General features: G+C 64.9%; 50 protein-coding genes, 1 other RNA gene, 1 pseudogene and 2 riboswitches (1 of these 54 only partly in view). Of the genes and pseudogenes, 34 read left to right on the top strand and 18 right to left on the bottom strand.

The features are described 5' to 3' along the window. From ccmE to ASD86_RS20490, 6 genes are all read right to left on the bottom strand, one after another. Window positions 1–20, bottom strand: partial view of a cytochrome c maturation protein CcmE gene (gene ccmE / locus ASD86_RS20515; RefSeq protein WP_046656477.1) — the 5' end (the start) only. It extends 448 nt beyond the left edge of the window; only the first 20 of its 468 coding nucleotides appear in the window; its start codon is at window positions 18–20; its stop codon lies beyond the left edge, outside the window. Then, the gene (gene ccmD, locus ASD86_RS20510) at window positions 17–181 is read right to left on the bottom strand and encodes a heme exporter protein CcmD (RefSeq protein WP_056115014.1); all 165 of its coding nucleotides are present in this window, start codon (window positions 179–181) and stop codon (window positions 17–19) included. The genes ccmE and ccmD overlap by 4 nt, the downstream gene beginning before the upstream one ends. Next, window positions 181–945, bottom strand: a complete 765-nt coding sequence (ccmC, locus tag ASD86_RS20505; RefSeq protein ID WP_056115012.1) for a heme ABC transporter permease CcmC — start codon at window positions 943–945, stop codon at window positions 181–183. Before ccmC ends, ccmD begins: the two co-directional genes overlap by 1 nt. A 153-nt stretch (window positions 946–1,098) precedes the next feature. Beyond that, complete coding sequence (gene ccmB, locus ASD86_RS20500; protein ID WP_056115009.1) at window positions 1,099–1,815, bottom strand: heme exporter protein CcmB; 717 nt, start codon at window positions 1,813–1,815, stop codon at window positions 1,099–1,101. Continuing rightward, complete coding sequence (ccmA, locus tag ASD86_RS20495) at window positions 1,812–2,471, bottom strand: heme ABC exporter ATP-binding protein CcmA (RefSeq protein ID WP_056115006.1); 660 nt, start codon at window positions 2,469–2,471, stop codon at window positions 1,812–1,814. Before ccmA ends, ccmB begins: the two co-directional genes overlap by 4 nt. A gap of 121 nt (window positions 2,472–2,592) precedes the next feature. Next, window positions 2,593–3,066 (bottom strand): DUF3293 domain-containing protein, encoded by a 474-nt coding sequence (locus ASD86_RS20490; protein ID WP_056115002.1) that lies wholly within the window; start codon window positions 3,064–3,066, stop codon window positions 2,593–2,595. A 204-nt stretch (window positions 3,067–3,270) separates the two neighbouring features. On the opposite strand from ASD86_RS20490, the gene ASD86_RS20485 reads away from it, so the two are divergent. From ASD86_RS20485 to ASD86_RS26155, 17 genes and pseudogenes are all read left to right on the top strand, one after another. After that, window positions 3,271–4,419 (top strand): pyridoxal phosphate-dependent aminotransferase, encoded by a 1,149-nt coding sequence (locus ASD86_RS20485; RefSeq protein WP_056114999.1) that lies wholly within the window; start codon window positions 3,271–3,273, stop codon window positions 4,417–4,419. A gap of 414 nt (window positions 4,420–4,833) precedes the next feature. Then, window positions 4,834–5,196, top strand: a pseudogene (locus ASD86_RS20480) (hypothetical protein); the annotation flags it as partial. A gap of 281 nt (window positions 5,197–5,477) precedes the next feature. After that, a complete protein-coding gene (locus ASD86_RS20475; RefSeq protein ID WP_056114998.1) occupies window positions 5,478–6,539 on the top strand; it encodes a type IV secretion system protein in 1,062 nt (353 codons plus the stop codon). Continuing rightward, window positions 6,536–7,303, top strand: coding sequence for a TrbG/VirB9 family P-type conjugative transfer protein (locus tag ASD86_RS20470; RefSeq protein ID WP_056114994.1), 768 nt, complete (start codon window positions 6,536–6,538; stop codon window positions 7,301–7,303). Before ASD86_RS20475 ends, ASD86_RS20470 begins: the two co-directional genes overlap by 4 nt. After that, window positions 7,300–8,538, top strand: a complete 1,239-nt coding sequence (locus tag ASD86_RS20465; protein WP_056114990.1) for a TrbI/VirB10 family protein — start codon at window positions 7,300–7,302, stop codon at window positions 8,536–8,538. Before ASD86_RS20470 ends, ASD86_RS20465 begins: the two co-directional genes overlap by 4 nt. Before the next feature lie 27 nt (window positions 8,539–8,565). After that, window positions 8,566–9,603: a P-type DNA transfer ATPase VirB11 gene (gene virB11, locus ASD86_RS20460; protein ID WP_036103029.1), complete on the top strand. Its 1,038-nt coding sequence runs from the start codon at window positions 8,566–8,568 to the stop codon at window positions 9,601–9,603. Window positions 9,604–9,781: 178 nt separating this feature from the next. Then, window positions 9,782–10,654, top strand: a complete 873-nt coding sequence (locus ASD86_RS20455) for a lytic transglycosylase domain-containing protein (protein ID WP_200957283.1) — start codon at window positions 9,782–9,784, stop codon at window positions 10,652–10,654. A gap of 285 nt (window positions 10,655–10,939) precedes the next feature. Beyond that, a complete protein-coding gene (locus tag ASD86_RS20450; protein ID WP_056114985.1) occupies window positions 10,940–11,326 on the top strand; it encodes a TrbC/VirB2 family protein in 387 nt (128 codons plus the stop codon). Further along, window positions 11,319–11,630, top strand: coding sequence for a VirB3 family type IV secretion system protein (locus ASD86_RS20445; protein ID WP_056114982.1), 312 nt, complete (start codon window positions 11,319–11,321; stop codon window positions 11,628–11,630). Before ASD86_RS20450 ends, ASD86_RS20445 begins: the two co-directional genes overlap by 8 nt. 153 nt (window positions 11,631–11,783) lie before the next feature. Next, the gene (locus ASD86_RS20440) at window positions 11,784–14,243 is read left to right on the top strand and encodes a VirB4 family type IV secretion/conjugal transfer ATPase (RefSeq protein ID WP_056114979.1); all 2,460 of its coding nucleotides are present in this window, start codon (window positions 11,784–11,786) and stop codon (window positions 14,241–14,243) included. A gap of 296 nt (window positions 14,244–14,539) precedes the next feature. Continuing rightward, window positions 14,540–15,310, top strand: a complete 771-nt coding sequence (locus tag ASD86_RS20435) for a hypothetical protein (RefSeq protein ID WP_056114976.1) — start codon at window positions 14,540–14,542, stop codon at window positions 15,308–15,310. 112 nt (window positions 15,311–15,422) lie between these two features. Next, window positions 15,423–16,169 carry a hypothetical protein gene (locus ASD86_RS20430; RefSeq protein WP_157476926.1) on the top strand — a complete coding sequence of 249 codons (747 nt, stop codon included), beginning with the start codon at window positions 15,423–15,425 and terminating at the stop codon, window positions 16,167–16,169. A 110-nt stretch (window positions 16,170–16,279) separates the two neighbouring features. Next, window positions 16,280–17,515, top strand: coding sequence for a type IV secretion system protein (locus ASD86_RS20425; protein ID WP_082578552.1), 1,236 nt, complete (start codon window positions 16,280–16,282; stop codon window positions 17,513–17,515). A gap of 24 nt (window positions 17,516–17,539) precedes the next feature. Continuing rightward, complete coding sequence (locus ASD86_RS20420; RefSeq protein ID WP_082578551.1) at window positions 17,540–18,046, top strand: DUF4189 domain-containing protein; 507 nt, start codon at window positions 17,540–17,542, stop codon at window positions 18,044–18,046. Between the two features lie 196 nt (window positions 18,047–18,242). Beyond that, window positions 18,243–18,746, top strand: a complete 504-nt coding sequence (locus tag ASD86_RS26170; RefSeq protein WP_082578550.1) for a DUF4189 domain-containing protein — start codon at window positions 18,243–18,245, stop codon at window positions 18,744–18,746. Window positions 18,747–18,953: 207 nt separating this feature from the next. Next, window positions 18,954–19,466 carry a DUF4189 domain-containing protein gene (locus tag ASD86_RS26165; protein ID WP_082578549.1) on the top strand — a complete coding sequence of 171 codons (513 nt, stop codon included), beginning with the start codon at window positions 18,954–18,956 and terminating at the stop codon, window positions 19,464–19,466. Window positions 19,467–19,996: 530 nt separating this feature from the next. Then, window positions 19,997–20,503 (top strand): DUF4189 domain-containing protein, encoded by a 507-nt coding sequence (locus ASD86_RS26155; RefSeq protein ID WP_082578547.1) that lies wholly within the window; start codon window positions 19,997–19,999, stop codon window positions 20,501–20,503. Between the two features lie 129 nt (window positions 20,504–20,632). Here ASD86_RS26155 and ASD86_RS20410 read toward each other — a convergent pair whose 3' ends face one another. Genes ASD86_RS20410 through lexA form a run of 4 tightly spaced genes read right to left on the bottom strand, consistent with a single transcriptional unit; the run spans window position 20,633 to window position 26,729 of the window. Beyond that, window positions 20,633–23,773, bottom strand: coding sequence for an error-prone DNA polymerase (locus ASD86_RS20410; RefSeq protein ID WP_056114959.1), 3,141 nt, complete (start codon window positions 23,771–23,773; stop codon window positions 20,633–20,635). Further along, complete coding sequence (locus tag ASD86_RS20405; protein WP_056114956.1) at window positions 23,770–25,218, bottom strand: DNA polymerase Y family protein; 1,449 nt, start codon at window positions 25,216–25,218, stop codon at window positions 23,770–23,772. Before ASD86_RS20405 ends, ASD86_RS20410 begins: the two co-directional genes overlap by 4 nt. A gap of 10 nt (window positions 25,219–25,228) precedes the next feature. Next, on the bottom strand, window positions 25,229–26,101 hold the full coding sequence (gene imuA, locus ASD86_RS20400) for a translesion DNA synthesis-associated protein ImuA (RefSeq protein WP_157476924.1): 873 nt from the start codon (window positions 26,099–26,101) through the stop codon (window positions 25,229–25,231). A gap of 4 nt (window positions 26,102–26,105) precedes the next feature. Next, entirely contained in the window at window positions 26,106–26,729 is a 624-nt protein-coding gene (gene lexA / locus ASD86_RS20395) for a transcriptional repressor LexA (RefSeq protein WP_056114955.1), read from the bottom strand. A 343-nt stretch (window positions 26,730–27,072) separates the two neighbouring features. Between lexA and ASD86_RS20390 the strand changes: the two genes are divergently transcribed. From ASD86_RS20390 to ASD86_RS20375, 4 genes are all read left to right on the top strand, one after another. Continuing rightward, the gene (locus ASD86_RS20390) at window positions 27,073–27,744 is read left to right on the top strand and encodes a GbsR/MarR family transcriptional regulator (protein WP_082578546.1); all 672 of its coding nucleotides are present in this window, start codon (window positions 27,073–27,075) and stop codon (window positions 27,742–27,744) included. Window positions 27,745–27,809: 65 nt separating this feature from the next. After that, window positions 27,810–28,256: a DUF393 domain-containing protein gene (locus tag ASD86_RS20385; protein WP_056114952.1), complete on the top strand. Its 447-nt coding sequence runs from the start codon at window positions 27,810–27,812 to the stop codon at window positions 28,254–28,256. A gap of 12 nt (window positions 28,257–28,268) precedes the next feature. Beyond that, a complete protein-coding gene (locus ASD86_RS20380; protein ID WP_056114949.1) occupies window positions 28,269–29,774 on the top strand; it encodes a TIGR01777 family oxidoreductase in 1,506 nt (501 codons plus the stop codon). Between the two features lie 79 nt (window positions 29,775–29,853). Next, window positions 29,854–30,465 (top strand): DUF4166 domain-containing protein, encoded by a 612-nt coding sequence (locus ASD86_RS20375; protein WP_162253713.1) that lies wholly within the window; start codon window positions 29,854–29,856, stop codon window positions 30,463–30,465. A gap of 655 nt (window positions 30,466–31,120) precedes the next feature. Here ASD86_RS20375 and ASD86_RS20370 read toward each other — a convergent pair. Both ASD86_RS20370 and ASD86_RS20365 read right to left on the bottom strand, forming a co-directional pair. After that, window positions 31,121–31,597, bottom strand: coding sequence for an RES family NAD+ phosphorylase (locus tag ASD86_RS20370; protein ID WP_056114942.1), 477 nt, complete (start codon window positions 31,595–31,597; stop codon window positions 31,121–31,123). Between the two features lie 34 nt (window positions 31,598–31,631). Next, window positions 31,632–32,267 carry an antitoxin Xre/MbcA/ParS toxin-binding domain-containing protein gene (locus tag ASD86_RS20365; protein ID WP_056114939.1) on the bottom strand — a complete coding sequence of 212 codons (636 nt, stop codon included), beginning with the start codon at window positions 32,265–32,267 and terminating at the stop codon, window positions 31,632–31,634. 233 nt (window positions 32,268–32,500) lie between these two features. On the opposite strand from ASD86_RS20365, the gene ASD86_RS20360 reads away from it, so the two are divergent. The 8 genes from ASD86_RS20360 to ASD86_RS20325 all read left to right on the top strand — a co-directional run bounded on the left by ASD86_RS20360 (window position 32,501) and on the right by ASD86_RS20325 (window position 41,588). Further along, window positions 32,501–32,965 (top strand): hypothetical protein, encoded by a 465-nt coding sequence (locus tag ASD86_RS20360; protein ID WP_157476922.1) that lies wholly within the window; start codon window positions 32,501–32,503, stop codon window positions 32,963–32,965. Between the two features lie 688 nt (window positions 32,966–33,653). Beyond that, the gene (locus ASD86_RS20355) at window positions 33,654–34,679 is read left to right on the top strand and encodes a hypothetical protein (RefSeq protein WP_056114934.1); all 1,026 of its coding nucleotides are present in this window, start codon (window positions 33,654–33,656) and stop codon (window positions 34,677–34,679) included. A gap of 317 nt (window positions 34,680–34,996) precedes the next feature. Beyond that, a riboswitch (cobalamin riboswitch) is annotated at window positions 34,997–35,217 on the top strand. Window positions 35,218–35,365: 148 nt separating this feature from the next. Then, window positions 35,366–36,880: a CoA-acylating methylmalonate-semialdehyde dehydrogenase gene (locus ASD86_RS20350; RefSeq protein WP_056115232.1), complete on the top strand. Its 1,515-nt coding sequence runs from the start codon at window positions 35,366–35,368 to the stop codon at window positions 36,878–36,880. Between the two features lie 11 nt (window positions 36,881–36,891). After that, the gene (locus ASD86_RS20345; RefSeq protein WP_157476946.1) at window positions 36,892–38,070 is read left to right on the top strand and encodes an acyl-CoA dehydrogenase family protein; all 1,179 of its coding nucleotides are present in this window, start codon (window positions 36,892–36,894) and stop codon (window positions 38,068–38,070) included. Further along, window positions 38,067–38,861: an enoyl-CoA hydratase gene (locus ASD86_RS20340; RefSeq protein WP_056114928.1), complete on the top strand. Its 795-nt coding sequence runs from the start codon at window positions 38,067–38,069 to the stop codon at window positions 38,859–38,861. The genes ASD86_RS20345 and ASD86_RS20340 overlap by 4 nt, the downstream gene beginning before the upstream one ends. Further along, window positions 38,858–40,033 carry an enoyl-CoA hydratase/isomerase family protein gene (locus ASD86_RS20335; protein WP_056114924.1) on the top strand — a complete coding sequence of 392 codons (1,176 nt, stop codon included), beginning with the start codon at window positions 38,858–38,860 and terminating at the stop codon, window positions 40,031–40,033. Before ASD86_RS20340 ends, ASD86_RS20335 begins: the two co-directional genes overlap by 4 nt. Beyond that, window positions 40,030–40,920: a 3-hydroxyisobutyrate dehydrogenase gene (gene mmsB, locus ASD86_RS20330; RefSeq protein ID WP_056114922.1), complete on the top strand. Its 891-nt coding sequence runs from the start codon at window positions 40,030–40,032 to the stop codon at window positions 40,918–40,920. Before ASD86_RS20335 ends, mmsB begins: the two co-directional genes overlap by 4 nt. Next, the gene (locus ASD86_RS20325; protein ID WP_056114919.1) at window positions 40,917–41,588 is read left to right on the top strand and encodes an epoxyqueuosine reductase QueH; all 672 of its coding nucleotides are present in this window, start codon (window positions 40,917–40,919) and stop codon (window positions 41,586–41,588) included. Before mmsB ends, ASD86_RS20325 begins: the two co-directional genes overlap by 4 nt. Window positions 41,589–41,601: 13 nt before the next feature. Here ASD86_RS20325 and ASD86_RS20320 read toward each other — a convergent pair whose 3' ends face one another. The 3 genes from ASD86_RS20320 to ASD86_RS20310 all read right to left on the bottom strand — a co-directional run bounded on the left by ASD86_RS20320 (window position 41,602) and on the right by ASD86_RS20310 (window position 48,239). Then, a complete protein-coding gene (locus ASD86_RS20320) occupies window positions 41,602–42,852 on the bottom strand; it encodes a cytochrome c peroxidase (RefSeq protein ID WP_056114914.1) in 1,251 nt (416 codons plus the stop codon). A 31-nt stretch (window positions 42,853–42,883) separates the two neighbouring features. Next, window positions 42,884–45,415 (bottom strand): TonB-dependent receptor, encoded by a 2,532-nt coding sequence (locus ASD86_RS20315; RefSeq protein ID WP_056114911.1) that lies wholly within the window; start codon window positions 45,413–45,415, stop codon window positions 42,884–42,886. 352 nt (window positions 45,416–45,767) lie between these two features. Further along, window positions 45,768–48,239, bottom strand: a complete 2,472-nt coding sequence (locus tag ASD86_RS20310) for a hypothetical protein (RefSeq protein WP_056114908.1) — start codon at window positions 48,237–48,239, stop codon at window positions 45,768–45,770. Between the two features lie 42 nt (window positions 48,240–48,281). After that, window positions 48,282–48,365, bottom strand: a riboswitch (cyclic di-GMP riboswitch). A 341-nt stretch (window positions 48,366–48,706) separates the two neighbouring features. On the opposite strand from ASD86_RS20310, the gene ASD86_RS20305 reads away from it, so the two are divergent. Continuing rightward, window positions 48,707–50,071 (top strand): S8 family peptidase, encoded by a 1,365-nt coding sequence (locus ASD86_RS20305; RefSeq protein WP_056114906.1) that lies wholly within the window; start codon window positions 48,707–48,709, stop codon window positions 50,069–50,071. 41 nt (window positions 50,072–50,112) lie between these two features. After that, complete coding sequence (locus ASD86_RS20300; protein ID WP_056114899.1) at window positions 50,113–51,213, top strand: M35 family metallo-endopeptidase; 1,101 nt, start codon at window positions 50,113–50,115, stop codon at window positions 51,211–51,213. A 338-nt stretch (window positions 51,214–51,551) separates the two neighbouring features. Here the strand turns inward: ASD86_RS20300 and ASD86_RS20295 are convergent, their stop codons facing one another. From ASD86_RS20295 to ASD86_RS20290, 3 genes are all read right to left on the bottom strand, one after another. Further along, window positions 51,552–51,953, bottom strand: a complete 402-nt coding sequence (locus tag ASD86_RS20295) for a hypothetical protein (RefSeq protein WP_157476920.1) — start codon at window positions 51,951–51,953, stop codon at window positions 51,552–51,554. Between the two features lie 195 nt (window positions 51,954–52,148). Next, window positions 52,149–52,502: a transfer-messenger RNA gene (ssrA, locus tag ASD86_RS26150) on the bottom strand. Between the two features lie 243 nt (window positions 52,503–52,745). Then, window positions 52,746–53,117, bottom strand: a complete 372-nt coding sequence (locus ASD86_RS20290; protein ID WP_031373591.1) for a helix-turn-helix domain-containing protein — start codon at window positions 53,115–53,117, stop codon at window positions 52,746–52,748. Between the two features lie 187 nt (window positions 53,118–53,304). On the opposite strand from ASD86_RS20290, the gene ASD86_RS20285 reads away from it, so the two are divergent. The 3 genes from ASD86_RS20285 (at window position 53,305) to ASD86_RS20275 (ending at window position 56,388) form a co-directional block, all read left to right on the top strand. Continuing rightward, entirely contained in the window at window positions 53,305–53,718 is a 414-nt protein-coding gene (locus tag ASD86_RS20285; RefSeq protein WP_162253712.1) for a hypothetical protein, read from the top strand. Continuing rightward, a complete protein-coding gene (locus ASD86_RS20280) occupies window positions 53,718–54,095 on the top strand; it encodes a hypothetical protein (protein ID WP_056114891.1) in 378 nt (125 codons plus the stop codon). Before ASD86_RS20285 ends, ASD86_RS20280 begins: the two co-directional genes overlap by 1 nt. Before the next feature lie 61 nt (window positions 54,096–54,156). Beyond that, window positions 54,157–56,388 (top strand): CHASE domain-containing protein, encoded by a 2,232-nt coding sequence (locus ASD86_RS20275; RefSeq protein WP_056114888.1) that lies wholly within the window; start codon window positions 54,157–54,159, stop codon window positions 56,386–56,388. Window positions 56,389–56,919 lie beyond the last annotated feature (531 nt).

Below are 56,919 nucleotides of genomic sequence, written 5' to 3'. Positions count from 1 at the left end.
CGGCGACGGGTGGGATTCATCGGCTCAACTCACTGGGGGTGCTGCGTGCCGCGTCGCGCGCCGCGCGCTTGCGCGCCTGGCGCAGTTCGCGACGGACCTGCCACTGGCTGGCGAAGAAATCCCAGCCCAGCACGATGAAGAACACTGCGTAGGCAGCGATGAGGTAATTGCGGTATTCCATCAGCGGAGCTCCTGAGGATTCGCCACGCCGGCCAGTTGTGCGACCCAGGCCTTGCCCTGTTCGCGGCGCAGGTTGTCGGCGCGCGCGCGCACCAGCAGCGCGCCGATAAACCACAGCTTGGTGCCGACGATCATCCAGATCAGCGGCGCCATCATGCTGGGGTCCATGCTCGACTTGCCGAACAGGCTGATGGTCTGACCCTGGTGCAGCGAGTTCCACCACACCACCGAATAGCGGATCACCGGCAGCAGGGCGACGCCGACGATCGCCAGCAGGCCGGCCGCGCGCGCGGCGGCGCGACGGTCGTCGATCGCCTGGTACAGGCCGATCACGCCCAGGTACAAAAACAGCAGGATCAGCTCGGTGGTCAGGCGCGGGTCCCAGTCCCACCAGGTGCCCCACATCGGCTTGCCCCAGATCGAACCGGTGGCCAGGGTGATCACGGTGAAACCGGCGCCGATCGGCGCGCAGGCCATGGCCAGGATTTCGCACAGCTTGATCCGCCAGATCAGCGCGATCGCGGCATAGAACGCCATCAGCCCGAACACGGCCAGGCTCATCCACGCGCTGGGCACATGGACGTACAGAATGCGGAAGCTGTCCTTCTGCTGGTAATCGGCCGGCACCTGGAACAACGCGCCGTACAGACCCCACGCCATCACCAGCAGGCCGAGACCATACGCCCACGGCGCCCAACGCGCGGCGAAGCGGTCGAAGGTAGGCGGCGAGCCGAGTTGGTGGAACCAGCGGACGAGTGGATTCATTCAGTGGTTCGTTCGAAGGTCTCGAGGTCTGGGTCGCCGGGCGGCCTGGACGGTTGAGCGCGACAGCCGGGCTGTCGCGCACGGGTTCGGTCTGCTACTGGGTCCTGCTTACGCGTCCTGCCTGGTGCTTCGCAACGCGAGCCGCCGGCGCCGTCAGCTCAGCGCGATGCGGATCGCGGCGGCGGCGGCCAGCGGTGCCAGCAGCAGCGCCACCACCAGCCCGGCGGCCAGCAACAGCAACGCGCCTACCGGGTCCAGTCCCTGGGCCGAGCGGGCCACGCTGCCCGCGCCGAAGACCAGCACCGGAACGTATAACGGCAGTGCCAGCAGGGCCACAAGGATACCAGAGCGCCGCATCCCGACCGTCAGCGCGGCGACCACCGCGCCGAGCAGACTCAGCAAAGGCGTGCCCAGCGCGAGCGAGGCCAGCAGCACCGGCAATTGCTCGCGCGGCAGGTACAGCAGTTCGGCCAGGAACGGGGTGGCGATCAGCAAGGGCAGGGAGGTGGTGGCCCAATGGGTGAAGGTGCGCACCGCGACCAGCCAGCCCAGCGGCACCGGCGCCAGCATCCATTGCTCCAGCGAGCCGTCCTCGGCGTCGCCGCGGAACAAGGTGTCGAGCGCGAGCAGCCCGGCCAGCAGCGACGCCAGCCACAGCACCGCGGCGGCGACCTTCGACAGCGCCTGCTTCTCGCCGCCGAGGGCGAGCGCGAACAGCACCACCACCAGCAGGGCGAACAGCGCCGGTTGCAGCGCATCGCCACGGCGGCGCCACAGCAGGCGCAGATCGCGCGCGAGCAAGGCGCGCGCCGAACCGATCAAACCGGGCGTCGCCGCGCCGGCGCCGGGATTGCGTTGCCGTACGCTCATGCGCTGGCCTCCATGGCCGCGCGTCGCAGCACCAGCATGCGCGTGCGCACCGGCGGCGCGGCGTAGGCGCCGTGGGTGGTCACCAACGCGGCGCCGCCCTCGCGCAGATGCGCCTGGACCATGCGGTTGACCAGTTCGATGCCTTCCAGGTCGAGGTTCGCGTACGGCTCATCGAGCAACCACAGCGGCGCCGGCGACATCCACAACCGCGCCAGCGACAGCCGCTTCTTCTGTCCGGCCGACAACTGTCGCGCCAGCGCGTCGTCGTAACCGCCCAGGCCGACGATGGCCAGCGCGTTCTCGGGCAACTGGCTGCGGCGACGTCCCTGCAGGCCGCACAGGAAATTCAGATTCTCCAGCGCGCTCAAGTCGGCCTTCAGGCCCGGCAGGTGGCCGAGGTAGGCGATCGCGCGCGCCCGGCGCGAGGCGTCCGACGGTTGCCCGTCGATGTCGATCCGGCCGTCGTCGGCGCGCAGCAGGCCGGCCAGCACGCGCAACAAGGTGGTCTTGCCGGCGCCGTTGTCGCCCTGCACGAGCAAGGCTTCGCCGGCGTCGACGGCGAAGTCGAGCGGTCCGAACACGGGTTCGTCGTTGCGCGCGAAGCGCAGGCCGCGGGCTTCGAGCAGGGGCGGAGCGGTACGTTCTAGTGGAGTCATCGGTCGCAAGCGGGCGGCGGGTCGGGCCGCGAAGCGGGCAGTCTATGCGACTGCGCGGCTCGCTCCTCACTCTTGCTGCTGATTGTCTGTTCGCCGGCCGGCTTGGTCAGGCACGATCCGGTCAGGCACCGACCCAGTCGGTGTGCGCGGCCGGCCCGGCATGGCGCGGACGATCGATCAGCATGCGCAGCCGCACCGGTTCGCCGCGTCGCCAGGCCAGCACGCCGGCCTGGCCGAACTCGCGCGCGAGCGCGTTGGCCGCGGCATCGTCGAGACCGGCCAGCAACCAGCCCGGTTCGCGCCACTGTCCAGCGACGTCCTCGGCCCAGGCGGCATGGCGTTGCACGCCGACCGCGTCCAGCCGCGCGACCAGGCGTTCGTCGGCGGCACGGTTGGCGCTGTCGGAGTGCGGCTCGGACGCGGGGTTCCACGCGGTCATGAACACGTAGCCGGCGGCGGGCCAGTACGCTTCCAGGTCGGCTGCCGGCCGGCCCACGCGCAAGGGCAGGGCATCGCCATCCAGCGCGACCGCGTAGTCGGCGGCGGCGTAGGCGATCGCCAGTTCGGCGGCGTCGAGCACCTGCAGTTCGCGCATGCGCGCAGTGTCGCGGCGCCACGCGGGCAGTGCAAATCCTGCCGACGGGCGGGCGCGCCGCCGATCGCATGCGCTGTCTTGCCACCGTCATATAGACATATATAGATATGCCGCCGCGTCATTGCCGCCGACCGCAACGGTCTAACGACCTGCAACACGGATTTCGTACACTTCCCGGTCCGATCGCGATCACGTGCCCGACCCATGACCCTGACCACCAAGCTGCCGAAAGTCGGCACCACCATCTTCACCGTGATGTCGCAGCTCGCCGCCGAACACCAGGCGGTCAACCTCGGTCAGGGCTTTCCGGATTTCGACGTGCCCGTGCGCCTGATCGATGCGCTGGGCCGGGCCATGCGCGAAGGCAAGAATCAGTACGCGCCGATGACCGGCATCCCGGCGCTGCGTCAGGCCATCGCCGCCAAGACCGAGCGTTGCTACGGCTACCGGCCCGACGCCGATGCCGAGGTCACCGTGGTCTCCGGCGCCAGCGAGGCGATCTTCGACGCGGTCCAGGCGGTGGTGCGTCCGGGCGAGGAAGTGATCGTGCTCGACCCGTGCTACGACAGCTACGAGCCGGCGATCGACCTGGCCGGCGGCCGCGCGGTGCATGTGCCGCTGGACCCGCGGACCTTCGCCGTCGATTGGGATCGGGTGCGCGCGGCGGTCACGCCGAACACCCGCCTGCTGATGATCAACTCGCCGCACAACCCGTCCGGCGCGATGTTCGACGCCGACGACATCGCCCGCCTGGGCGAACTGCTCGCCGACACCGGCATCTGGTTGTTGTCGGACGAAGTCTACGAACACATCGTGTTCGACGGCCGCCGCCACGAATCGGTGCTGCGCTATCCGCACCTGCGCGAGCGTGCCTTCGTGGTGTCGAGCTTCGGCAAGACCTACCACTGCACCGGCTGGAAAATTGGTTACTGCATCGCACCGCCGGCCTTGTCGGCCGAACTGCGCAAAGTCCATCAGTACAATAGCTTTTGCAGTTTCGCCCCGGCTCAATGGGCGTTCGCCGAGATGATCGAGGCCGAACCGGAGCATTACGAGGGGCTGGGGGCCTTCTACGAGGCCAAGCGCGATCGCTTCCGTGATCAATTATTGACCACCGCGCTCAAGCCGCTGCCGGTGCCGGGCGGCTATTTCCAACTGATCGATTACTCAGGCGTCAGCGATCTCGACGATGCCGCGTTCTGTCGTTGGCTCACAGTAGACAAGGGCGTCGCCGCGATCCCGCTGTCGCCGTTCTACGAGTCGCCGCCGGCCGGACAACGTCTGGCGCGACTGTGTTTCGCGAAGAACGAAGCGACCTTGGACGCGGCGATCGAGCGTTTGTTACGGCTGTAACCCGCAACTCGATTTTGCACTTTTTTTGCACAACTACTTGCCGAATGCTTTGACTTCGGTCTAATCTTCGTCTACGAGTGTCGTCAGACGCTCGTTCGACGGTATAACCGTGGCTGTAGGGGGAGTTCATGGACAGAACGATCAGCGCGTGCCGCATTTCCGGCATGGCAAGAAAGTCGCGACCCGGCGCTAAAAGGGATGACGTGTTGCGCGTCTCTTTTGCAAAGGTGTCCGACGTCTCATTTCGACCGATATCTTTCCGGTCACCTCATTTCAAACAATGACCGCGACGAGGTCCGTCGCAGCGTGCTGGCCGGGCCAGTCGCAGCCGACGACCGCTTCGGGTCCTATCGTGCGTCAGTACATTACTTAGCCGGGGAACGCGTGAGACAACTAACTGCAACCAGCCCTCGTTTGTGGATCGCGATCCTGCTGGCCGTTGCGCTGGCCGGGTGCGCCACAAGGCCCGCGCCGGATTTCGGCGGCCGCTGGAAGCCGGTCAACCGGTATTCCGAAGCGCCCAACGAAATTCCGCTTCATCAGTCCTACGTCTTCTATCCCTCGCCGATGGACGGCACCTTGAAGGCGATGCTGACGCGCTGGACCCAGGATTCGAACATGAAGCTGGATTACCAGCACTATTCGGATTTCACCCTGCATCAGGCGGTGTCGCAGATCCACACCACCAGCCTGCCGGACGCGATTTCGCAGCTCAATTCGGCCTATGCCGGACACGGCGTGGTGATCGCGCGCGAAGGCGAGCAGATCGTGGTGCGCTCGGCCGTTTCGGCGGCGCCGGCGGCCGGCAACGATACGCCCGCGGTCGACGCCGCATCCAAGTCCGCGCATGCGCCCAAGAGCGAGCCGTCGCAGCCGCATTCGCCGTCCGCCAACGCCGCCGATCCGGCCGCGCTGCCGGCCGCGACCCTGGCGCAAGCCTCCGGTCCGTCGCGTTGATCCTCGAACGGCGCAAGCCGGCCCGCACAGGCGACGAGTCCCGGCATGCGCAGGCATGCCGCGTCGCCGGCAACGATTCCATCGTTATGGATGCAGCATAGATGTTCGGAAAAAAGCCCGTAACTCCGGCGGTCGAGAACGCCGTCTCCAAGGCGGTGAACTACGAGGTCACCGTCGCCGACATCGCCAGGCGCAGCGAGAAGCGCGCGTGGCTCGTCGCATTCGGCTCGTTGATCATGTCGCTGATCCTGGCCGGCGGTTATTTCTACTTCCTGCCGCTCAAGGAGAAGGTGCCGTACCTGGTCATGGCCGACGCTTACACCGGTACCGCGACGGTCGCGCGCCTGCGCGACGACTTCGCCAATCCCAGCGTCACCACCAGCGAGGCGCTCAACAAGAGCAACATCTCGCACTTCATCATGGCGCGTGAGTCCTACGACTACTCGCAGATCGGTGAGCGCGACTGGGCTACGGTGTTCGCGATGGGCAGCCCGCAGGTCGCCACCGCCTATCAGCAGTTGTTCGGCTCGACCAATCTGGCCAATCCGATCACCGTTTACGGCAAGACCAAGACTCTGCGAGTCAAGCTGTTGAGCATCCAGCTCGCGGCCGATGCGATGGATACCGGTCCCGGTCCGAAGGTGGCGACGGTGCGCTTCCAGCGCAGCCTGTACAACAAGGAAAGCGGCGACAACACGCCGCTGGACAGCAAGATCGCCACGATCGAGTTCACCTACAAGTCGAACCTGAAGATGGACGAGATCAATCGCGTCCTCAATCCGCTCGGCTTCCAGGTCACCGGCTATCGCGTCGACAACGACTACGCCGCCGCGCCGGCCTTGCCGCCCAACGCGATGCCCACGCAGACGCCCGCCGCGGCCTATCCGCAGCAGCCCGGCGCGGTCTCGCCCGACGCCGCCAATCCGGCCGCTTACCCGCCGGGTACCGCGCCGCCGCCGGCCGCCTATCCGCCTGGCACGGTTCCGCCTGGCACGGCGCCTCCGGCAGGCACCGCGCCTCCGGCAGGCGCGCCCGCGGCGTATCCGCCGGGCACCGCGCCGCCGCAGGCCGCGCCGCTTCCCACCAACCCCGCCCAGCAGCCGCAACAGCCGGCTGCGGCACCTGCACCGACTGGCAATGCGAATGGAGTCAGCAACCGATGAACTGCCTGCGTAAACATCGCCTGGCCGCCCTGTTGTTCCTGGCGGTTTCCGGCCTCGCACTACCTGCCTCGGCCCAGGTGATCCAAGAGTACGAATACGAAGCCAACCGCATCTATCCGGTGCGCACGGGCCTCGGCATCACCACTCAGATCGAACTGAGCCCGAGCGAGAACATCCTCGACTACAGCACCGGTTTCAGCTCCGGCTGGGACATGAGCCGTCGCGACAACGTCTTCTACATCAAGCCGAAGAACGTCGACGTCGACACCAACATGATGATCCGCACGACCACCCACTCCTACATCCTGGAGTTGAAGGTCGTGGCGACCGACTGGCGCGTGCTCGAGCAGGCCAAGCAGGCCGGCGTGCAGTACAAGATCAAGTTCGTGTATCCCAACGGCACCGAGTTCTCCGGCGCGAAGGAAACCAAGGCCGAACCGGTTCCCGAGTTGAACACCACCCTCGACAAGGGCCGCGTCTACAACTTCGATTACCAGTTCTCGAGCCGCAAGAAGCAGTCGTGGCTGGTGCCGACCAACGTCTACGACGACGGTCAGTTCACCTACATCAAGATCAACGGCGTGAAGGATCTGCCGACCGGCAACTTTCCGGCCGTGTTCGGCCGCGAACGTGAAGGCAGCGAAGACTTCGTGGTCAACACCACGGTGGAAGGCAACACGCTCGTGGTTCATGGCACCTATCCCTACTTGATCATCCGTCACGGCAACAACGTCGTCGGTCTGCGCAGGAAGAAGCAGAAATGAGCCAGAACCTACCTCCCAATCAGCCGGGTAACCCGGAAGAGTCCGGCGGCACTCCGGAAAACAACAGCAGCTACGGCTACGCCGGCGCGAATCCTTATTACGGCCAGCAGGCCACCGGCCCGGCGCCGGACCTGGATGCCAACGCGCCCACGCTGAAGTCCTCCGACGTGCAGCGTCTCAATCGCAAGGCGTTGCTGTTCCTCGGCGGCATCGTGCTGCTGTTGATCGTGGCCGCGCTGTGGATGTTCAACGCGGCGACGTCCGGCGAAGACAAGAAGCCGAAGGTCGAAGAGGAAGTGGTCAATATTCCCGACCTGCCCAAGACCGTGGCCGATCCGCCGCCGTTGCCGGTCGATCCGCTGGCCGGCATGCCGCCGTTGCCAGTGGTCGATCAGGCCCCGCCGCCGATGCCGATGCCGCCGCCGGAGCAGATGGAGCCGGTCAAGCGCGGTCCGAGCCTGCTCGAACGCCGCATCTCGGGCGAGGGCGGTGGTGGCGAAGGCGGTGGCGGTAGTGGTGGTGGCAGCCTGCCGCCCGGCGTGATGTCGCCCGAAGCCTATGCCCAGGCCATGATGGCCGCCAACGGCCAGGGCCCGGCGCGTCCGCAGGAGGATAAGGAAAAGGCCACCAGCGCGCAGCCGATCTACAACCCCGACACCTTGCTGGTGCGCGGCACCTACATCCGTTGCGTCATGGAAACCCGCATCGTCACCGACCTGCCGGGCTTCACCTCGTGCGTGGTCACCGAACCGACCTATTCGATCAACGGTCGCCGTCTGCTGCTGCCGAAGGGTTCGAAGGTCTCGGGTCGCTATCAGAGCGACAACATCAACGGCCCGCGCGTGTCGGTGATCTGGGATCGCATCACCACGCCGAACGGCATCGACGTCAACATGGCCAGCCCGGGTATCGACAACCTCGGCGGCGCCGGTCATCCGGGCGACTACAACGCGCACTGGGGCAGCCGCATCGCCTCGGCGCTGCTGATCAGCCTGATCAGTGACGCGTTCAAGTACGCCGCGGCCAAGAACGGTCCGGAGACGAGCACGGTGACCAACAGCGGCAACCTGGTGCAGACCCCGTACGAGAGCAACACCGCCGAGGCGATGGAGCGTTTGGCCAACCAGGCGTTGGACAAGAGCATCAACCGTCCGCCGACCGTGACCATCAACCAGGGCACCGTCGTGAACATCTATGTCGCCAAGGATGTCGACTTCTCGTCGGTCCTCAGGTGATGTCGATTGCAGCAGCGGTAGCTTGAGATGGACGCCGATAATTCACCGATCGCGCAAGTTTCCAACGCCTTCCTGGAGTACCAGTACCAGGTGTTGGGCATCCTGGAGTACATGAGCTCTCCGGATGTCACGGAAATCTGCATCAACCGGCCGGGCGAGCTCTATCTGGAGACTCGCTCCGGCTGGAACCGCCTGGAAGTGCCGAGCCTGACCTTCGAGCGGGCCCGGCAGTTCTGTACCGCGGTCGTCAACGAGAGCAACACCGGGCAGCGCATCACCGATGCCGACCCGGTGGTCTCCCTGACCTTTCCGACCGGACAGCGCGCGCAGTTCGTGATTCCGCCTGCCTGCGATCCGGGCAAGGTCTCGATCACGATCCGGTTGCCGTCCAAGCACAGCAAGACCTTGCAGCAGTACCAGGAAGATGGGTTCTTCAACGAGATCCTGGAGCAGACCCACGTCCTGAGCGAACACGACCGCGAGCTGCTGGAGCTGCGCGCGCAGCGCAATTACGCCGAGTTCTTCAAGAAGGCGGTGCAGTACAAGAAGAACGTGGTCGTGTCCGGCGCCACCGGCAGCGGCAAGACCACCTTCATGAAGTCGCTGGTGAACCACATTCCGGAAGAAGAGCGGCTGGTGACGATCGAGGACGCGCGCGAGTTGTTCATCACGCAGCCCAATGTCGTGCACTTGCTCTATTCGAAAGGTGGACAAAGTACCAGCAACATCACGGCCAAGAGCTGCATGGAAGCCTGTCTTCGCATGAAGCCCGACCGGATCATCCTGGCCGAGTTGCGCGGCGACGAATCGTTCTACTTCATTCGTAACTGCGCCTCGGGCCATCCAGGATCGATCACCAGTTGCCACGCCGGCAGTACCGCGCAGACGTGGGATCAGTTGGCGTTGATGGTGAAGGCATCGAACGAGGGGTCGGGGCTGGAGTTCGGGGTGATCAAGCGCTTGTTGATGATGACCATCGATATCTTGGTGCACATCAAGGCGCATGCGGGCAGGCGCTACATCACCGGCATCGACTTCAATCCTGAGCGGTCACACAGTGAATGAGTTCAGGTGCCCAAAACGCTGCGAACTGTGACGTAAGTGTGCATACTCATTGACATTGCTTGCTGCTAGATGAATCATTGCTGCGTCGATCCAACTGTTTGCAACCCCATCTTTCTGCGGATGTTCACAGGGATCGGCGCAACGGTTGGCACGGGGGGATCACGGAATGTTGCCCGGAATAGAGTTGATGAACTGCCCGGGCTTGGCAGTTCCAAATGAAGTCATGCACCACGTCGTGCGCGTGGAGTCCTCGTTCAATCCGTTTGCGATTGGCGTCGTGGGCGGTCGCCTGGTGCGCCAGCCGCAAAATCTCGCCGAAGCCGTCTCGACCGTGCGCATGCTTGAGCGCCGCGGTTACAACTTTTCTCTGGGCGTCGCTCAGGTCAATCGTTACAACCTCGGCAAGTACGGCCTGGACAGTTACGAAAAGGCATTCGAAGTCTGCCCAAATCTTCAGGCAGGCTCAAAAATTCTGGCCGAATGTTATGGCCGCTCCAGCGGGGATTGGGGTAAATCCTTCAGCTGTTACTACTCTGGGAACTTCGTCACGGGTTTCCGGCATGGATATGTGCAAAAGATTTATGCGTCGATCAACAGGGGAGCGACGCCATATTCCGATGCTCAGGCCATCGCGGTAATCGGCAAGTCATCTCGCAAGGATACAAAGGCGCCTTCGGCGCTGGCGTCGGTCAACCCGGCCAATCCGGTCGCTCCGGCCACCTATGCGCCGGGCCGGCAGTCGGGTCCGCAGCGCCTGGCGTCGGTCAGCGCCTCCCAGCCGATGGCCGCGGCGATGCCTCAGATGACGTTACCCGCTGCAACGATGCCCGTGGCCCAGCCGCTCGCGGCCGCGCCGATGATGCCCGCCGCAATGCCGGCAGGCGTCGCGGCCATGGGCGGCGCGGGGATGGCGTCTCAGGCTCAGAGCTCGCAGCCGGTTAGAGTCATGCCGATGAATGCTTCGGCAGCGCTCCCGCAGCAGCCCGCGCCCGTCGCTCCGGCGGCGGCCGTGGCAGCGCAGGGGCCGGGCGATCAGGCCTTCGTTTTCTGAGCGCCGATCCGCCGATGCGTGTTGCTCGACCCGACTTTGCTCGAATTTGATCCGACCTTGATCCACCTGGTTTTGATTTGCCCAATTTGCTTCAACTGATTTTGCCGTACCCGATTTGATCGGCCTTGTTTGATCAATTGGTTTCTTGATCCGCTTGTTTCGATCAATACGCTCTTGATTCACCCGCTTTCGATCGACCAGTTTCCCCTCCACCGACGAACCATCCGAAACACACCGCAGCACCTCGACCATTTTGTCCACTAGCGAATAGAAAGGACCTCTTCAATGAACAACAATATCCAGATCAAGAACTTCCTCTCGGCCTTCGCAATGGCGGCTCTGTTCGTCGGCGCGCTGGCGGCGCCGGAAATGGCCTTCGCCCAGGGCACCGTCACGGGCGCCAAGACCACCGTGAAGGGCTTCTTCGACAACCTCAACAGCCTGCTCAACATCGCCTCGATCGCGATCGTGACCATCGCGGTGATCTTCGCCGGCTACCAGATCGCGTTCGCGCACAAGCGCATCTCCGACGTCATGCCGGTCCTGCTCGGCGGCTTCCTGATCGGCGCCGCCGCTCAGCTGGCCAAGATGGTCATCCCGGCCGACATCGGCGCCGGCGGCGGTGGCGGCATGGCGGTCCTGGTGAGCACCTTCCAGAACCTGTATGCATAAGAATGCGATGTTCCGCGGCTGCACACGGCCTCCCATGTTCCTGGGAGTGCCGTACGTGCCCTTCACGTTCGCGGCCGGGGCATGTCTGCTTTCGACGTTCTACTTCAATATGTGGTTCATCCTGACGCTGCCGGTAGTGATTTTCGTCATGCGTCAGATGACACGGCGCGACGAGATGATCTTCCGTCTGCTGGGGCTGCGCATGCAGTTCCGGGTGCGGATGAGGAACATCGTTCACCACGGCACCATGTGGGTGTTCTCGCCGAACCACTATCGCAATCCAAGCGACAAGAAGTCTCGATGATGTACGCAGGCGCCATCGCGGTGTACCGCATGGCGCCTGCGGTTCTTGGCCGTCCGCGGCGCCCCTGACCGGGCGTTGTCGGATGCTTGATCGCGTCGCGGGCCCCAGGCCCGGCGACGTCCTTCCAAAACCACGGGATACGCAGTACCCATCATGCTCACACCCGATACTCCGATCAGCGAATTCATCCCGCTGTCCACGCATGTCTCCCCCACCGTGATCAAGACCACGGGCGGCGATTACATGATGGTCTGGCACCTGGGCGGTCTGCCTTTCGTCGGTCGTGAAGAGTGGGAATTGGAGCATCGCCACAACACCTTCAATCGGATGCTGCAGACCCTGCGCGCGCCCGATTTCACCAACGTCGCGTTCTGGGTCCACGACGTGCGCCGCCGGCGCCGGATCCGCACCGACAGCAAGTTCAACGAGCGATTCAACCAGGACCTGTCGGACGGCTATTTCGCCGCGCTGTCCTCGCAGAAGCTCATGCAGAACGAGCTGTACCTGACGATGATGTACCGCCCGATCGTGTCGGGTAAGCGTTTCTCCGAGAAGTCCGCCGATATCCCGCGCCTGCAGGAAGAGCAGGACCAGTGCGTGGCCAAGATCCTCGAGCTGGCCGGCAACGTCGAAGCCGTGCTCAAGGACTACGCGCCGTACCGCCTGGGCATGTACGAAGCCAAGAACGGCATCGTCTTCTCCGAGGCGCTGGAATTCTTCGGTTACCTGCTCAACCGCATCGACGAGCCGGTGCCGGTGCTCAGCGCGCCGGTCTACAACTACCTGCCGGTCAGCCGGCTGATGTTCGCCGCCAAGAGCGGCGACTTCGTGGTCAATACGCCGACCAACGCCAATCATTTCGGCGCCATCCTCAATATCAAGGAATACCCGGATTCGACCTACCCGGGCATCCTCAACGGCCTGAAGTACCTCGACTTCGAATACGTGATCACGCATTCGTTCAGTCCGATCGGTCGCCAGGACGCGCTCAAGGTGCTCGACCGCACCAAGGGCATGATGATTTCCTCGGGCGACAAGGCGGTCAGCCAGATCTCCGAGCTCGACTACGCGATGGATCAGCTCGCCTCGGGCAACTTCGTGCTCGGCGAGTACCACTACACCTTCGCGATCTATGCCGACAGCCAGGAAAAGCTCGCCGCGCAGGTCGCGCAGGCGCGCGCCGAACTGTCCAACGCCGGTTTCGTTTCGGCCAAGGAAGACCTGGCCGTCACCGCGTCGTTTTATTCGCAGTTCCCGGGCAACTGGAAGTACCGCACGCGCCTGGCCAACGTCAGCTCGCTGAATTTCCTGGGCCTGTCGCCGCTGCACAACTTCGCGACCGGCAAGAAGGAAAACAACCCGTGGGGCGACTGCGTCACCACGCTGCAGACCACCAACGGCCAGCCGTACTACTTCAATTTCCACGCTACCCATCCGGCCGAGAACTCGCTCGGCGAGAAGGCGATCGCCAACACCATGGTGATCGGCAAGTCCGGTACCGGTAAGACCGCGCTGATCAACTTCCTGCTCAGCCAGGTGCAGAAGCTCAAGCCGACGCCGACGATCTTCTTCTTCGACAAGGACCGCGGCGCCGAGATCTTCGTGCGCGCCTGCGGCGGCAATTACCTCGCGCTCGACAACGGCCAGCCGACCGGCTTCAACCCGTTCCAGTGCGAGCGCAACGAAACCAACGTGCAGTTCCTGTCCGACCTGATCAAGGTCCTGGCCGCGAAGGGCACCTATTCGGCGCGCGAGGAGGAAGACATCTTCCGCGCGGTCGAGAACATGCTCGACACGCCGATGCACCTGCGCAGCATGACCAACCTGCAGAAGAGCCTGCCCAACATGGGCGACGACGGCCTGTATGCGCGCCTGCGCAAGTGGACCGCCGGCAACTCGCTGGGCTGGGTGTTCGACAACCCGGTCGACACGATCAAGCTCGACAAGGCCAACATCATCGGCTTCGACTACACCGATGTGATCGACAACCCCGAAGTGCGCGTGCCGGTGATCAACTACCTGCTGCACCGCCTGGAAGAGTTGATCGACGGCCGCCCGCTGATCTACGTCATGGACGAATTCTGGAAGATCCTCGACGGCGGAGGCGCGCTTAAGGAATTCGCCAAGAACAAGCAGAAGACCATCCGTAAGCAGAACGGCCTGGGCATCTTCGCGACCCAGAGCCCGGAGGACGCGCTGGCCAGCGACATTTCCGCCTCGCTGATCGAGCAGACCGCGACCCTGATCCTGCTGCCGAACCCGAACGCCAGTCGCGAGGACTACATCGAGGGCCTCAAGCTCACCGATGCCGAGTTCCAGGTGGTCAAGAGCCTGGACGAGCGTTCGCGCTGCTTCCTGGTCAAGCAGGGCCATGCGGCCACGGTGTGCCAGCTCAACCTGCGCGGCATGGACGACGCGCTGGCGGTGATTTCGGCCTCGACCGACAACATCGACATCATGCATCAGGTGGTCGAGAAGGCCTCCCACAGGACCGGGATATCGGTGGACGAACTGACCCCGGACGCCTGGCTGCAGGACTTCTACGACAACCGCAAGGGCTCGGGCAAGGGCAAGCAGGCGTCGTCCGACCCCCGCGAGCGCGCCCACGCATAACCTGGAATGTGCCGCCCGTCGCCTGCCCACTGGCCTGGACGATCACATTCCTTGAGTATTTGTTCCACTGGAAAAGAATGTAATTGACGTCCTTTGCGAGAATGCCCGTTTTGGGCCTGGCAGGAACCGGCGGCCGACGGCCGTCCGGTACGGGATCTGCCGGAGTAGCAACGGAAGCACGCGTCGAATACCTGAATAGGGTGGCTAAAGTCACACTTTCAGGTTTCAATGGAAAGTGAACGCATGACGTCCTGTGCCTGCCTGGGCTGCGGACGTATCAAGGAGAGGAAACGCCGATGAGCCTGACCAAGTTCGTTCGAATCAAGCCGATGTTCATGTCGATGGCCCTGGTGCTGGTCGGCTTCGGCAGCATGATGACGCCGCGCCCGGCGCAGGCCTTCGTCTGCTTCTGGTGCGCCACCGAGGTCACTCAATATCTGAACTTCGGCCAGCTGACCACTCAGTACGCCAAACAGTTGGATCAGCTGCGCCAGCAGGTCCAGCAGTACGAGCAACAGGTCCGGCAGTACCAGCAGATGGGGCTGGGCAACCTGAAGTTCGAGGGCAACAAGGGCTTCCGGGTCAATATCGCCGAGCAGTTCCCGGAGCGCGGCATCGACGAAGGTAAGGTCGAGGCTTGCGGCACCGGCGCCAAGAACAACCCGGTCGGTCAGCAGCAATACGGCTATTGCGTCGCCATCGTCCAGACCGAGAACCGTCGCTACAACGCGATGGTGAAGATGCTCAAGGACGTCGAGATGCGCGACAAGCAGCTCGAGAAGGCCTACACCGACCGCGGCACCCTGTCGGGCGACACCGACCAGGGCAAGCTGCAGACCAACAGCAACTACATCGCGCAGGTCCAGGCGCAGATGCAGAACGATCTGCAGAACGGCCAGTACACCATCGATGCGTATACCGCGCTGCTGACCTCGTTGAACGAGAACATGGTGCGCGCGGCCAATACCGCGCTGAAGAGCAAGAACAAGCCCTCGATTCTCGATACGGCGATCCAGGGCGCGACGCTGAAGATCGCGTTGCAGGGCGCGCGGATTCGCGAGCGGTAAGAAGGATCTCAATCGAATCGGCAGGGATCGGACCACCGCAACCTGCCCGTTGGAACAATTGCCGGGGATCGTCCAAAACACGATCCTTGGCCTGGTTCAGGAGCTGACCGCAATGAACGTCAATCATTCCTCCAAGATGCTGCCGATGGTGCTGGCCGTCGTCGTCGCCGGCGTCGCCGCGCTGACGCCGCGCCCCGCGCAAGCGGTGTTCGCCTCCGAGTTCACCCAGATCGCCAACAACATCCAGCTCGGCCTGAAATACGCCCAGCAGGTGAAGCAGTACGAAGAGCAGGTCAAGCAGTTGCAGGAACAGGTCAAGGCCTACGAGCAGATGGCGCTGGGCCAGCTGAAGTTCCAGGGGGCGGCCGGTTACCGTGAGGACATCTCTTCGCAGTTCCCCGAACGAGATATCAATGAAGGCGTCGACAAGGCCTGCGGCAAGGAAAAGAACAATCCGGTCGCGAAAGACCAGCATAAGTACTGCATCGCGATCGTGCAGACCGAGAACCGTCGTTACAATGCGATGGTGAAGATGCTCAAGGACGTCTCCAAGCGCGACAAGGAGCTTGAAGAGGCCTACAAGGACCGCGCCAAGCTGACGGCCGACAAGGATCAGGGCAAGCTGCAGACCAACACCAACTACATCGCGGCGTTGCAGGCGCAGATGGCCAACGACGTGCAGAACGGCAAGTACATGCTCGATGCATATACCTCCATGCTGCGCAGCTTGAACGAGAACATGGTTCGCAGCGCCAACATGGCGTTGAAGAACAAGAACAGCCCTTCGATCATCGACACGGCCATCCAGGGCGGCGCCCTGAAGCTAGCGTTGCAGGGCGCGCGCTCGCGCGAACGGTGATGCGGTCGATGTGAGCCGGTCGCCTGACGGGGTCGGGCGATCGGTTGGGGGCGGGGATCGGAAATCGTGGGGTCGGCAATGCAAGACCGGCCCAAGCATACGGATGGCTTATGGATATCAGTGCACTGGGGACGGCGGGATCGTTGTTGGACTTGCTGCATTTCAAAGCAGCGGGCCTGCCGAACATGGTCTTCTTCTCGGAGATCAACGACTTCCTCGACGATGAAATCGCCGAGTTCGCGGGCAACCTGCTCAAGCGGGTGGCCTCGTTCATCGGCTTCATTTCCGCCACGGTGGTGACGCTGTGGATCATCTACCACGGCTTCCGGATCGTGACCGGCCAGTCGCGCGAGCCGATGATGGGCCTGGTGGTCAATTCGCTGCGCGCGGTGCTGATCGTGGGTATCGCCGCGGGCATGGCGGCCAGCGTGGGTTCCAGCTATCGCACCTTGACCGACGGCACCAACCGCGTCGTGCGCGAGTTGATGACCGGCAAGGATGACGAAGGCAGTTACGCCGATATCGACAAGGCCCTGGCGATCATGCAGGTCGCGGTCGAGGTGATCGACTCGGTCGACACCGGCGACGACCTGATCACCAACCAGGACAAGGAGCGCGCGCTGCAGTTCACCGGCGTCGGCCTGGGCCTGCCGGCGATCATGGCGGCCACCGCGTTGCTGATCAACAAGATCGCCATGGCCCTGATTCTGGGGTTGGGACCATTCTTCATATTGTGTCTGCTGTTCGATCAGACCAAGCAGCTATTCACCAAATGGCTCTTCTATGGTCTGGCGACCATGGCCTCGATGGCGTTTTTATCGGTCATGGTCACACTTGCGATGGACATGATCATCGCCGTTGGGCTGGCGTTCTGGACAGCCGGCTGGCTGACAGGCGGTAGTCAGGAAAGCCTCACTAGCATGGCCATGCAACAAGGTGGTCTGGGTCTGGTGTTGAGCGCGCTGATCGTGACCGCGCCGCCGATGGCGGGCATGTTCTTCAACGGCATCATGGGTCAGTTCAGTCCGTTCAGTGCCTTCGGCAGTGGCGGTGGTCAAGCCGGCGCGCCGCCGACTCACGGTGGTGGGGCGGTGAATCGTTGGATGAGTGGCGGTGACAACGCGAACCGCGCCGAGAGTGCGGGAAATCGTTCCAACGATTCGCGCCCGGCCGACATGCAGATGAATCGCACGACGTCGGGTACCTCAACCATGGCGCACTCGGACGTAACCAAGACTTCGAATCAAGTTCAGCATAATGCGGGTCAAGCGGTTGGCAACAATGTCAATGTAGCCAACGCCGATCAAGTCAAGAATTCCGGTAAGAATCCACCGGGACCTCAATAAGATGTAGACAAGGAGGGGTAAACCATGAAGTTCAGGTGCATAGCCGTAATAGCTCTGGTGTTCTCGGGAGCTGCCTACGCCGAACAAGGTTGCCCCGACGGTCTTTATCCAGGTGGTGCCGGTCCGGGGCAGTTGTGCGTGCCGATGCCCGGTTACGGAGTTTCCGGCGGCAGCTCGGGCGCTCAGGCTGCGCCAGAGCCCAATTGGGCCACGCGCTGGGGCGCCATCGCCATCGACGATGGCAGCAACGGCGGCAGCAAGTTGGGCAGGGCGGAGTCGCTCGGCAGCAAGGGCAAGGCCGAAAAAGCGGCGCTTGCCGACTGCCGCTCCAGGGGCGGGCACAAATGTACCTTGGAGCGCTCGTATCGCGACCAGTGCGTCGCGGTGGTCTGGGGTGACACGTTAGTGTCATCCGCGAGCGCGGTGAACAGCGAAAGAGCTTCGCAACTCGCTATGCAGAATTGCAGTTCGTCGACGACGAATTGCGGGGTTTATTACACCGGTTGCAGCTATCCCGAACTGGTTCAATAAGCGCAGTTGCGACGATTCAACTTGAGCCGCGGCCTGGTGCCGCGGCTTTTGTTTGGGCGTGAAGAAGATAGCCGGACAGGTACGCAGCCTCGGAGATGTGGACAGTACTGGAACCACCACGGCGAGTGCCGAGGCGGTCTAGACTGCCAGTCAGAACAAGGTTGGGCTCCAATAACGATATGGGAGAGCAAAAGCCATGAAACTGAGGTGCCTGAGTGTATTGGCTTTGTTTTTCTCTGGGGCCGTTCAGGCCGAGCAAGGCTGCCCGGATGGGCTTTATCCGGGCGGTACCGGCCCTGGACAAATCTGCATCCCGATGCCGGTTTACGGCATCAGTGGTTCGAGTGGTGGTACTCAAGCGGCCGAGCCGAAATGGGCGACACGCTGGGGCGCCATTGCCACAGACGATGGCAGTACCGGTGGCGGCATTCTGGGGCAGTCCGAATCATTGAGCAGCAAACGCAAGGCCGAGAAGGCAGCGCTCTCGGATTGCCGGGCCAAAGGTGGCAATAACTGCGCACTGGTTCAGGCATACCACGATCAATGCATTGCAGTTGCTTGGGGACGTTCACGGCCGTATAGCGTGAGCGCTGAGAACAGCAAGGCAGCCTCTGAGTTTGCTATTGCGAAGTGCGGCGAATCGGACGCCAACTGCGGTATCTATTACACCGGTTGTAGCTATCCCGAACGCGTTCAGTAGCATTCGAAATGAGTCCAAAACAAAGAGCCGTGGCCTTAGCAGTCACGGCTTTTTTATGGGCGATTGCTCGCAGTGGGTTACTGAAACTAGATGCCATTCCTGCAGATAAAATATGTAGTTAATTTGTAAGCGATAGCAGGTCGAAGCCAGTGCGCTACTCGCCGCAATAGGGCGGGGTAAACTGATCCGAAATGAAGGATCTAAGAGATGGCCTTGAAACTCAACTGCTTATTTCTATGTCTCCTGCTCCCCTTAGGAATCGCACAGGCCAAACAAGGCTGCCCGGACGGTCTTTATCCAGGCGGCGCTGCTCCAGGACAGATCTGCATTCCAAAGCCTGGCTACGGCGTTGGTGGGAACATTCCTGCCGCCGCTGCTTCAGAAGCTGCCTGGAAGCTGACCTGGGGTGCTGTCGCTTTATCCTCGACTGGCGAAATCGGCGCGATTACCGGGCAACCATCGGAAAGCAAGGCCAAGCGCGAGGCGCTGGCTCGGTGCGCCGGGTATGGTGGCAACGATTGCAAGTTGAACCTTGCCTATAAGAATCAGTGCGTGGTCGTCGTATGGCCGTCCGTGCCTGGGGCGTCCGCCTTCTCTCAGTCCGCGGCTTCGATTGAAGAAGCATCGGATGTGGCACTGCCGGCTTGCGCCGCCAAGAGCGGCGCGCCGTGCAAGATCGCTTACTCTGCTTGTACGGAGCCCGTGCTTGTTGGTGATTGACGTTCAAGGCGGATGGTCATGCTCGTGAAATCAAGAAATATCTTCGCTGTCCTGTTTCTTTTCTCAACTGTCGTGCAAGCCGAGCAAGGCTGTCCGGATGGTCTGTATCCGGGAGGCGCGGCGCCTGGGCAGATATGCATTCCGATGCCCGGTTACGGCATCAATGGGAGCAGCGCTAGTACGCCGCAAGCGGTGGAGTCTCGTTGGATGACCCGCTGGGGCGCGCTCGCCTTGGATGTCACCAGCGCCGGTGGCAGTAAGCTTGGCAGGGTAGAGGGCTTAAGCAGTAGGCGGAAAGCCGAGGCGGCTGCGATCGCTGATTGCCGAGCACGAGGCGGGAAGAACTGTGTGATTGCCCATGCCTACTATGACCAATGCGTGGCGGTCGCATGGGGAGATGCCAGACCGGCGATCGTGAGTGCCGTGAACAGTCAGGTGGCGTCTCGGATGGCCCTGGATAAGTGCAATGGATCGGATGCGAATTGCGATATGTATTACACGGGTTGCAGCTATCCGGAGCGTGCTCAGTGATGGCTAGAATAATTTCCCTCCTTGTCCTCCTGGGATTGAGCCAGCTTGCTCAAGCCGAACAAGGCTGTCCGGATGGGCTGTATCCGGGAGGCGCGGCGCCAGGGCAGATTTGTATTCCGATGCCCGGCTATGGGATCAACGGAAACAGCGGTGGCGAGGTGCAGGGCGCCGAACCACGCTGGGCAACCCGCTGGGGCGCGGTCGCCGTCGGTGAAGACAGTAAGGGCAGCGGAATACTGGGCAAGGCGGAATCTTTCCCCAGCAAACGCAAGGCCGAAAAAGCGGCTCTCGCTAATTGCGAAGCCAAAGATGGCCATGATTGCGAGATCACGCACGCGTATTACGACCAATGTGTCGCGGTAGCCTGGGGCGATACGCTGGTATCGACCGCGAGCGCGGAGAATTCTGAAAAGGCTTCGCAACTGGCCGTTGAGAAATGCGGCAAGTCGAGTACCAACTGTGGGATTTATTACACAGGCTGCAGCTATCCCGAACGCGTTCAATAAGCAACTCAATTGTTTGCAGGTAAAAGCCGCGGCCTCGTGCCGCGGCTTTGCTTTGTGCGAAAGGGGATGCATCACTCCGTAGCCGTCAACAGGCAAGGCTGGAGCCGTGATCCGAAGCGCGACTTCGCTTCAATGAAAATCCCGCGACCGCGTACTCAGGCTACCCAGCAGCGCGGTCAGGTCTTCCATGCGCGAGGCGATGATGTGCTGGACGCCGTCGACGCGTTCCAGGCGGCCGTCGATCGCCATCAGTCGCGATTCGACCAGGACCCGGCGTTGGCGTTGGGCGAGGTCGCGCCAGACCACGGCGTTGACCATGCCGTCTTCGTCTTCCAGGCTCAGGAAGGTGACGCCGCTGGAGGTTTCGGGTTGCTGGCGCACGGTCACCAGGCCGGCGAAACGTACCTGACTGCCGTGCGCGGTCTTGTGCAATTGCGAGGAGCGCCGGCAATGGCGAGCGTGCAGGGCGCTGCGCAACAGCGACAGCGGATGCCGCCCGAGCGTGGTGCCGAGCAGGGCGTAGTCGGCCTGCACGTCTTCGCCAGCGGTCGGTAACGGCAACGCCACTTTCACTTCATCGCGGGCGACACCGGCGAACAGCGGCAGCTGGGTGTCGACGCCCGCCACCGCCCAACGCGCGCGATGGCGATGGCCCGCGAGCGCGCGCAGGGCGCCCGCGTCGGCGAGCAGGGCGCGCACGCGCGGGTCGATCGCCGCGCGCATGCACAGGTCCTCGACATCGCGCCACGGCGCGCGCGCGCGCGCGTCGCTGATGCGGTCGGCCGAGGCTTCGTCGAAGCCGCCGATCAAACGCAAGCCCATGCGGATCGCGTGCGGATGCTTGTTGCCGCTGCCGCCGGGAATGCTTTCCAGGGTGCAGTCCCAATCGCTGTAGCGCACGTCGACTGGCAGCACGGTGACGCCGTTGCGGCGCGCGTCCTGCAGGATCTGGCCGTGGGTGTAGAAGCCCATCGGCATCGAGTTGATGATGCCGCAGGCGAACGCGGCCGGATGGTAGTGCTTGAGCCAGCAGCTGACGTAGGCGATCAAAGCGAAGCTGGCCGCGTGCGATTCGGGGAAGCCGTAGCTGCCGAAGCCCTTGATCTGTTCGAAGATGCGGTGGGCGAAGTCTTCGGTGTAGTTGTTTTTTATCATTCCCTTAAACAGTTTTTCGCGATGCGGTTCCAAGCCGCCATGTCGCTTCCAGGCCGCCATGCAGCGACGCAATTGATCGGCTTCGCCGGGTGTGTAGTCGGCCGCGACGATGGCGATCTGCATGACCTGTTCCTGGAACAGAGGCACGCCGAGCGTTCGCGACAAAACTTTTTTCAGGGCTTCCGATGGATATTCGACCGGCTCCAATCCTTTGCGGCGACGCAGATACGGATTGACCATATCGCCCTGGATCGGCCCGGGCCGCACGATCGCGATCTCGATCACCAGGTCGTAGAAATTCCGCGGCCTCAAGCGCGGCAGCATCGACATCTGCGCGCGCGATTCGATCTGGAACACGCCGACGGTGTCGGCCTTGCAGATCATGTCGTAGACATCCGCATCGTCGCCGAGATCCATGATCGTCGCCATGTCGAGGCCGCGAATGCCCTGGGTTTCCAGCGAGGCCAGGGTCTTGCGCACCGCGGTCAGCATGCCCAGGGCGAGACAATCGACCTTGAGCAGGCCCATCGCGTCGAGATCGTCCTTGTCCCACTGCACGATGGTGCGATCGTCCATCGCCGCGTTCTCGACCGGCACCAGTGTGTGCAGCGGCCGCTCGGAAATCACGAAGCCGCCCGGATGCTGCGACAGATGCCGCGGAAAACCGTTTTCGACCAGGATCGCGGTCAGTCCCAGCACGTTGCGTAGCTGCGGCGATTCCGGGTCTAGGCCGCGTTCACGCAATTGCTCGGGCAACGGCACGCCTTCGCTCCAGCGGTCGAGGGTGCGCGCGAGTTCGCTGATCTGGTCCTGCGGCATGCCCAGGGCCGCGGCGACGTTGCGGATCGCGCTGCGGCCGCGATAGCTGATCGCCACCGCGGTCAGCGCCGCGCGCTCGCGGCCGTAGCGGTTGAATACGTACTGCAGGACTTCTTCGCGCCGTTCGTGTTCGAAATCCACGTCGATGTCGGGCGGCTCTTTGCGCTCCTCGGACATGAAGCGCTCGAACAGCATGCCCATGCGGATCGGGTCGATCTCGGTGATGCCCAGCGCGTAACACACGACCGAGTTCGCGGCCGAGCCGCGGCCCTGGCACAGGATATTCTCAGATCGCGCGTATTCGACGATGTCGTATACGGTCAGGAAGTACGACTCGTAGTGCAACTTTCCGATGATCGTCAGCTCGTGTTGAATCTGTTGAAGCGCGTTGACGGGAACGCCATTCGGCCAGCGCTTAGCCGCGCCGCTCGCGACCAGCTTGGGCAGCCAGCTTTTCGCGGTTTCGCCAGCCGGCACCAGTTCGTTCGGGTAGTGGTAATCGATGCCGCGCTTGAGATCGAAACCGATGCAGCGCTCGGCGATGCGCACGGTCTGCGCGAGCATCGCTTCGGGATAGATCGCCTTGAGCGCCTTGCGGATGCGCAGGTGCCGCTCACCGTTGGGAAACAGGCGGTCGCCGGCTTCGGCGACGGTGGTGTGGTGGCGGATCGCGCTCAATACGTCCTGCAGCGGGCGGCGCGCGCGCTCGTGCATATGCACGTCGCCGGCGGCGACCGTGGGCAGGCCGTGACGCGCGGCCAGTTGCGTGAGCGCGGCCAGGCGCGCGTCGTCGTCGTGGCTGCGATGCAGCTCGACCGCGACCCAGGCGCGATCGGCGAAATGGGTTCGCAACCATTGCGCATGCCGGTCGTCGTCGCTGCCGCCGTCGGGCAGCCACAGCGCCAGCAGGTTCGCGCTGTGCGCCTCGACGTCCTCGATCAGGCAGCGGTATTCGCCTTTCTTCGCGCGTCGGCGCGCGATGGTGATCAGGCGGCACAGGTCGGTGTAGGCGGGCGAACCGGTGACCAAGAGCACCAGTTTCGGCCCGTTTTCGATGCGGAACTCGCTGCCGACGATCAATGCCAGCCCGGTGCGTTGCGACGCTTGCCAGGCGCGCACGATCCCGGCCAGCGTGCATTCGTCGGTGATCGCCAGCGCGCGGTAGCCCAAGGCCTGGGCGCGATCGAACAGTTCGTCGGCGAGCGATGCGCCACGTTGGAAACTGAAAGCCGACAGGCAATGCAGCTCGGCGTACTCGGGCAGGGCGGATGAGGCCGTCGGCCGCGCCGCGTTCATGCGAACCAGCCGTGCAAGGTCAGCGCGCCGTCGCCGCCGGCATCGCGATAGGCCCAGGCGCGTTGGCCTTTGGCGGTCTCGACCAGGTAGTAGTCGCGGCGCACGTCGTCCTGATCCCACCAGCCCGATTCGATGCGTTCGGGGCCGGCGAGAATGCGCGCAAGCGGTTCGCGCAGCGGTTCGGGTTCGATCAGCAGCCAGCCCGGGCGGGTCGTATTCGTCGGCGTCGAAACGGTTTTGTTCGAACGCGCCGGCGCATCGCCCGACACGTTGCGCCAGGCGCGTTCGGGACGGTGATCGGGATGCACGACCAAGCCCTGCACGCCGTCGTCGCCGAGTCGCGCGCGCAGTCGTTCGCGCAATTGCGCCCAGGGCAGCGCCTGCTGCGGGCGCGGATCGAACAGGTCGCGGCTGGCCGGCACGAACGGTGGCAGTTGTTCGGCGAGCAGGCGCAGGCCGACCACCGGCGCGGGAATCCGCGCCTGCTGCAGCCGCCCACGCGCGAGTTCGAACAGCATCGCCGCGTCGCGCTCGGGCGCGAGCAGGCCGACCGCGACTTCGCTGTGCGGCAACTGCGGGCGATGCGGATGGCGTTCGTGTTCGAGGATCAGGGTGAAGCGTTCGACGCCGCCGTCGCGGCCGGACAGATACGCGGCCAGATCGGCGGTGAGCCGGCGCAGCGGGAACAGCAGCGCCTGACTGGATTCGACTTCGTGGCCGAGTTCGATGCGTGCATCGAAAGCGTCGGGCGGCTGGAAATAGGTCAGCAGCGGGGTCGCCGCGCCGTGCAGCGCGTCCAGATGGTTCAGCACGTGCTGACCGAAACGTCGCGCCAGCGGCGCGCGCGGCAGCGCCTGGACCGCGCCGAGCCGGCGCAGGCCCATGCGTTGCAGCGCCTGCACCGTGTCGGCGTCGAAGCCGCAGCGCTCAAGCGGCATCTTCGCCAGCGCCGGAATCAGCATGTCGTCGTCGAAAAACAAACCGTCGCGGATATTGGTCAGCGCGCGCGCGGCCTGCGGATTGGGCGCAGCGGCCATGCGGTGGCGGAAACCGAGTTCGCGCAGTTCCGCGGCCAGGCGCTGGCGCAATTCCGGCCAGGCGCCGAACAGGCTGCGGCTGCGGCCGATCTCGAACACCAGCGCATGCGTGAATTCGGTGCTGACCTGCGAGCTGTAGCCGTAGGCCCAGGCGGCGAGCAGACCGCGCGCGTGTTCGACCGCGGCGGGGTCGTGTTCGACGGTCTGGAAGCCGTCGACGATGGCCTGCGCCGCGATCAACGGCATGTTCGGCTTGAGCCCCATCGCACGCGCGGCTTCGTTGACTGCGTACAGACGGCGACGCGCATGCGGCCCGTCGACCAGCACCAAGGCGCGCTCGGGGTGCGGGTGATTGCGAAGGACCACGTCCATCGCCAATTGCGGCAGCAGCAGGCAGGCCCAGCGCATGAGGTCGGGCTCAGCGCGGTTGCAGCAGGGTCAGCGCGGGTGCGGGGCGCGCTGGCTGGAGCGGGTCGCGCGGCGCGAGCGGGGTTTGATCGAGGGGCTCTCGATTGGCTGCGTTGTGCTCGACTCGCAGCGCCGCGACCGGCGTGGCGGCGACGCGCTGGCGATCGTTGCGAAGCGGCGTGATCGCTGCGATGCCGCCGCGTTCGACCGGCGCGGCTTCGATGCGTATCGCGTCGCTTCGCACCGGCATGGCTTGCGCATGGCTCGCATGCGCGAACGCGATCGGCTTGCTCGGCGCATTGCCGCCGCGGCATTTGAGCACGCGCAGTTGCCGCGGCGAGCTGTCGATCGCGATGCGCAACGCCGCCGGCGAGGGATTGCGCGCGGCGGCCATGTCGCGCAGGGCGAAGCCGAGGCATTGGCCGGTTTCGGCGGCGACCTGCAGACGACGCAGGACGCGATCGTCGGCGCGCTGCGGCCAGCACAGCACCGCGGCGCAGGCACCCGAGCGCAGGCATTGCTCGGCCGCCCATAGCGCATCGCGATGGCGCGCGCGGATGATCTGCAGCCGCGGCAGGGCGACGCCGGCGTCGCGCCACGCGGCCGGGTAGGGCAGGTACGGCGGATCGACCAGTACGATCATGCCGCCGTCTTGCGCTTGCGACAGACGCGCCAGGGTCGGCCACAGCAGTTCGAGTTCGCCGACGCCGGCATTGGGCAGCAGCAGTTCGGTCAACGCGGCCTCGGGCCAGCCGCCGATCGGCAACGCGGCATCGAGCGCGGCGTGTCCGGTCGGTTGCGCCGACGGCGCGAGGTTCGGCGATTGCCCGCGCCAGACCCGGCGCGAACTGATCAGGCTGTCGAGGGCGATGAGCTTGCCCATTCGATCAGCCCCGGCGCACCAGGCCGCAGTAAATGCCTTCGATCGCGAAGTCGGCGTCGGCCGCGATCAGGATCGGCGCGTAGTCGGGATTGCGCGGCAGCAGGGCGATGCCGTCGGCGTCGATGCGCAGGCGCTTGATGGTGATTTCGTCGGCGATGCGCGCGACCACGGTCTGGCCGTTGCGCGCGTCGCGGGTGCGATGCACGGCGACCAGATCGCCGTCGAAGATGCCGTCCTCGCGCATCGAATCGCCCTTGACCCGCAGCAGGTAATCCGGGCGCGGCGAGAACAGCAGGCGATCGATCAGCACATGGGTTTCGGCCTCGGCATCGGCGCCGATCGGCGGGCCGGCGGCGACCCGGCCGAGGATCGGCAGTTCCAGGCGGGTGTTGTCGCGCCCGGTGGCTCGGGGTTGCTCGACATCGATCAGACGGATGCCGCGCGCGCGGCCCGGCAGCAGTTCGATCAGTCCCTGTGCCTGCAAGGCCTGCAGGTGGTAGCCGGCCGAACGGTTCTGGCGGAAACCGAAGTGGGCGGCGATCTCCTGCTGCGACGGCGGCATGCCGTCGGCGGCGATGCGTTCGCGCAGGTAGGCGAGGAGGGCGCGGCGGAGGTCGGTCAGGCTCATGTACTAATATTAGTAATAAAAAGATGTGCCGGTAAGACTTGCCGGATGCAGCCGACGGATGGTGGGGCGAGGGGGCGGCTGTGAGTTCGGTGGAGATTGCGGGGATGGGGTCTCGCGGGGTGAGATCGAATTGCGGCGCTGGGGCGTGGCGTCTGTGGTTGAATAAATCCTTATGGATCATGTAGATGAGTTCGGTTTGTGGCTGGCGCCAGTGGTCGTTGTGGCGCGGTTGCGGCTCGCGCCGCTCCTACAGGGGCGCGATTTCCGACGAACGGGGCTGCGACGTATTGACTCGTTCCGGTTACTTCTTTAATTTCTGTCTAAACAGAAATAAGAGAAGTCCATGTCGCTCAGTCCGCTCCAAGAACGTTTCATCCTGCACTGGGGCGAGATGGGCAGCCGTTGGGGCGTCAACCGCACCGTGGCCCAGATCCATGCGCTGCTGTTCCTCAGCGAACGGGCGATCACCGCCGACGAGATCTGCGAGACCCTCAACCTGGCCCGTTCCAACGTCAGCACCAGCCTCAAGGAACTGCAGAGCTGGAACCTCGCCCGGGTCACCCACGTGCTCGGCGACCGCCGCGATCACTTCGAGACCTACAAGGACGTGTGGGACATCTTCCGCGCGGTGGTGCAGGAGCGTCGCCGTCGCGAAATCGAGCCGACCCTGAGCATGCTGCGCACCGCCGTGCTCGACGGCGCCAACGCCGAAGTGGCGCCGGACCAGAACGATCCGCGCGACCAGCGCACCCTGGTGCGCATGCGCGAGGTGCTGGAGTTCATGGAGACCGGCACCAGCTGGATCGACGAGATGAACCGGCTCGATCCCAAGACCCTGATCAAGCTGCTGAAGATGGGCGCGCGCATCCAGCAGTACGTGCGCGGCCCGGTCAAACCTCTGCCGGCGCCGCAGGCCGCGACTGGCCACGGCGTGCTGTTCGAGGACGACCTCGAACCCGCGACCGACACGCACGACGCCACCCACACCGATACGCCCGGCGATCGCCCGTCCTAGCGGCGCGCCGGCGTTTTTTTGCTTATTAATTTCTGTAATTACCGAAATAACAGTAGAGGCCGATCATGAAGAACAACCTGATCCCCGAACCGAGCATCGCCCCCGTCGTCGCCCTGTACGACCGCGCCTGCCCCTTGTGCCGCACCGAGATGCACCGGCTCAAGGCGCGCGATCGCCATGGCCGCCTGCAACTGGTCGACATCGCCGCGCCGGACTTCGATGCGGCGCAGTGGGGCTTCCCGCTGGAGGCGATGCGCAACGCCCTGCACGTGCGCACCGCCGAAGGCGAATGGCGCATCGGCGTACCCGGTATCGCCGAGGCCTACCGCGCGGTCGGCCTGGGCTGGCTGACCTGGCCGTTGCGCGTGCCCGGCGCCGGACGCATGGCCGCGCGCGCCTACCGCTGGATCGCGCCGAACCGGCACCGCGTGTCGCGCTGGCTCGGTTTCCGCGAAGCCGGCCACGAGCCCGGCCCGCGCTGCGACGACGGCCGCTGCCCGACCCACTATTGAGCGAGGCGCGTCATGGAACGCTTGTTCATCGCATTGCTGTTGTTGCAGATCGTGTTGGGCGCGATCGACACCATCGCTCATCACGAGTTGATGGAAAAACTCGCCAACCGCCGTAGCGCCGCGCTGGAGCTGAAACTGCATTCGGCGCGCGGCTTCGTCTACGGGTTCCTGTTTCTGGTGTTCGCCTGGGTGCAGCCGCAGGGGCTGTGGCTGGCGGCGGTGTGGGCGCTGGTGCTGATCGAGGTCGGCATCACCTTGTGGGACTTCGTGGTCGAAGACGCCACCCGCCTGTTGCCCAGCACCGAGCGCGTGCTGCACACCATCCTCGCGGTCAACGGCGGCGCGATGTTCGCGGTGTATGCGTTGGCGACGATGGACGACTGGAGCGCGCCGAGCGCCTTGCTGGCGCATTCCTACGGTTGGCAGTCGTGGGCGCTGACCGCGGCCGCGCTCGGCATAGGTTTGTCGGCGGTGCGCGATGGCCTGGCCGCGCGCGCCAATGCCGCCGAACCCGCACCGCGTGCGCTGCTGGCCGAGCATCCGCAGACCGGTTTCCTGATCAGCGGCGGCACCGGTTTTATCGGCAGCGCGCTGGTCGAGGGGCTGTTGGCCGGCGGGCATCGGGTGACGATTCTGAGCCGCGATCCGCGCCGCGCCGCCCTGCAATTCGGCGGACGCGCGCGCTGCATCGCCGACACCGCGCAGTTGCGCGACGACGAAGCGATCGATGTGGTGGTCAACCTGGCCGGTGCGCCGGTGGTCGGGCCGCGCTGGTCGCCGGCGCGCAAGCGCGCGCTACGCGCCAGCCGCATCGACACCACTCATGCACTGCGCGCTTGGTGCGAGCGCTCGCGCAACAAGCCGGCGCTGTGGCTGCAGGCCAGTGCGATCGGGCTGTACGGCGCGCACGCGCGCAGCGCTCCGGAACTGCGCGATCCGCCGCCGCTGCGCGGCGATTTCCCCAGCGAACTGTGCAGCGCCTGGGAGCGCGCCGCGGCGCCGGTGTCGGAGCAGGGCGTGCGCCTGGTGACGATGCGCATGGGCCTGGTCCTGCACCGCAGCGGCGGGGTGTTGCCGATGCTGTCGCTGGCCGCGTCGCTCGGCGCCGGCGCGACCTTGGGCACGGGCAAGCAATGGTTCGCCTGGGTCCATCTGGACGATGTGCTGGGGTTCGTCGAACAGGCGGTCGAACACGTCGGCCTGCGCGGTCCTTACAACCTGGTCGCGCCGACCGGCTGCACTCAGGGCGAATTCACCCGCGAACTCGCACGCAGTCAGCATCGCCCCGCGTGGTTGCGCATGCCGGCCTGGCCGATGCGCCTGGCTCTGGGCGAGATGGCGACGATGCTGCTCGACGGACCGGTGGTCGAACCGCGACGACTGCTCGATCAACGTTACCGCTTCGCGCATCCCGACCTGGCCAGCGCGTTGCGCGCCGGTCCTACTCCTGATTTGCGTTCTTCTTATTCGGGTGACGGACACCCAAGGGACCAACATGGAACTGTTGCATCCAATTGATCTGTCGGCCGATCGCGTCGACGGCGCCGCTGTCGACAACATTGCCGGTTCTCGCGACAAAACGCGTTGTGATCCCGCCGTGCACGACCTGTCCGCGCTGCTGCGCGCCGCGCTCGGCGAACGCTGGGATCTGCTGCATCCGCATATCCAGGCGCGTTTCGCGCTTGGAGCCGGCGAAGCCCAGGCCGAGTACGTTGGCAATATGCATCAGGTGCGCTGCACTTGGCTCGGCGGCGTATTCGCGCGCCTGATCCGCTATGCGCGGGTGCTGCCGCATCACAACGCCGACAACGTGCCGTTTCGCTTCGACGTGCAGCCTTTGCGTCGCGGTCTGGGCTGGATCAAGACCCGCACCTATCACTTCGTCGACGAGGTTTTCAGTTTCCGTTCGCGCATGACCCTGGGCGAGGGCGGCGAATTGCTGGAGCATTTCGGCGGCGGCCTGGGCATGCGGGTGCGGCTGGAAGTGCTGCCGAACCGGCTGGTGTTCGTCGACAACGGCTATTTCCTGCACTGGCGCGGTCTGCGCCTGCCGCTGCCCAGGATGTGTTGGCCGGGCCGCTTCGTGTTGGTGCATCGCGATCTGGATGCCGAGCATTTCGAAGTCAGCATCGATGTCGTGCATCCGTGGCTGGGGCCGCTGTTTCACCAGGATGGGAGTTTCGAGCGGATGCAGGTGAAGCGGGATTGAGGTGAATGAGGACGGTGTTGTGTGGTGTGTGATTGGTTATGGAGTGGTTGTTGGTGCAAGGATGCGAGAGGGAGTTGTTGATGCAGGGATGCGAAAAGGAGTGGCAGGTGCGCGGATGCGAAGGAGCGCATCGATGCAGGGATGCCGCGTAAGGAGTGGTCAGCGCAGGAGCGCGGTAGGGATGGTAGTCGGTCAGGAACGATGGTGAGTCAGGGATGACGATGGGGCCATGGATGGCCAGATAGGGACGCAAAAGCGGGAAGCCAGAGACTTCAGCACGATCCTTTCAAGCAGTCATTCCCGCGAAGGCGGGCTCCGCTTTACTTCGGCGAAGCCGAACATCCAGAGGCTTCAGCACGATTCTTTCAAACCGTCATTCCCGCGAAGGCGGGAATCCAGTGCCTTTCGTGCGAGAACGCTTGAAGTCACTGGATGTTCGGCTTCGCCGAAGTAAAGCGGAGCCCGCCTTCGCGGGAATGACGGTAGGAAGGAGCGATGCGATTGGAGCTTGGCGTCGCTTCGGGTGATTTAAAAATAGATCGCTTGCAGCAGTGAACGATTCACGCAAGTAGCACAGAGCACTAGTCTCTACTCGACTCTCGACTCTCGACTCTCGACTCTCGACTCTCGACTCTCGACTCCCAATCTCAAAACCTCAAGGCGCCCGAAACACCACGTTGTACTGAAACTTCCTCCCCGTCGTAGCCCGCAGCTTCTTCGCATCGCGATGCTCGGGATTGATCAGCGCGTTGTATTCCTCCGGTACGATCACCGACGGCACCAGCGCGATCGCCGAGGCCAGGCTGGTCAGCCATTGCGAACCGATGCGCACGCTGGCCATGCCCGCCGGCACCGCGTCCCAGCCGCCAGGCAGGTCCTGCGGGGTGAACTGGATGCGCGCCTTCCACACCGCGGGCGGTACTTCGATCGACACCACGTGCCGGTTCAACGGCAGCCCGTGCGCATCGACATAAGCCGCCGTTTCCAACGCCGCCAACGCCAACGAAGTGGCGGTGTAGAGCACGCGCTGGCCGTCGTCGTTCCAGCGTCCCGGGTATTTGGCCGCGCCCGCGCCGCTCAGGTCGTCGGCGCGGTAGGCGCGGGTTTCGCCTGCAATTCGCCAAAGTTTCATCGTTGCGGCCTCGTCCTTGTGGCGATGGCACCGGTCATTGATAGGCGCCGCTTTGCAGCGAGCCCAGCAGGCGCGCGACCACGCTGTAGCCGGTCGGCGTGTCGAGCAGATCAGCCGGACGTTGTCCGCCCAGCGCCGCCTGCGGCTGCTCGATCCAGCGGCCCAGCCACTTGGCCGAGTCGAAATCCTGGGTAGCCGCGTCGGTGCTTTCCTTGACGATGTCCTTGACGATCGCGAGCAGGCACAACACCCCCAGCGCGGCCTGGCCGCTGGCGCCGGCGATTCGCGCCTGCTGCGCGGCCTTGCTTTCGGCGGTGGCTTTGGCGACGCCGAGGATGTTGAACATGCGCACCGCCGGAACATCCATACTGGTGGCCATGTGCTTGACCACCTGCGCCGGCACGCCTTCGCGCTCGGCCGCGACCCGCTGCAACGGCGTCGCGGTGCGCAGATAGGCGATGTAGCCGTTCAACGTGGCCGGGGCTTCGTATAACTCGAGCGGAGCGGCGTCCTTCACCGACGGACCACGCCCGCGCTTGGACGATGGCGCATGGACGCGGGCTTCGCGCACGTCCAGCCGGCTTTCGCGCACAGCGGTCTTGCCGGGACCGGAGGGCTTGGCGGCGGCGCGGCCGGCGGCCTTGGCCGGCGTCTTGGCGGCTTTGCTCATGACGAGGGCCTGTCTTGATCTGGACGGATCATAGCGCAGAAATGTACGGGCTGGTCGCGGCCCCTGCGATGATGTCCGGCCACAATGGATCCGTGGCCCGTCGCGATCCGTACCTAGATGGTCTGGCACCAGCCGCCGACACGCTAATCACCATTTGCGGTTGCTATGCTTCGCCCCCGCCCACGTTCCGCGTTGACCAGCGGCACCGAATACGCCTAATGCAAGGAGTCATCATGAGTCGCAGATCGCAGATGTTCGGATCGAGCTTGAGCCTGTCGAAGCTGGGCCTGTCGAGCCTGGGCCTGATGCTCGCCGTCGCCCCGGCGGCCCATGCCCAGAAGGACCGTCAGGTGTACGACGCTGCGATGGCGCGCTCGGCCGAAGTCTGTCCCGACCATTCCACCGAGCGCAGCCGCCCGGGCATCACCGCGGTGCCGGCCGCGTCGTTGAGGGCGCTGGAAGAGCGCAAATTCGTCTTGTGCCCCGACCGCCGCCTGGACACCACCACCCCGGTGGTCTGGTACGGCCGCGAAGGCGTGTTCGCGTGGAACCCTTCGGCTGGAGGCGTGGGCAAATTGCTGGCCGGCAAGGTCACCGCGCAGGTGCGCAGCGGCGACTTCCCGTCGCAGACCGTGGTGTGGAAGTCCAACGGCAAGCTGGCCGAAGGCGCGCTGGTTCCGGCGTTCCGGCGTAAGTAAGGCGATCGCCGAGGCGTCGCGCTTATCGGGTGGCGGCGCCGGGCGGGGCGAGGTCGGATCGATCCGCGATCCGACGGGCAGGGTGTACAGGCCCGTGGTCGACGTAAATACTTGAGCAATGCGATGCCTCCGAGCCGGCATCTCGCGGGCTTCTCGGGCAAGCCCACATGCAAGACCCGCTGGCATCGTTTCGGTTTGGCTCGGTGTCGGCATCGCGTGCCGCTCACGATAGAGCCTGGTACTGATCGCTCTCTCACCGACGCTCATCCGTCCGCTGTCGACGAATAGTGAATGAATGCCCCATGGCACGCGCGAGTGCGGCGTTTGCCAACGGAATTTTTATTCTCTGCCGGGCACCTTGCTCTGTATCGTCACGTTCGCCGAGCGATGAAAGCGGCGCGGACGATCGCGGCTCGCCGGTTGCGCGGCATCGATGTTGCAAACCGCCGTGGTCGCGCCGAACGTTTGAATGATCGGATGCGATCGATGACGCCGCGCGCGCAGCCGTCGTCATGTCCGTATCGGCCGCAAGTCCCGTCGTGTGCGTGTGCGGAGCATCAACCGATAGAAAACAGGCCGGTCCGCGTTGCGTTTCGCATCACGGCGGGCACGGCGTACCCGCGTTCGCAATGACGCATCCATGTATCCATCAGATGCATCCATCAAATCCGCCGACGGCGAAGGACGAATGAAGAAGGCAGCGCTTCCGCAGGACTTCTTCGTCCATGTCGCCGCCGCGTCGATCGCCATCGCGTTTTGCCTGCTCAGCGGCTGGTTGCTGTTCCGGATGCCCGAACTGCCGTCGACCGCGCCGGCGCTGGACGTGATCTATATCGAACGCGTCGTCGCCGATGCGCAGCCGTCGCCGTCGCAACCACTGTCTATCGTGCCGCCGACGCAACCAACGCAACCAACGCGAAGCGTTCCCCCTGACGCGGCAACCTCTCCGAGTTCCGTTCCGCCTCGCAACGAGCGGCTACCCGATGTGCCGATGCGTCCGGCGACGACTCCAGCCACGCCGCCGACCACCAGCCGGCTGTACGCAGCCGACGGACAGATCGTGTTGCCCGCGGGCGTCGCCGTGGACCCGATGCGCAAGCCCGACGGCGACCCGCCAGGTGGCGCGAACGATCGTGGTGTGAAACAGATGCAGGCGCTCTTGGAACGTCGCAATCCGATTGCGCCCGAGGAAGGCAGCAGTTTCGGCGGCGAGTGGGAAAGCGACGGCACCCTGAGCGAGGTGGCGACCAAGAGACTCAAGACAGGCCTGAAGCGGGTGATCGCCAAACTGCCGCATCGCAAACAGGTGCAGGAAGTGCGCGCGCGACCACCGCCGCCGGTGCGTTTCAATCCCGCCTTGCACGAGCGACCCTCCGACCTGGGCAGCGAAGCCACTGGCGATGCCTACAAGGCCGCGCCGATCGCGTTCGAGAAAGCGCCCGGCCTGCAGGGCGAAGCCAGCCGGCGCGTGCGCAAGTGGGTCGGCGAACTGGAAGCGAGCGCGGCGGGTTGCGACCGACAGCGATTGAAGGCGTTGGTGGCGCCGGTGCTGATTCACTTGGCCGACCTGCAACGCGCCGAATATGCCGCGGCGCGCGGCGGCGATCCGATTCAGATCGAACAACTCCTGCCGCGCACTGCGGATATGGCCTACGACCAGGCGCGTCGGGCGGTGTGGTATGCGGATAAGCAGCTTTCGGATTGTGCGAAGTAGTGCGCGTTTTCTCGAAGTCACATCCACAGAACTCATTGACGCTCTTTCAAGAACGTCATTCCCGCGAAGGCGGGAATCCAGAGACTTCAGCGTCGTCCTCCAGAACGTCATTCCCGCGAACGCGGGAATCCAGCGACTTTCGTGCGAGGACGTTTTAAGTCTCTGGATTCCCGCCTTCGCGGGAATGACGTTCTGGAAGATAACGTTGAAGTCGCGTTGGTTCGTCCTTGCGACATGACCCGATTAAGCGAACAGCGCGCCAGATCACCTAACCCCCACATACGCCCCCGCAGCTTGTCCACGCCGTACCCCGGCACTACACTGCGCACGCCACAGGTGTCCTGCCGCCAAGCCATACCGGCGCGCAGGGTGAAACGGGAAGCCGGTGCGGACGGGATCGTCCAAGGCCGGCGCTGCCCCCGCAACGGTATGCGAGAAAACCCGACGTTTCACCACTGCGTTCGCGCGGGAAGGTGTCGGGGTGATGCATTGGCATCGCTCGCAAGCCCGGAGACCGGCCCGTGGCGGACATCGCATGCGATGTCCTCCTCGGATGTTGCGGCGGGCAACCGGACGAGCTGATGCAGTCGGCCTGCGTTCGCCGTTGCCTCGCCTTGTCTCGTCTTGCGTCTCCGCGACATCCGCTTATCCGCGGGTGTGCGTCACGGAGAACGAGCATGAACGAAATGCATCGCGTTGCGACCGAGGTCGCGACGGTCAAGCTTCTGATCGACGGCGAATTCGTCGAGTCCACCACCACTCAATGGCGCGACGTCGTCAACCCGGCCACCCAGGTCGTGCTGGCCCGCGTGCCGATGGCCACGCGCGAGGAAGTCGACGCCGCGGTCGCCTCGGCCGCGCAAGCGTTCAAGAGCTGGCGCAAGACCGCGATCGGCACGCGCGCGCGCATCTTCCTCAAATACCAGCAGTTGATCCGCGAGCACATGAGCGAGCTCGCCGCGATCCTGACCGCCGAACAAGGCAAGACCCTGCCCGACGCCGAAGGCGATGTGTTCCGCGGCCTGGAAGTGGTCGAACACGCGGCCGCGATCGGCAACCTGCAACTGGGCGAACTGGCCAACAACGTCGCCGGCGGCGTCGACACCTACACCTTGCTGCAACCGCTCGGCGTCTGCGCCGGCATCACCCCGTTCAATTTCCCGGCGATGATTCCGTTGTGGATGTTCCCGATGGCGATCGCCACCGGCAACACCTTCGTGCTCAAGCCGTCCGAACAGGACCCGCTGGTGACCATGCGCCTGGTCGAACTGGCGCTGCAGGCCGGCATTCCGAAGGGCGTGCTCAACGTCGTCCACGGCGGCGAAGACGTGGTCAACGCGATCTGCGATCACGCCGATATCCGCGCGGTGTCGTTCGTCGGTTCGACCAAGGTCGGCACCCATGTCTATCAGCGTTCCTCGCTGGCCGGCAAGCGTGTGCAGTGCATGATGGGCGCGAAGAATCACGCCGTCGTTCTGCCCGACGCGAACAAGGAGCAAACCCTCAACGCCATGGCCGGCGCCGCGTTCGGCGCGGCCGGGCAGCGCTGCATGGCCGCATCGACCGCGGTGATGGTGGGCGAGGCGCGGCACTGGATCGCCGATCTGGTCGTCAAGGCCAAGACCCTCAAGGTCAATGCCGGCACCGAGCCGGGCACCGATGTCGGTCCGGTGATTTCTTGCGCCGCGCGCGAACGCGTCGAAGCCTTGATCGCTTCGGGCGTGGAGCAGGGCGCGAAGCTGGAACTCGACGGACGCAAGCCGTCGGTGCCGGGTTACGAACAAGGCAATTTCATCGGCCCGACCGTGTTTTCCGGGGTCAAGCCGGGCATGCGCATCTACGACGAAGAAATCTTCGGCCCGGTGTTGGTGATTCTCGAAGCCGACACGCTCGACGACGCGATCGCGCTGGTCAACGCCAATCCCAACGGCAACGGCACCGCGATCTTCACCCAGTCGGGCGCGGCGGCGCGCAAGTTCCAGGAAGAGATCGACATCGGCCAGGTCGGCATCAACCTGCCGATTCCGGTGCCGGTGCCGCTGTTCTCGTTCACCGGTTCGCGCGCGTCCAAGCTCGGCGACCTGGGGCCGTACGGCAAGCAGGCGGTGATGTTCTACACCCAGACCAAGACCGTCACCGCGCGCTGGTTCGACGACGAGACCCAGGGCCACGGCGTCAATACCACGATCAGTCTCATGTGATGGCCGCGGTCATGCACTGGCAGGCCACCGCGGCCGCGCCGACCGGACTGAGCGAAGAACAAGCCGCCTATCGCGACGCGGCGCGCGATTTCGCGCTCGCGCAACTCGCGCCGCACGCCGCGCATTGGGACGCGCAGTGCGTGTTTCCGCGCGAAGCGATCGCGCTGGCGGGCGAACTGGGTTTCTGCGGTCTGTACGTGGACGAAGCCGCCGGCGGTTCGGGCCTGACCCGACTGGACGCGGCGATCGTGTTCGAAGAACTCGCCGCGATCGATCCGTCGACGGCGGCGTTCATCAGCATCCACAACATGGCGACGTGGATGTTGACCGCGCACGCCAACGACGCGGTGCGCGCCGAATGGGGCGCATCGCTGGCGAGCGGCCAGCGCCTGGCTTCGTATTGCCTGACCGAACCGGGCGCCGGATCGGACGCGGCGTCGCTGAAGACGCGCGCGGTCCGCGATGGCGATCATTACGTGCTCAATGGCGCGAAGGCGTTTATTTCCGGCGCCGGAGCGACCGACGTGCTGGTGGTGATGGCGCGCACCGGCGGCGAAGGCGCGCGCGGCATCAGCGCGTTCGCGGTCGCCGCCGACAGCGCCGGCATCACTTACGGGCGCAAGGAAGAGAAGATGGGCTGGAACAGCCAGCCTACCCGCAGCATAACGTTCGTCGACGTGCGGGTGCCGGCGCGCAATCTGCTTGGCCGCGAGGGTGACGGCTTCAAGATCGCGATGAAGGGCTTGGATGGCGGGCGCTTGAACATCGCCAGTTGTTCGCTCGGCGCGGCTCAGGGCGCGCTCGACGCGGCGCGGCGCTACATGGGCGAACGCCGCCAGTTCGGCAAGAAGCTGTCCGAGTTCCAGGCCTTGCAGTTCAAGCTCGCCGACATGGCCACGCAGCTGATCGCCTCGCGGCAGATGGTGCATACCGCCGCGCGCAAGGTCGATGCGGGCAGCCATGACGCGACCGTGTGGTGCGCGATGGCCAAGCGCTTTGCCACCGATGCGGGCTTCGCGATCTGCAACGAATCGCTGCAGATCCACGGCGGCTACGGCTACATCCGCGAATACCCGATCGAACGCCTGCTGCGCGACTGCCGGGTGCATCAGATCCTGGAAGGCACCAACGAAATCATGCGCGTGATCATCGCGCGCCATCTGCTGAACACCGACGAGGAATTGCGATGAGTCTTGCCGAGAAGTCCTACACCGGGTTGAAGCTGGAGATCGACGGCCACACCGCCGTGGTCACCCTGAGCAACCCGCCGGCCAACACCTGGACCCGCGACAGCCTCGCGGCCTTGCGCGACCTGGTCCGCGACCTCGATGCGCAGCGCGACGTGTACGCGTTGGTGATCACCGGCGAAGGCGAGAAGTTCTTTTCCGCTGGCGCCGATCTCAAGCAGTTCGCCAGCGGCGACAAGGCGCTGGCGCGCGACGCGGCACGCCGTTTCGGCGAAGCCTTCGAAACCCTCAGCGCGTTTCGCGGCGTGTCGATCGCCGCGATCAACGGCTATGCGATGGGCGGCGGCCTGGAATGCGCGCTGGCCTGCGATCTGCGCATCGTCGAGGAACAGGCACAGCTGGCCTTGCCGGAAGCGACCGTCGGCCTGCTGCCGTGCGCGGGTGGCACCCAGAACCTGGCGCGACTGGTTGGCGAAGGCTGGGCCAAGCGGATGATGCTGCTCGGCGAGCGCGTCGATGCCGCGACCGCGCTGCGCATTGGCCTGGTCGAGGACGTGGTAGGCAAGGGCGAATCGAAAGCGCGTGCATTGGCCTGGGCCAAGGCGGCAGAGAAGCAGAGCCCGACCAGCGTGGCCGCGTGCAAGGCGCTGGTGCAGGCCACGCGTTCGCAATCCCATGCGACCGCGCTGGTCAGCGAGCGCGAAGCCTTCGTCGACTTGTTCGACAGCGCGGATCAGGTCGAAGGCGTGGCCGCGTTCCTGGAAAAGCGCGCGCCGCAATGGAAGAACGCATGAACGCCTCGCTCCTCGAAACCCCGGCGCAGGCGCCGGTGTTGTTCGAACAACGCGCCGCGATCGGCGGCAAGCAGATCGGCATCGCCACGCTCAACGCGCCGGCCACGCTCAACGGGCTTTCGCTGGAAATGGCGCAGTTGCTCGATGCGCAACTGGCGGCGTGGGCGCGCGACGACGCGATCGCATTGGTCGTGCTGCAGGGCGCGGGCGAGAAAGCCTTCTGCGCCGGCGGCGATCTGCACGGCCTGTATCGCGGCATGCGCGAGTATCAGGCCACGGGTAGCGGCGATATCCGCGACAACACCCAGGCCACGGCGTTCTTCGCCACCGAATATCGGCTCGACTACCGCATCCACAGCTATCCCAAGCCGGTGTTGTGCTGGGGCCACGGCATCGTCATGGGCGGCGGCATCGGCCTGATGGCCGGCGCCAGCCATCGCGTCGCCAGCGAACGTTCGCGACTGGCGTTTCCGGAAATCACCGTCGGCCTGTATCCGGATGTCGGCGGCAGTTGGTTGCTGCGGCGCGCGCCCGCGCGCAGCGGCCTGTTCCTGGCATTGACCGGTGCGCCATTGAATGCAGGCGACGCGATTTTTTCGGGGCTGGCCGATCACTATGTTCCGCAGGAGCGATACGACGCTGTGTTCGCGGCCTTGGTTGCGACGCAATGGAGCGGCGACGGCGCGCGGAATCGCGGGCTGCTGACCCAATTGCTGCAAGCGCAGGCGCAGCCCGCGCCGGCCGGACCGCTGCAACAGCACGCTGAGCTGATCGCGCAGCTGTGCGATGCCGAAGACCTGGACACGATCGTCGCGCGGATCGACGCAATCGACAGCGACGATGCGTGGTTGCAGACCGCGCGCAAGACCTTGGCCGCGGGCGCGCCGGGCTCGGCGCGACTGGGCTACGAACTGCAACAACGCGCGGCGACGCTGTCGTTGGCCGACACGTTCCGGCTCGAATACCTGGTGTCGCTGCATTGCGCCGCGCACGGCGATTTCGCCGAAGGCATCCGCGCCTTGTTGATCGACAAGGACCGCAATCCGAAGTGGCACCCGGCCACGCTGGCCGATGCCTCGTCGGCCTGGGCCGCCCCGTTCTTCGTCGCGCCGTGGCCGCAGGACGCGCATCCGCTGGCCGATCTCGAGCACAGTGTGGAGAATCCGGCATGACCACTATCGCTTTCATCGGTCTTGGCAACATGGGCGGCCCGATGGCCGCGAACCTGCTCAAGGCCGGCTACGCATTGCAAGTGTTCGACCTGAGCGCCGCCGCGGTCGAAACCGCAGTTGCGGCTGGCGCGCACGCGGCCGCGACCGCATCGGCAGCCGTCACCGGAGCGCAGATCGTGATCTCGATGCTGCCGGCGAGCCGGCATGTCGAAGGCTTGTACCTCGGCGACGCCGGCATTCTCGCCGCGATCGAACCGGGCGCCTTGGTCATCGATTGCAGCACCATCGCGCCGGCTTCGGCGCAGAAGGTCGCGGCCGTCGCGGCGCAGCGGGGCGTGGTAATGATCGACGCGCCGGTTTCCGGCGGCACCGCGGGCGCGGCCGCCGGCAGCTTGACCTTCATCGTCGGCGGCGACGCCGATGCACTGGAGCGCGCGCGTCCGATTCTGCAGGCGATGGGCAAGAACATCTTCCACGTCGGCGCGAACGGCGCCGGCCAGGTCGCCAAGCTGTGCAACAACATGGCGCTTGGCGTGATCATGGCGGTGACCGGCGAAGCGCTGGCGCTGGGCGTCGCGCATGGTCTCGACCCGAAAGTGTTGTCGCAGATGATGGCGGTCAGCACCAGCCGCAGCTGGGCCACCGAAGTATGCAATCCGTGGCCAGGAGTCCTCGAAAATGCGCCGGCCTCGCGCGGCTACAGCGGCGGTTTCGGCAATGACCTTATGCTCAAGGACCTCGGCTTGGCGGCCGAAGCCGCGATGGGCGTCGGCGCGTCGATTCCGCTGGGCGAACTGGCGCGCAATCTATACGCGATGAACAGCCGCGCCGGCCACGGCGGCCTGGATTTCTCCAGCGTGGTCAAGCTGGTGGCGCCGGCCGCATGAGCGGCGAACGCGAGCGCCTGAGCCTGCCGGGCGAGGGCGGCAAACTGCTGCTGCATTCGTGCTGCGCGCCGTGTTCGGGCGAGTTGATGGAGGCCTTCGTCGAATCGCAGATCGACTACACGGTGTTCTTCTACAACCCGAACATCCACCCGGTGAAGGAATACGAACTGCGCAAGGAGGAAAACATCCGCTTCGCGCAGAAGCACGGCGTGCCCTTCGTCGATGCCGATTACGACACCGACCACTGGTTCGCCCGCGCCAAAGGCATGGAGAACGAGCCTGAGCGCGGCATCCGCTGCACCATGTGCTTCGATATGCGCTTCGAACGCAGCGCGCTGTATGCGCACGAGCATGGCTTCCCAGTGATGACCACCTCACTGGGAATTTCGCGCTGGAAGAACATGCAGCAGATCAACGACTCCGGCCGCCGCGCGGTCGCGCCGTATCCGCATTTGAGTTACTGGGACTACAACTGGCGCAAGCAAGGCGGCAGCCAGCGCATGATCGAGATCAGCAAGCGCGAGCAGTTCTATCAGCAGGAATACTGCGGCTGCGTGTATTCGCTGCGCGACACCAACCGCCATCGCAAGGCGCAGGGTCGCGAGCGGATCAAGCTCGGGGTGATGTTCTACGGCGAAGACGGCGGCGGCGAACCCGAGACCAAGTAACGGATTCGGCGCGCTACAGCGTTTCCAGATAGGCCACGATCGCATCGAGCTCGGCGCGATGCAGGTCCAGCGGCTTGAGCAGCGGATCGGGTTGCGGAAACAGCGGGTCGCCGATCTGCGCCGAGGTCGGCTGCGGCCTGGGCATGCCGGCGTTGTACAGATTCATCACCCCGCGCAGATTGGCGAACCGGCCGTTGTGCATCCACGGCCCGGTCTTGGCCACGTTGCGCAGCGACGGCGTCTTGAACTTGCCGGCATCGGCGGCCAGGCCGGTGACTTCGTAACGGCCCAGATCTTGCAGTTTTCGGCCGTAGAAATGCAGGCCGAGGTTATGGAACGACTGATCGCTCAGGCTCGCGCCGCTGTGACAGTTCATGCAGCCGGCGCGGGTGCGGAACAGGTGCAAGCCCCACAGTTGGCGATCGTCGAGCAGATCGCGGCGGCCTTCCAGGAACCGGTCGAAGCGGTTGGCGCGCGGCAGCAGACTGCGCTGAAACACGGCCAGCGCCTTGCTCACTTGGTCCATGTCGATGCGCGATGAGCCGAATGCGGCGCCGAACGCCTTCGGGTAGTCGGCGTCGCGACGCAATCGCTTCAAGACCAGCGACGGCTTGGCCGCCATTTCGCGCGGATCGGCGATCGGATGCAGCGCCTGCGCTTCCAGGGTCTGCGCGCGGCCGTCCCAGAACAGCGGCTGCGACAGACCGCTCATCGCGAGCGAGATCGCATTGCGGCGTCCGCTCTGGCGATCGTGGCCGAACGGCACGCTGCGGCCATCGCCCCAGCCCAGTTCGCGATCGTGGCAGCTCGCGCAGGCGATCTGTCCGGAACCCGACAAGCGCGGGTCTTCGAACAACCGGCGCCCGAGCGCGAGTTTCTCCGCGCTCGGCGGATTGTCGGCCGGGGAGGGCGCGGCTTTCGGCAGCGGCGCGAATTCAGACCACAGCGCGCCGGGCTCGAGCTGCGGCCGCGGCCATTGTTCGATCGGCAGGCGGTAGACGCGACGCAGGCAGTCGCGATCGATCTGCACGCTGCTGATCGCGATGCGTTCGCGGCATTGCGCCAGGCTGGGCGAGTCGGCACCTCGCATCGTGTCGTCGCCGACATCCTGCGCCGAACTCGCTGTCACCCATGCCATCGCGCTCACCACGCCCGCACCAAGCAGCCACGGCGCGGCCATGGCGACGAAGCGCAACCGCAGCTTCGCAGCCGACACGCGCAACCAAGCCGCGCCGCGCAATACCGAGCGCGTCAACACGCGCATGACCGCTTCCCCTCGTCCATCGCAAGCATGCTCAGAACCGATACCCCAGTTCCAGCCAATACGAGCGGCCAGGCTCGTAATAGGTCGCGGTCGCGCTGGTGCTGCTGATCAGGTTGGCGCGGTTGGTCAGGTTCTGCACCTCGATGCGCGCATAGGTTTCCTGCCGATGCGGCAGGTCCAGGCTCCATTCGACGCTGCTGTCCCAGGTCCAGCTTTTCGGATACGCGATCTCCTCGATCACCGCGATCGATTCGCCGTTGTAGACCTCACGGCCCAACTCGCGCAGCCCGCGGTACCCGCCGCGATAACGCAGGAAATTGCTCCACAACAGGCCGGCCTCGGGCAACCGGGTCTGCGTGGCCAGGCGCGCGGTCCACGGCCGGTTGAATGCGCGCGCCGGGATGTCCCAGCGGCGCATGATCTTGCCGTCGTAGCGCACGTTGTCGTCGAAGGCGTCGCTGTAGGCGGTTTCGTAGTCGTTGTAGTTGCGGCGCACGTCGGTGTAGTCGAACGCCAGCTGCGCATTGGTGACGCTGCCGGCCCAGCGCAGCGGCGTCGACGGACCGACGCTCAGCGTATAGGTCTGGCTGCGGCTTTGGCCGCGATTGGTGTAGCGGCTGATCCGGGTCGCGTACTGGCCGCTGGTGTCCAGGCTCGGGATCGATTCGCGCAGCACTTCGTCGCGGTTCTCGCGGCGCACGTATTTCAAATTCAGGTCGAGCCCGGCCCAGCGTTGGTTGATGCCCGCCGACACCTCGTCGCTGTAGGGAATGCGCAGCTGGTCGAAGCGGTAATTGGTCGGGTATTGACGCACGTCGGTCCAGATCAGATTGCTGGTGCGACGTTGTTCCAGCTGCAGGCTCTCGCGGCCTTCACGCAGCTTGTAGCTGAAGAAACTGCGGCCGTAATAGCGGTTGAGGCCGGCGGTGAACAAGGTGTCGCGGTTGCCGAACGCGTCCCACGACATCGCCAGTCGCGGCGCGACCGTGGTCTTGCCCATCAGGCTGTCGCCGTCGACGCGCACGCCCGGACGCAGGCTCCAGCGGCCCAGGCGTACGTCGTCCTGGGCGAACACGCTCCACTCGCGATTGCTCGCGCCGAAGTAGCCTTCGCGATAGATGGCGCGGCGACTGAAATACTGGCCGCGTCCCTTGACCACGCCATTGCCGGTCGCCAGCACCGGCGACAGCGAGCAGCCATTGGTATCGATTGCGCCTAGGCGGTCGGTGCAGGTATTGGTCGCAAGCGGGTCGAGCCAGCTGTAGTGATCGTTGAGGCGGTGGTATTCGGCCTTGCGGTCGCGGTATTCCAGGCCGTATTGCAGACGATGTTCGCTGCGGCCCCAGTGCAGCGCGTCGCGTTCCAGGCTCAGCTTGTAGCCGATGCTGCGATCGCTCTGGTCGATATTGCCCCAACTGCCTTCGGCGCTGAGCGTGGTCACACCCCAGTCCATTTCACTGGAACGCGCCCAGGATTTCCAGTAATCGACCTCGCTGCGGCGCGAGCTGTCGAGCTGGCTGTAGCTGAGCGAATTGCGCCAAGTCCAGGCGCCGTGTTGCCAGTTGATGCGGAAGCTGGTGACCGGACCGCCTTGCTTGAGGTCGTAGAACCCGTTCTTGGCGTTGATGATGAAATAACGCTCGTCGGTCGGCGCATACGTCACGCTGGCGCCGAGCTCCAGGCCCTCGCCGTTGCTCCAGTCCGCGCGCAGGCTGGCGCTGGTGTTTTCGCGCACCTGTTCCTTCTCGTTGTCGTCGCTCGCGCTGCTGCGTCCGGAGGTGTAACCGCGCAGCGGAATCACCGAGCGCGTGCGCACGATGTTGCCGATCAGGCCCAGGCCGTTCCGGCTGCGGCCTTCCAGGGTCGCGCGCAGTTCGTATTTGTCGTAGTTCGGCTGCTGCGCTTCGGTTGCCGACTGTTCGAAATCGCCGAGCGCCGGTTCGGCGATATGCGCCTCGTTCCAGGCCGAACGCGCCATGCGCAGCGCCACGCTGCCGGAGAACGCATCGCGCGCCTTGCGGCTTTCGGCCTCGACCACGCCGCCATTGAAGCCGCCGTAGGCCGCCGGCACGTTGCTGTCGTAGACGGTGAGCGTTCCGATCAGGCTGGTGTCGAGCGCGATGCCCTGGGTATGGCTGGGCACGTCCTGAATATTCGCCGGCGAGGACGGGCCGACCGGATCGAGGTCGTTGTTGAAACTTGCGCCGTCGAGCAGGAACGAGTTCTGGTAGTACAAGCCGCCGTTGATGCTGATGTCGGCCGGGCGGATCTCGCCCATGTTGCGCGAAGTGCGCGAGGTCTCGTCGAACTGCACGTTCGGATTGATCCGCAGCAGGCTGCCGATGTCGCCGTTGCCGCGGATCTGTTCGTCGATGTACGCGCGGTCCAGCACCAGGCCTTCCTGATACGGAAACAGGCGTTGCCCGATCACCTTGACCGGATCGTAGGTGTAGACGGAAGGAGAGGGCGCGGAGGCGGGTGTTTGCGTAGCGGCCGGCGCTTGGTTCGCGCACAGCGGGCCAGCCGACAGCGCCAGGCCGATGGCCAGGGTCAGACGATTCATAAATTCTCACGAAGGATGATTCGGCTTTCGGTCGAAGGCCGATTCGCTGGCGTGAGAACTCTGACGGACCCCTGATGCTCGCTGTGATTATCGTCTCAATTGGAGCTGAACGAGTCAACCGGGTGAGATAGGGCGGGCGCTGACTGCGATCGAGTGCGCGTGACGCATCCACCGCGTTAGTCGCATTGTCCGCGCGGAAACGGGAGGACACGCATCCGGGCGCGGGATTGCTATCGGCGATTGCGGCTCCGGCGGACACGAGTGAGATCTTCACTCGAACCGAGAGTGTCGCCGCGTCCAACCAGACCCCGGACAAGCCGGGGTCTGGACAGGACTTACCGCGTTTTCATTTTCATTGCGTTGCCTTGGCCAGGGTGGACGGCGAAACCGAGCAATGACCCGGACCGGTGCTGCCTTCGTTGTACGCAGCGAGGATGCCGGCCAGATTGATCGCGGTATCGCGCGCCGGTCCCTTCGGCGCCGTGCTGCTGCGTCCGGTGAACCACGCGGTCGCCTGCGCGATCGCGCTGCTGACCTGCGACGGCGCACTCGCGCCCGCTTCCACATTCAACCGCGCCGCCATGTATTGGTGCGCCAGGATGTAGTAAGCGTTGCCGCCCTTCGGCGGAGTCCAGAACACCGCGCGCCACGTCTGGCCGGAACTGAAGAACAGCGTGTCTTCGCCGATCTTCGCCCAGGTCGCGTCGTAAGGCGCGGGGCCGTACTTGGAGTGGGTCTTCCAATAGCCCTGGGTGTAGGTGCAGCCCGCGCTCGCGCACAGTTGCGGCACGCGCACGCTCAGCACCGCCTCGTCGCTCTTGTTGGCGCCGTTGTCGGTCGCCAGCGTGAGCAGGTTGGGCACCATGAACTGGCAGGTATTGCCCGCGCCGATCTGGCTCGGAGGCAGCCACGAAGCGAGCACGTCGACACTGCGAACGATGCCTGGATCGGGGTCGACGTCGCCGGTCACGAACTGGGCGAAGCTGCCGCACAACAGCGGCTGCACCGTCCAGCCGAAGCCGGTGCCGAGGTTGAGCCCGGCGGTGCCGTTGAACAGATCGGTCAGCAGCACGCAGCGGTCGGTCTCCACGTTCGGCTCGCCGTAGGACAACGCGGCCTGATTGGAGGTGTAGGCCTGCAGTCCGCAATCGCTGGCGTTGCCGTTGGCGTCGTAGCACTGCTTCACGCGCTGGATGATCGCTTCGTTGTAGCCGTCCAGCTTGCCGCTCAACGCGGCCTGATAGCTGCAATGCAGCGAGGTGGCGCCTTGCGCGTCGCAGGCCGGGGCGACCGACTGGGTCGTTCCGCCGGCGAAGTGCAGGGTGTCGCTGGGCGCGGACGGACTGAACAGCGGAGTCACGTCGGCCGGCCATCCGATCTGGATGTCGCCGGACACGGCGAAGCCGCTTTCCGATTCGATGGCGCGGGTCGCGGCGAGCCGGTACACGGTCTCGTAACTGCCGCCGGTGTTCAGGGTGACGTCGACGTCGTCGCACAGATAATTGCCCGCGTAATCGCCGCTGGCGATCGGATCGGGCAGGCAGCCCTGCATGGCGGTGACCTTGGCGTCGGCCGGCGACACCACGATGTGCTTGTCCGGCGTCCAGCCGTAGTCGCGCTCGTAGCGGGTCTGCGCGGTCTTGGATATCGAGACCGTGCGGCATGCCACGTTGACGTTGGCCGAATCGCTGGCGCTGGCGTTGCTGTTCGCGCCGGTGCTCCAGGTGCCGGTGGCGGTATTGCCGTGCGAGCCCTGATCGGCGCCGCACACGAACGGCTGCGCGCGCGGATAGGTCCACACGTACGGACCGTCGCCGAGGGTGAAGCTGTGGTCGATGGCGTTGGCAAGCATGGAGTCGTCGATGGCGAAGCTGTCGCCGTAGCTCTGCGCCGGATTGGCCGGGATCGAGAAGCCCGCCGAGGCCACGAAGGTGTAGCTCTGCGCGCCGCCTTGCAGTTGCGCGGTGATGCCCGCGGCGTTGACGCCGCCGCTCGCGCTCGACAGGAACGGATAGCTCAGGCTGCTCAGATCGAACGCGTAACTGCAGTTGAGGATCATCTTCTGCGCGTTAGGCGCCGGCTTGGCGCAATCCAGGGTATCGGTGTCGCCGCCCTGCGAGGTCCACTGCCGGACGAACTGATTCGGCGCGTTGCCGAACTGCATGGTGTCGACCACCGCGCTGGCTTTCCAGCCGAAATCGAACGGGTCCTTGACCGTGATCGTGCCGGCGATGCGATACAGCCCGCGAGTGAGCGGGGTGGCGGTCACGGTGTATTCGACCTGGTGGCTGTCGCCGTCGAACATGGTGATCTGTTCGGGCACTACGCGTTTGTCGATGCTCCAGTCGCTGTAGCGCTGCCAGCTCGCGTCGGCGGTCTTCTCGCCAGTGGGCTTGGGCAGGAAGCAGAAGGTGACATGGCTGACGCCGGCGGGTTGACCGCTGCCGTTGTCGGGCGAATACAGGTTGATGTCGCTGGACGAACCTGGAACGTAATGGAACACGTTGTAGGCATTGCCGCCTTTGACCACGATGTAGTCCATCGGCATGGTCGCGTTGAAGCCGATGTACTGGTTCTGCGAGGACGGCGTGTAGTTGAAGGTGATGCTCTGGCCGGCGACGCCCAGGTTGTAGCTCTGGCCGTTGACCGGCGCGCTGCCGGTGCTGTAGCCCAGGCCGCCCCAGGTGGCGACACCGGGCAGGTCGTCGCAACTGGTGAAGTTGCCTGGATAGGTGGTCGGTTGCACCGAGGCCGCCCCGGCCGCGGAGGAGGCGAGCAGCAGCGCCGCTGCCAGCAGCGGTCGCCAACGTCGTTGAGTGGACATGTCAGAACTCCATGAGCGGGGCGTGGTCGCCCGTTCGATGCGCTCGGTAGCTCGGCCGTGCCGGCGTGGGGCCGGTACCCGGAGGCTTTGCGACGCCGGCTCTCGCCGGGTGTGCCTTTTTCGAGTCCTGGGTGATTCGGCGAGGGAGTCTTTTCCCCAATGCACGTCGTCGGCGGAGTCGTCATGGTCCATGCGGTGGTGAACACGGCATCCGACGCGGCGAATATACGCTCGGCCGGTGGGTTGTCGATGTTTCAAGAACGAAACAGCGGCGATGGCTCGCGGACCGGGCCGGGTATTCGCGACCGGCGCGATAAATCGCGAAATGTGAACACACTCACGCGTCTGGCCCGCTATTAACGCAATTCAGCAAATGCCGCGCCGCAGCATGTTTGTGACGGATTTGGCAAATAGAGTCATGCGGCGACCAGACCCGGTCGCCAGCCAATACCTCAAGGTACCAGCCAATGAAGTCATCGTTCCGTATCGCTCTGCTGTGTGGCGCGGTCGTGTCCGCGCTCGGTGTTTCGTCCACCGCCTTCGCCGGCGGCCGCCCCGATCTGGCGCTGGCCGGGCTCAAGGCCGGTCGCGCCCACCAGGTCGGCGAATTGCTGGTCAAGTACCGCGACGGCACCAGCGCCGTGCAGCAATCCTCGGCGCGCCAGGCCTTCGGCCTGGAGAAAATCGAAACCCTGCGCGGCGGCAACGGCAAGCGCGGCGAACTGGCGTTGATGCGGGTGCCGGCCGGCCGCGATCTGGCGGCGGCCGTGTACGAACTCAGCAAGGATCCGAGCGTCGAATACGCCGAGCCGAACTGGCAGTACCAGCATCAGGCCGCGTCCAACGACACCTACTACACCAACGGTTCGCTGTGGGGCATGTACGGCTCGGGTTCGACTCCGGCCAACCAGTACGGCTCGCAGGCCGCGGTCGCCTGGGCCGGCGGGCACACCGACTGCAGCAACGTCGTGGTCGGCATCATCGACGAAGGCTACATGTACTCGCATCCGGATCTGGCCGCGAACGCGTGGACCAATCCCTACGATCCGGTCGACGGCGTCGACAACGACGGCAACGGCTACATCGACGACGTGCACGGCTGGGATTTCGAAGGCAACGACAATCAGGTCTTCGATGGCGCGGGCGACGATCACGGCACCCACGTCGCGGGCACCATCGCCGGCGCCGGCGGCAACGGCCAGGGCGTGGCGGGCGTGTGCTGGAGCGGGGTCAAGCTGATCAGCGGCAAGTTCCTCGGACGGCGCAGCGGCAGCACCGCCGACGCGGTCAAGGCGATCGACTACTTCAACGATCTCAAGTCGCGTCACGGCTTGAACATCGTCGCCACCAACAACTCCTGGGGCGGCGGTCCGTTCTCGCAGGCCTTGCAGGACGCGATCGGCCGCGCCAACACCGCCGGCATCCTGTTCGTGGTCGCCGCCGGCAACGCGGGCGTGAACTGCGAGACCTCCGACTGCTATCCGGCCGAGTATCCGAACCCGAACGTGCTTTCGGTCACCGCGCTGCGGTCCGACGGTTCGCAGATCTACAGCTACGGCTCGACCACCATCGACATCGGTGCGCCGGGCTACGGCATCTGGTCGACGGTGCCGGTGTCTTCGAAAGGTCAGGTCGTGCCGAGCTATGCCAGCTACAACGGCACCTCGATGGCGACGCCGCACGTCACCGGCGCGGTCGCGCTGTACGCGTCCTCGCATCCGGGCGCGACCGCGGCCGACATCAAGAGCGCGATCATGAGTTCGGCGATCGCGACCCCTTCGTTGAGCGGCAAGACCGTCAGCGGCGGCCGGCTCAACGCCGCCGGCTTCTGAGCGCAGGCAACGGACTCTTATCGAACTTCGAGGTGAACACGATGAAGAAACTCGTTTTGATGCCGACGATCGCGGGCGGCACGCTGCTGGCCGGCGCGATCGCCTCGGTCACCGCGGCGCCGCCGGCCGACCGGGTCAGCCCGCTGCGCGTGGGCCTGATGGCCGTGGCCGATCCGGCCGGCGGCTTCCAAGGGCAGGTCGAGGTCACGGTGACCAACACCAGCCGCCACACCGCGCGCGTGCCCAAGTGGCAACTGCCGTCGAATCTGGTCGAATCCAAGCTGTTCCAGATCAGCCGCGACGGCGCGACGGTGGCCTATCAGGGCCCGATGATCAAACGCGGGCTGCCGCAGGCCGAGGATTTCGTGATCCTGCGCGCCGGCGAAACCCTGCGCAGCGTCGTCGATTTGTCGAAGGCCTACGACTTCAGCCAGAGCGGCCAGTACGTCGTCGCGATGGATTCGGCCCTGCAGTTCGCGTCCTTGTCCGACGGCAGCGCGTTGAACCAGAAGAACGGTTTGCCGCAGGTCGCCAAGAGCGCGCCGTTGAGCCTGTGGGTCGCGGGCAAGGGCGCCAACGTCGGCGTCCAGGGCAAGCCCGGTGGAGGTGGCGGTAGTTCGGTCGTGGGCGGCGTGTCGTACAAGAGCTGCAGCGCGACCCAGATCGACAGCATCGGCAGCGCGGTCAACGCTGCGCGCGGCTATGCCGAAAACGCCAAGGGCTATCTCAACGCCGGCACGGTCGGTCCGCGTTACACGACCTGGTTCGGTTCCTACACCTCCTCGCGCTACGCCACCGCCAGCCAGCACTTCGTCGCCATCGACGCGGCGCTGGACCAGAGCAACGGCGAAATCACGGTCAACTGCGGCTGCAACCAGAAGTACTACGCCTACGTCTATCCGAACCAGCCGTACGAGATCTACGTCTGCCGGGCGTTCTGGACCGCGCCGCTGACCGGCACCGACTCCAAGGCCGGCACCTTGATCCACGAGACCAGCCACTTCACCGCGGTGGCCGGCACCGACGATCACGTCTACGGCCAGTCCGGCGCCAAGAGCCTGGCCATCAGCGACCCGGCCAGCGCCCTGGACAACGCCGACAGTCACGAGTATTTCGCTGAAAATACGCCTTCGCAGAACTGAGCGGGGTGGTGAGAAGGCCCCGGGTGACCGGGGCCTTTTCGCATCGGCCCGTACGAGGGCCGAGCGCAGGCACGGCGCGCGTCGCTGAGCCAAGCCTTCGGCGCCAAGCTCGCCCATCCGCGTTGGACAGGGTGGGGCGGCGGCTCCTGTCGATTCGCTACGACGACGTGCGAATGATTAAGGGGTGATGGCTTTGCTGCGTAAGCAAGCGACCTGCAAGCGGCTCCCGATCGCGGTGGAGTCAACCGTCATGGCAGTGACCGCGCGGTCGCGTTGACGCAGGCTGAAGCACCGGCATCTTGGAGCGCCGACCAATCCGCAGTTGCGACGTGTTGCTCTCAGTGTGCGCGAGCGGCTCTGACCTGCAAGCGCATATGCACACCTACCAAAAGCCCGATCAGTGCGATGCCCAAGCCGGTGAATGCCAGCGGCGGCCGCCACTCAGCCATGACCAGCGCGGCGAACAAGCTCGATATCGCATAGGCGGCCGACGCCGATAGCGGCTTGCGCCACAGCAACATCGCGGCACCGATCAGCGTCGTGGCGCAGGACAGGACGAGAGCCAACAAGCTGATGGGCGTCAGATCGCCGTTGCGGGTCATCTCTATGGCCGAAGGCGCGTTGTCCATTACGCGGGACAGCACTTGCACAAAACTCAGAATCACCACGTAACGCGGCCATCGGCTCGCGGGTGGGCCACTTACCGAATGGATGGGGGCGCGATAGGGATCGTCCGTCATCGGTGCGTGATCTTTTCGCGGATGGTGAGATCTGTATGGGCGAGTAGGGCGCGCGACATGGCGGTGATTGTTTTGGCGGATCGGTCATCACCATTGTTGCCGCCAAGACGAATCCGATTGCAAGATCCTTCGGCGCCACTGCGGACACAAAAAAGGCCGAAGTCCTACTAGGAACTTCAGCCTGATCTGTTGAGATGGTGGAGGTGGGGGGAATCGAACCCCCGTCCGAAGGCACTCCATCCCCGGTACTACATGCTTAGCGCTCCGTTAGATCTCGTTCCCGAACAGCACGGTGCGCGAAGCGCATCCAGGAACCAGCCTGTTAGAGGTTAACCGGGCGCTGACAGGCAGCCGCTCCCGACGATTCCGTGATAATGACTCTACGCTGCGAGCACGGACACAAGCAGTTTCGAGGCTTACGCCTTAAGCGGCGAGAGCGTAGTTGTCGTCGTTGGCAACTAGAGTTTTGCAGCTGGATTAACGAGGAAAGCTACCCCCTCGGCATGCACCAGGCGATTTCGCGACCCCCGTCGAAGCCAGTGCACCCCCGGGGACAGCTGTTTCGCTGACAGGTTCAGTATAGGGCCTGACGGCGCGTTCTCAAGCGCTGCGTGTGTTCGTCGCGGCGACCGATTCAGTCGGGCCGATGCCGCGCGTGGCGCGCAAGGGCGTTCGCCGAGCGTGGTCGCCCGCATGTCGCGCTTGCATCCGATGGCATGAGCGCGCGCGGCGCGTACTCGCCCGAAGCGTCGCCGGCTCCGCCGGCACGACGCGCGTCCGAACCCGAAAACCTCAGTTGCCGTCGAGCAGTTCGATCAGCGCGCGACGCTTCTTGCGCGACAGCTTGCGCATCAGGCCCATCAGCCGCAGTTCGTCGGGATCGCTGTATTTGGCCGCGTTTTCGCGCACCGACAGCGATTTGCCTTCGATCGTGCCGCGGCCGGTGGCGAGCCATTCGAAGCTCACGTGCTGCTGCACCGCGATCTGCAGCATGCGTTCGAGTTCCGGCAGCGCCAGGCCGACCAGCCATTTGCGAGCGGTCTCGCGGCTGACGTCGTAGTAGGCGGATAGGGCACCGGTGCGGGCTCGGCCTTTGGCGAATCCGGAGAAGTCGAGCGCCTGGTGCAGCCGATTGGCGAATTCTTGATGGGGAGCGTTGGTCATAGGTCTCGCCGGAGCATCCTGCAGGGCTGAAACGTGGGCGGCCGCTCGTCCCCGACCGTCTGGCGGGGCGAGGATAGCGCAACTCATTGTTGCGTACCCCCTTGCAAAAAGATCACTCTTTTTGCTGGTTGAAAAGAGCAATTTCGGATGGTATTTTTTTCGGGCATGGATGCCCGATGGAGAGGTTATGGATCGACCCAATCGATTGATAGGCAATACCCGGCCGGATGGTCGGGCGAATGTGGGACCGGGTTCGCGTCCTGCAACATCGGCCGCAATCCTCGCCGCCGCCGAGACGGATTCGCCGAATGGCGGTGGTGGATCGGATCGCTCCGGCCGCTCCGGGACCTCGCCGCCGGGCGCCGGGTCGAACCCCGATCCGCTGCTGCCGCGCCGGCCCAATCCGGTCGAACGCTACATCGCCTGTTTCCCGACCGCGCGCGCGGCGGCCGAGGCGGCCGGCATCTCGACCGCGATGCTGCGGCGCATGCGCAGCCGCGGTTATGTGTCGACGCGCCAGCGCGCGCTGCTGATGGCCCAGGCTTGCCGCTTCAAGGTCAAGGCGGCCGAATTGCTGGCACTGACCCGCGGTGGCTGGTGATGGCCGGGCTCGGTGCGGCGCTGGCGAACCTGTGGCCGGACGCCGACTCGCCGTGGCCGTACTTGCTGCTGGCCGCTTCGATGCTGGCGCTGGCGGTGCTGATGGCATGGGTCTTGTACTGCCTGCGGCCGCGCCCGAGCCACGAAGCGATGGCGCGGCGCGCCGATCGCAACGGCATGGCCTTGCTGGCGCTGGCCGACGAGATGGACTGCTATCTGTACGAGCTGGACCGGCGCGGTTATCCGGTCCGGCAGCAACAGCATTGGCCGCGGCTGTGCCGGCGCCTGGCGATGGATCATCTGGAGTGCATCAACCGGCTGATGCTGGATGAACTCGCGCGCGAGTCCGCGCCGCGCGATCCGCCCGAGTCATCGTAGCCAAAGGAATGAGGCGGCACTGTCGACGTGACCCGCACGACGCGCCTTGTATGCTGCGCCCATGACGACGAACGATCCGGCCGCACGCGCCGCGCCGCCGCACGACCCGGCAGCCTATTCCGACCTGTCGGGCCTGACCCCGCGACGCGGCTATCTGCTCGCCTTCATCGTATTCATCGTCGCCCTGGTGCTGGTGCTGACCGCGTGGCGGATCGCGCGCGATCGCGAGCAGCGTTCGGCCCAGGCCGAATTCGTCGCCCAGACCGTGCAGGTCACCGAGCTGATCCAGCAGCGCCTGGTCAACTACGAACTGGTCGCGCGCGGCGGCGTGTCGTTGTTCGCCTCGGTGCAGCGACCGACCGCGGCGCAGTGGAAAGCCTATGTCGAGGGCATGAACCTGCAGCGCCGGTTTCCGGCGACCCTCGGCCTGGGTTTCACCGGCTACGTGCCGCAGCGCCTGCTGGTGCAGTTGCAGCACGAATGGCGCGACGCCGGTTACGGCCTGCTGACGGTGCGGCCGTTCGGTCAGCGCGAGATCTACGGGCCGGTCCTCTACCTGGAACCCAAGACCCCGGCCAACGTCGAAACGATCGGCTACGACATGTTCTCCGAGGCCACCCGGCACGCGGCGATGGAGGCGGCGTTGGAATCGGGCCAGGCGCGCTTGTCGGGCAAGATCCAGTTGCTGCAGGACAAGCGCGAGGGCGTGACCAGTACCGGCATGATCCTGGTGCTGCCGGTGTATCTGGGCGGCGGCCGGCCGCTCAATCCGAGCCTGCGCCGCGCCGAGATGCAGGGCTGGGTGTACGTGCCGTTCCGGATGGAGAAATTCGTCGAGATGTCGCTCGGCAAGAGCCATCGCGACATGCGCTTTCGCATCTACGACGACAGCGCCGGACGCGACACCTTGCTGTTCCGCACCGCGGGCCCGGCGCCCACCCAGCCGGCGGCGTTCGTGCACAAGGCGACGTTCGACGTGTACGGGCGCACCTGGCGCATCGAATACGAATCGCCGCCGATCGAGGAGGCCGCGCCGCGCATGCAGGGCCTGCGCAATCTGTTCGCGCTGGGCATATTCAGCTCATTGTTGTTGTACGGCATCGCCCTGGTGCTGGCGCATACCGAATCGCGCGCGCGCCAGATCGCCTCGCGCATGACCGAGGATTTCCGCCGCAGCGAAACCCGCTTCCGCAGCGCCATGCAGTATTCGGCGATCGGCAAGGCGCTGCTCGACAGCGAGGGCCGCATCGTCGATGCCAATCCGGCGTTGGCGGCGATCGTCGGCATGGAGTTGCCGCGCCTGCTCGACCAGCGTTTCGACACCTTGCTGGAGGAAGAGGACGGCGAGTTGCCGGCGCATGCCCGCGGCAGCAGCGACGAGGACGGCGTGCTGCGCGCGACCCGTCGCCTGCGTCGCCAGCACGGCGTCGCGCGGCAGGTGCAGCTGACTTATTCGCCGGTGCCGGGCAAGGTCGGTCAGGACATCACCGGCCTGGTCCAGGTCGAGGACGTGACCGAGCGGCTGCGCGCGGAAGCGCGCGTGCATGCGCTCAACCGCACCCTGGAGGCGCGCGTTGCGCTGCGCACGCGCGAGCTCAGCCAGGCCAATCAGGAACTGGAGGCGTTCGCCTACAGCGTCTCGCACGACCTGCGCGCGCCGTTGCGCGCGATCGACGGTTTCAGCCGCATCCTCGGCGAGAAGTACGCCGATCGTCTCGACGAATCCGGCAGCGGTTATCTGGCGCGGGTACGCAAGGCGGCCGCGCGCATGGGCGACTTGATCGACGCGTTGTTGAAGATGTCGCGGGTGACCCGCAGCGAACTCAAGCATGAGAGCGTCGACCTGAGCCGCGTCGCCAACGAGTTGATCGAGGAGCTGCGCATGGGCGATGCGCAGCGCGAGGTCGAGGTGCGGATCGAGCCGGGCCTGCAGGTGGTCGGCGATGCGCCGCTGCTGAGGAATCTATTGGGCAATCTGCTCGGCAACGCGTGGAAGTTCACCCGCGATCGCAGCCCGGGGTTGATCGAGTTCGGCACCACCGAGGCGGCCGGCGGCGGCCGCGAATTCTTCGTGCGCGACAACGGTACGGGGTTTCCGCAGGCCTATGTCGACAAGTTGTTCCGGCCGTTCCAGCGCCTGCACAGCGTCGAGGATTACGCCGGGCATGGCATCGGCCTGGCCTCGGTCAAGCGCATCGTCGAGCGCCATGGCGGGACGATCCGCGCCGAGGGTCGCGAAGGCGAGGGCGCTACGTTTTATTTCACGCTGCCGCGTGAGGGTGGGCATGCTTGAGCGACATGTATGAGTCGGCAGCGCGAGGTCAGTGGCTTAGCGCGCGTTGAAGCGAGGTGTGGCCGCCTTGCTCGTCATCCCCGCGAAGGCGGGGATCCAGAGACTTCAGCGCCATCCTTCCAGATCGTCATCCCCGCGCAGGCGGGGATCCAGAGACTTCAGCGCCATCCTTCCAGATCGTCATCCCGCGAAGGCGGGGATCCGAAGACTTCAGCGTCATCCTTCCAGATCGTCTTCCCCGCGAAGGCGGGGATCCAGAGACTTCAGCGTCATCCTTCCAGATCGTCATCCCCGCGAAGGCGGGGATCCAGAGACTTCAGCGTCATCCTTCCAACTCGTCATCCCCGCGAAGGCGGGGATCCAGAGACTTCAGCGTCATCCTTCCAGAACGTCATTCCCGCGAAGGCGGGAATCCAGTGACTTCACGCGTTCTCGCACGAAAGGCACTGGATTCCCGCCTTCGCGGGAATGACGGTAGGTGAGATGCGTTGTGGCCGGTAGCGGTGTTGCTTCGGATGGCCTGATCTAGCC

The organism is Lysobacter sp. Root690, assembly GCF_001427785.1.
GTDB lineage: Bacteria > Pseudomonadota > Gammaproteobacteria > Xanthomonadales > Xanthomonadaceae > Lysobacter.
Note: the sequence above shows the minus strand (reverse complement) of the source record. Positions and strands in the feature narration are given on the sequence as shown.

Coding starts and splice junctions, on each gene's coding strand:
- ASD86_RS20310 (WP_056114908.1), bottom strand. CDS start 48,239: ATGTCCACTCAACGACGTTGGCGACCGCTGCTGGCAGCGGCGCTGCTG.
- ASD86_RS20445 (WP_056114982.1), top strand. CDS start 11,319: ATGCATAAGAATGCGATGTTCCGCGGCTGCACACGGCCTCCCATGTTC.
- ASD86_RS20360 (WP_157476922.1), top strand. CDS start 32,501: ATGAGTCGCAGATCGCAGATGTTCGGATCGAGCTTGAGCCTGTCGAAG.
- ASD86_RS20365 (WP_056114939.1), bottom strand. CDS start 32,267: ATGAGCAAAGCCGCCAAGACGCCGGCCAAGGCCGCCGGCCGCGCCGCC.
- ASD86_RS20410 (WP_056114959.1), bottom strand. CDS start 23,773: ATGAACGCGGCGCGGCCGACGGCCTCATCCGCCCTGCCCGAGTACGCC.
- ASD86_RS26165 (WP_082578549.1), top strand. CDS start 18,954: ATGGCCTTGAAACTCAACTGCTTATTTCTATGTCTCCTGCTCCCCTTA.
- ASD86_RS20370 (WP_056114942.1), bottom strand. CDS start 31,597: ATGAAACTTTGGCGAATTGCAGGCGAAACCCGCGCCTACCGCGCCGAC.
- ASD86_RS20340 (WP_056114928.1), top strand. CDS start 38,067: ATGAGTCTTGCCGAGAAGTCCTACACCGGGTTGAAGCTGGAGATCGAC.
- ASD86_RS20380 (WP_056114949.1), top strand. CDS start 28,269: ATGGAACGCTTGTTCATCGCATTGCTGTTGTTGCAGATCGTGTTGGGC.
- ccmB (WP_056115009.1), bottom strand. CDS start 1,815: ATGAGCGTACGGCAACGCAATCCCGGCGCCGGCGCGGCGACGCCCGGT.
- ASD86_RS20405 (WP_056114956.1), bottom strand. CDS start 25,218: ATGCGCTGGGCCTGCCTGCTGCTGCCGCAATTGGCGATGGACGTGGTC.
- ASD86_RS20355 (WP_056114934.1), top strand. CDS start 33,654: ATGAAGAAGGCAGCGCTTCCGCAGGACTTCTTCGTCCATGTCGCCGCC.
- ASD86_RS20465 (WP_056114990.1), top strand. CDS start 7,300: ATGAGCCAGAACCTACCTCCCAATCAGCCGGGTAACCCGGAAGAGTCC.
- ASD86_RS20315 (WP_056114911.1), bottom strand. CDS start 45,415: ATGAATCGTCTGACCCTGGCCATCGGCCTGGCGCTGTCGGCTGGCCCG.
- ASD86_RS20325 (WP_056114919.1), top strand. CDS start 40,917: ATGAGCGGCGAACGCGAGCGCCTGAGCCTGCCGGGCGAGGGCGGCAAA.
- ASD86_RS20430 (WP_157476926.1), top strand. CDS start 15,423: ATGAACGTCAATCATTCCTCCAAGATGCTGCCGATGGTGCTGGCCGTC.
- ASD86_RS20450 (WP_056114985.1), top strand. CDS start 10,940: ATGAACAACAATATCCAGATCAAGAACTTCCTCTCGGCCTTCGCAATG.
- mmsB (WP_056114922.1), top strand. CDS start 40,030: ATGACCACTATCGCTTTCATCGGTCTTGGCAACATGGGCGGCCCGATG.
- ASD86_RS20385 (WP_056114952.1), top strand. CDS start 27,810: ATGAAGAACAACCTGATCCCCGAACCGAGCATCGCCCCCGTCGTCGCC.
- lexA (WP_056114955.1), bottom strand. CDS start 26,729: ATGAGCCTGACCGACCTCCGCCGCGCCCTCCTCGCCTACCTGCGCGAA.
- ASD86_RS20280 (WP_056114891.1), top strand. CDS start 53,718: ATGGCCGGGCTCGGTGCGGCGCTGGCGAACCTGTGGCCGGACGCCGAC.
- ASD86_RS20335 (WP_056114924.1), top strand. CDS start 38,858: ATGAACGCCTCGCTCCTCGAAACCCCGGCGCAGGCGCCGGTGTTGTTC.
- ASD86_RS20290 (WP_031373591.1), bottom strand. CDS start 53,117: ATGACCAACGCTCCCCATCAAGAATTCGCCAATCGGCTGCACCAGGCG.
- ASD86_RS20345 (WP_157476946.1), top strand. CDS start 36,892: ATGCACTGGCAGGCCACCGCGGCCGCGCCGACCGGACTGAGCGAAGAA.
- ASD86_RS20295 (WP_157476920.1), bottom strand. CDS start 51,953: ATGACGGACGATCCCTATCGCGCCCCCATCCATTCGGTAAGTGGCCCA.
- ASD86_RS20350 (WP_056115232.1), top strand. CDS start 35,366: ATGCATCGCGTTGCGACCGAGGTCGCGACGGTCAAGCTTCTGATCGAC.
- ASD86_RS20275 (WP_056114888.1), top strand. CDS start 54,157: ATGACGACGAACGATCCGGCCGCACGCGCCGCGCCGCCGCACGACCCG.
- ASD86_RS20490 (WP_056115002.1), bottom strand. CDS start 3,066: ATGCGCGAACTGCAGGTGCTCGACGCCGCCGAACTGGCGATCGCCTAC.
- ASD86_RS20305 (WP_056114906.1), top strand. CDS start 48,707: ATGAAGTCATCGTTCCGTATCGCTCTGCTGTGTGGCGCGGTCGTGTCC.
- ASD86_RS20440 (WP_056114979.1), top strand. CDS start 11,784: ATGCTCACACCCGATACTCCGATCAGCGAATTCATCCCGCTGTCCACG.
- ASD86_RS26155 (WP_082578547.1), top strand. CDS start 19,997: ATGGCTAGAATAATTTCCCTCCTTGTCCTCCTGGGATTGAGCCAGCTT.
- ASD86_RS20435 (WP_056114976.1), top strand. CDS start 14,540: ATGAGCCTGACCAAGTTCGTTCGAATCAAGCCGATGTTCATGTCGATG.
- ASD86_RS20390 (WP_082578546.1), top strand. CDS start 27,073: ATGTCGCTCAGTCCGCTCCAAGAACGTTTCATCCTGCACTGGGGCGAG.
- ccmD (WP_056115014.1), bottom strand. CDS start 181: ATGGAATACCGCAATTACCTCATCGCTGCCTACGCAGTGTTCTTCATC.
- ASD86_RS20475 (WP_056114998.1), top strand. CDS start 5,478: ATGTTCGGAAAAAAGCCCGTAACTCCGGCGGTCGAGAACGCCGTCTCC.
- virB11 (WP_036103029.1), top strand. CDS start 8,566: ATGGACGCCGATAATTCACCGATCGCGCAAGTTTCCAACGCCTTCCTG.
- imuA (WP_157476924.1), bottom strand. CDS start 26,101: ATGGGCAAGCTCATCGCCCTCGACAGCCTGATCAGTTCGCGCCGGGTC.
- ASD86_RS20420 (WP_082578551.1), top strand. CDS start 17,540: ATGAAGTTCAGGTGCATAGCCGTAATAGCTCTGGTGTTCTCGGGAGCT.
- ASD86_RS20485 (WP_056114999.1), top strand. CDS start 3,271: ATGACCCTGACCACCAAGCTGCCGAAAGTCGGCACCACCATCTTCACC.
- ASD86_RS26170 (WP_082578550.1), top strand. CDS start 18,243: ATGAAACTGAGGTGCCTGAGTGTATTGGCTTTGTTTTTCTCTGGGGCC.
- ccmC (WP_056115012.1), bottom strand. CDS start 945: ATGAATCCACTCGTCCGCTGGTTCCACCAACTCGGCTCGCCGCCTACC.
- ASD86_RS20285 (WP_162253712.1), top strand. CDS start 53,305: ATGGATCGACCCAATCGATTGATAGGCAATACCCGGCCGGATGGTCGG.
- ccmA (WP_056115006.1), bottom strand. CDS start 2,471: ATGACTCCACTAGAACGTACCGCTCCGCCCCTGCTCGAAGCCCGCGGC.
- ASD86_RS20300 (WP_056114899.1), top strand. CDS start 50,113: ATGAAGAAACTCGTTTTGATGCCGACGATCGCGGGCGGCACGCTGCTG.
- ASD86_RS20470 (WP_056114994.1), top strand. CDS start 6,536: ATGAACTGCCTGCGTAAACATCGCCTGGCCGCCCTGTTGTTCCTGGCG.
- ASD86_RS20320 (WP_056114914.1), bottom strand. CDS start 42,852: ATGCGCGTGTTGACGCGCTCGGTATTGCGCGGCGCGGCTTGGTTGCGC.
- ASD86_RS20425 (WP_082578552.1), top strand. CDS start 16,280: ATGGATATCAGTGCACTGGGGACGGCGGGATCGTTGTTGGACTTGCTG.